This is a genomic window from Pseudomonas saponiphila (assembly GCF_900105185.1).
GTDB classification, from domain to species: domain Bacteria; phylum Pseudomonadota; class Gammaproteobacteria; order Pseudomonadales; family Pseudomonadaceae; genus Aquipseudomonas; species Aquipseudomonas saponiphila.
On the sequence record NZ_FNTJ01000002.1, the window covers coordinates 2038772 to 2096442 of the forward strand.

50 protein-coding genes (2 of these 50 running past the window's edge) are annotated in these 57671 nt (G+C 64.2%); 31 read left to right on the top strand and 19 right to left on the bottom strand.

All coding sequences use genetic code 11. The features are described 5' to 3' along the window. From BLV47_RS31305 to BLV47_RS31330, 6 genes are all read left to right on the top strand, one after another. A protein-coding gene (locus tag BLV47_RS31305) for a fimbria/pilus outer membrane usher protein (RefSeq protein ID WP_244168982.1) crosses the window boundary here: on the top strand, positions 1-1057 show its 3' end. The gene continues 1499 nt to the left of window position 1, outside the view; only the last 1057 of its 2556 coding nucleotides appear in the window; its start codon lies off the left edge, out of view; it ends in the stop codon at positions 1055-1057. Then, positions 1057-1818 carry a fimbria/pilus periplasmic chaperone gene (locus BLV47_RS31310; RefSeq protein ID WP_092320397.1) on the top strand — a complete coding sequence of 254 codons (762 nt, stop codon included), beginning with the start codon at positions 1057-1059 and terminating at the stop codon, positions 1816-1818. The genes BLV47_RS31305 and BLV47_RS31310 overlap by 1 nt, the downstream gene beginning before the upstream one ends. A 79-nt stretch (positions 1819-1897) precedes the next feature. Continuing rightward, the gene (locus BLV47_RS31315; RefSeq protein ID WP_425272203.1) at positions 1898-3541 is read left to right on the top strand and encodes a ShlB/FhaC/HecB family hemolysin secretion/activation protein; all 1644 of its coding nucleotides are present in this window, start codon (positions 1898-1900) and stop codon (positions 3539-3541) included. Positions 3542-3616: 75 nt separating this feature from the next. After that, positions 3617-6652, top strand: coding sequence for a two-partner secretion domain-containing protein (locus BLV47_RS31320; RefSeq protein ID WP_092320399.1), 3036 nt, complete (start codon positions 3617-3619; stop codon positions 6650-6652). A gap of 214 nt (positions 6653-6866) precedes the next feature. Continuing rightward, entirely contained in the window at positions 6867-8027 is a 1161-nt protein-coding gene (locus BLV47_RS31325; protein WP_092320400.1) for a fimbrial protein, read from the top strand. A gap of 171 nt (positions 8028-8198) precedes the next feature. Further along, entirely contained in the window at positions 8199-11123 is a 2925-nt protein-coding gene (locus BLV47_RS31330; protein ID WP_092320401.1) for a two-partner secretion domain-containing protein, read from the top strand. Between the two features lie 116 nt (positions 11124-11239). On the opposite strand, the gene BLV47_RS31335 is transcribed toward BLV47_RS31330, so the two are convergent. Both BLV47_RS31335 and BLV47_RS31340 read right to left on the bottom strand, forming a co-directional pair. Continuing rightward, a complete protein-coding gene (locus BLV47_RS31335; protein ID WP_092320402.1) occupies positions 11240-12028 on the bottom strand; it encodes an IclR family transcriptional regulator in 789 nt (262 codons plus the stop codon). Between the two features lie 200 nt (positions 12029-12228). After that, complete coding sequence (locus BLV47_RS31340) at positions 12229-12660, bottom strand: PaaI family thioesterase (protein ID WP_092320403.1); 432 nt, start codon at positions 12658-12660, stop codon at positions 12229-12231. 265 nt (positions 12661-12925) lie between these two features. On the opposite strand from BLV47_RS31340, the gene BLV47_RS31345 reads away from it, so the two are divergent. From BLV47_RS31345 to BLV47_RS31355, 3 genes are read left to right on the top strand one after another with little or no spacing between them, the layout of a single operon-like run. Beyond that, positions 12926-14629 (top strand): long-chain fatty acid--CoA ligase, encoded by a 1704-nt coding sequence (locus tag BLV47_RS31345; protein ID WP_092320404.1) that lies wholly within the window; start codon positions 12926-12928, stop codon positions 14627-14629. 48 nt (positions 14630-14677) lie between these two features. Then, entirely contained in the window at positions 14678-16033 is a 1356-nt protein-coding gene (locus tag BLV47_RS31350; protein WP_092320405.1) for an MFS transporter, read from the top strand. Between the two features lie 31 nt (positions 16034-16064). After that, positions 16065-17033 carry an NAD(P)H-dependent flavin oxidoreductase gene (locus tag BLV47_RS31355; protein ID WP_092320406.1) on the top strand — a complete coding sequence of 323 codons (969 nt, stop codon included), beginning with the start codon at positions 16065-16067 and terminating at the stop codon, positions 17031-17033. A gap of 170 nt (positions 17034-17203) precedes the next feature. Here the strand turns inward: BLV47_RS31355 and BLV47_RS31360 are convergent, their stop codons facing one another. Genes BLV47_RS31360 through BLV47_RS31375 form a run of 4 tightly spaced genes read right to left on the bottom strand, consistent with a single transcriptional unit; the run spans position 17204 to position 22876 of the window. Beyond that, on the bottom strand, positions 17204-18346 hold the full coding sequence (locus BLV47_RS31360) for an acyl-CoA dehydrogenase family protein (RefSeq protein WP_092320407.1): 1143 nt from the start codon (positions 18344-18346) through the stop codon (positions 17204-17206). 10 nt (positions 18347-18356) lie between these two features. After that, positions 18357-19544, bottom strand: coding sequence for an acyl-CoA dehydrogenase family protein (locus BLV47_RS31365; protein WP_092320408.1), 1188 nt, complete (start codon positions 19542-19544; stop codon positions 18357-18359). 10 nt (positions 19545-19554) lie between these two features. Continuing rightward, the gene (locus tag BLV47_RS31370) at positions 19555-20739 is read right to left on the bottom strand and encodes an acetyl-CoA C-acyltransferase (RefSeq protein WP_092320409.1); all 1185 of its coding nucleotides are present in this window, start codon (positions 20737-20739) and stop codon (positions 19555-19557) included. A 16-nt stretch (positions 20740-20755) separates the two neighbouring features. Beyond that, entirely contained in the window at positions 20756-22876 is a 2121-nt protein-coding gene (locus BLV47_RS31375) for a 3-hydroxyacyl-CoA dehydrogenase NAD-binding domain-containing protein (protein ID WP_092320410.1), read from the bottom strand. Between the two features lie 311 nt (positions 22877-23187). Between BLV47_RS31375 and BLV47_RS31380 the strand changes: the two genes are divergently transcribed. The 14 genes from BLV47_RS31380 to BLV47_RS31445 all read left to right on the top strand — a co-directional run bounded on the left by BLV47_RS31380 (position 23188) and on the right by BLV47_RS31445 (position 41453). Further along, positions 23188-23934, top strand: a complete 747-nt coding sequence (locus BLV47_RS31380) for a GntR family transcriptional regulator (RefSeq protein WP_092320411.1) — start codon at positions 23188-23190, stop codon at positions 23932-23934. Continuing rightward, positions 23931-24719, top strand: a complete 789-nt coding sequence (locus tag BLV47_RS31385) for an SDR family oxidoreductase (protein WP_092320412.1) — start codon at positions 23931-23933, stop codon at positions 24717-24719. Before BLV47_RS31380 ends, BLV47_RS31385 begins: the two co-directional genes overlap by 4 nt. Before the next feature lie 99 nt (positions 24720-24818). Beyond that, positions 24819-25751, top strand: a complete 933-nt coding sequence (kce, locus tag BLV47_RS31390) for a 3,5-dioxohexanoate:acetyl-CoA acetone transferase (RefSeq protein WP_092320413.1) — start codon at positions 24819-24821, stop codon at positions 25749-25751. Between the two features lie 79 nt (positions 25752-25830). Next, positions 25831-27180 carry an MFS transporter gene (locus BLV47_RS31395; protein ID WP_092320414.1) on the top strand — a complete coding sequence of 450 codons (1350 nt, stop codon included), beginning with the start codon at positions 25831-25833 and terminating at the stop codon, positions 27178-27180. Between the two features lie 534 nt (positions 27181-27714). Further along, the gene (locus BLV47_RS31400) at positions 27715-28296 is read left to right on the top strand and encodes a fimbrial protein (protein WP_092320415.1); all 582 of its coding nucleotides are present in this window, start codon (positions 27715-27717) and stop codon (positions 28294-28296) included. Positions 28297-28324: 28 nt separating this feature from the next. Further along, on the top strand, positions 28325-29080 hold the full coding sequence (locus BLV47_RS31405; protein WP_092320416.1) for a fimbrial biogenesis chaperone: 756 nt from the start codon (positions 28325-28327) through the stop codon (positions 29078-29080). A 66-nt stretch (positions 29081-29146) separates the two neighbouring features. Next, positions 29147-31849 carry a fimbria/pilus outer membrane usher protein gene (locus BLV47_RS31410; RefSeq protein ID WP_341865639.1) on the top strand — a complete coding sequence of 901 codons (2703 nt, stop codon included), beginning with the start codon at positions 29147-29149 and terminating at the stop codon, positions 31847-31849. After that, complete coding sequence (locus tag BLV47_RS31415) at positions 31846-32595, top strand: fimbria/pilus periplasmic chaperone (RefSeq protein ID WP_244168984.1); 750 nt, start codon at positions 31846-31848, stop codon at positions 32593-32595. The genes BLV47_RS31410 and BLV47_RS31415 overlap by 4 nt, the downstream gene beginning before the upstream one ends. Before the next feature lie 127 nt (positions 32596-32722). Then, positions 32723-34333, top strand: a complete 1611-nt coding sequence (locus tag BLV47_RS31420) for a ShlB/FhaC/HecB family hemolysin secretion/activation protein (protein ID WP_244168993.1) — start codon at positions 32723-32725, stop codon at positions 34331-34333. A 76-nt stretch (positions 34334-34409) separates the two neighbouring features. After that, positions 34410-37403, top strand: coding sequence for a two-partner secretion domain-containing protein (locus BLV47_RS31425; protein ID WP_092320417.1), 2994 nt, complete (start codon positions 34410-34412; stop codon positions 37401-37403). 143 nt (positions 37404-37546) lie between these two features. Continuing rightward, on the top strand, positions 37547-38692 hold the full coding sequence (locus BLV47_RS31430; RefSeq protein ID WP_143038326.1) for a fimbrial protein: 1146 nt from the start codon (positions 37547-37549) through the stop codon (positions 38690-38692). Positions 38693-38781: 89 nt separating this feature from the next. After that, on the top strand, positions 38782-39705 hold the full coding sequence (locus BLV47_RS31435; protein ID WP_092320419.1) for a LysR substrate-binding domain-containing protein: 924 nt from the start codon (positions 38782-38784) through the stop codon (positions 39703-39705). Positions 39706-39816: 111 nt separating this feature from the next. Next, a complete protein-coding gene (locus BLV47_RS31440; protein WP_092320420.1) occupies positions 39817-41007 on the top strand; it encodes a low temperature requirement protein A in 1191 nt (396 codons plus the stop codon). Between the two features lie 80 nt (positions 41008-41087). Beyond that, positions 41088-41453: a 5-carboxymethyl-2-hydroxymuconate Delta-isomerase gene (locus BLV47_RS31445; protein ID WP_092320421.1), complete on the top strand. Its 366-nt coding sequence runs from the start codon at positions 41088-41090 to the stop codon at positions 41451-41453. A 3-nt stretch (positions 41454-41456) separates the two neighbouring features. Here the strand turns inward: BLV47_RS31445 and BLV47_RS31450 are convergent, their stop codons facing one another. From BLV47_RS31450 to BLV47_RS31470, 5 genes are all read right to left on the bottom strand, one after another. Continuing rightward, entirely contained in the window at positions 41457-42395 is a 939-nt protein-coding gene (locus BLV47_RS31450) for a LysR family transcriptional regulator (protein ID WP_092320422.1), read from the bottom strand. Between the two features lie 180 nt (positions 42396-42575). Beyond that, positions 42576-43484, bottom strand: coding sequence for a DMT family transporter (locus BLV47_RS31455; RefSeq protein WP_092320423.1), 909 nt, complete (start codon positions 43482-43484; stop codon positions 42576-42578). Positions 43485-43500: 16 nt separating this feature from the next. Beyond that, on the bottom strand, positions 43501-44685 hold the full coding sequence (locus BLV47_RS31460; protein WP_092320424.1) for a cyanate transporter: 1185 nt from the start codon (positions 44683-44685) through the stop codon (positions 43501-43503). Between the two features lie 178 nt (positions 44686-44863). Beyond that, entirely contained in the window at positions 44864-45334 is a 471-nt protein-coding gene (gene cynS / locus BLV47_RS31465) for a cyanase (RefSeq protein ID WP_092320425.1), read from the bottom strand. Positions 45335-45370: 36 nt separating this feature from the next. Then, a complete protein-coding gene (locus BLV47_RS31470; RefSeq protein ID WP_092320426.1) occupies positions 45371-46030 on the bottom strand; it encodes a carbonic anhydrase in 660 nt (219 codons plus the stop codon). A 108-nt stretch (positions 46031-46138) separates the two neighbouring features. On the opposite strand from BLV47_RS31470, the gene cynR reads away from it, so the two are divergent. Beyond that, a complete protein-coding gene (cynR, locus tag BLV47_RS31475) occupies positions 46139-47029 on the top strand; it encodes a transcriptional regulator CynR (protein ID WP_092320427.1) in 891 nt (296 codons plus the stop codon). Here cynR and BLV47_RS31480 read toward each other — a convergent pair. Next, complete coding sequence (locus tag BLV47_RS31480; RefSeq protein ID WP_092320428.1) at positions 47002-47790, bottom strand: transporter substrate-binding domain-containing protein; 789 nt, start codon at positions 47788-47790, stop codon at positions 47002-47004. The two genes, cynR and BLV47_RS31480, sit on opposite strands and share 28 nt — an antisense overlap. A 181-nt stretch (positions 47791-47971) precedes the next feature. Between BLV47_RS31480 and BLV47_RS31485 the strand changes: the two genes are divergently transcribed. The 4 genes from BLV47_RS31485 to BLV47_RS31500 all read left to right on the top strand — a co-directional run bounded on the left by BLV47_RS31485 (position 47972) and on the right by BLV47_RS31500 (position 51233). Continuing rightward, positions 47972-48634, top strand: a complete 663-nt coding sequence (locus BLV47_RS31485; RefSeq protein WP_092320429.1) for a class I SAM-dependent methyltransferase — start codon at positions 47972-47974, stop codon at positions 48632-48634. Between the two features lie 122 nt (positions 48635-48756). Continuing rightward, a complete protein-coding gene (gene rnd / locus BLV47_RS31490; protein ID WP_092320430.1) occupies positions 48757-49890 on the top strand; it encodes a ribonuclease D in 1134 nt (377 codons plus the stop codon). Then, positions 49887-50180 carry a YcgL domain-containing protein gene (locus BLV47_RS31495; protein WP_092320431.1) on the top strand — a complete coding sequence of 98 codons (294 nt, stop codon included), beginning with the start codon at positions 49887-49889 and terminating at the stop codon, positions 50178-50180. Before rnd ends, BLV47_RS31495 begins: the two co-directional genes overlap by 4 nt. A gap of 120 nt (positions 50181-50300) precedes the next feature. Further along, on the top strand, positions 50301-51233 hold the full coding sequence (locus tag BLV47_RS31500) for a D-2-hydroxyacid dehydrogenase (protein ID WP_092320432.1): 933 nt from the start codon (positions 50301-50303) through the stop codon (positions 51231-51233). Positions 51234-51346: 113 nt separating this feature from the next. Here BLV47_RS31500 and BLV47_RS31505 read toward each other — a convergent pair whose 3' ends face one another. After that, complete coding sequence (locus BLV47_RS31505) at positions 51347-51940, bottom strand: nitroreductase family protein (RefSeq protein ID WP_092320433.1); 594 nt, start codon at positions 51938-51940, stop codon at positions 51347-51349. A 273-nt stretch (positions 51941-52213) separates the two neighbouring features. On the opposite strand from BLV47_RS31505, the gene BLV47_RS31510 reads away from it, so the two are divergent. Both BLV47_RS31510 and BLV47_RS31515 read left to right on the top strand, forming a co-directional pair. Next, positions 52214-52663 carry a YcgN family cysteine cluster protein gene (locus BLV47_RS31510; RefSeq protein ID WP_016964444.1) on the top strand — a complete coding sequence of 150 codons (450 nt, stop codon included), beginning with the start codon at positions 52214-52216 and terminating at the stop codon, positions 52661-52663. 185 nt (positions 52664-52848) lie between these two features. Next, a complete protein-coding gene (locus BLV47_RS31515; protein WP_092320434.1) occupies positions 52849-54084 on the top strand; it encodes a hypothetical protein in 1236 nt (411 codons plus the stop codon). Between the two features lie 59 nt (positions 54085-54143). On the opposite strand, the gene BLV47_RS31520 is transcribed toward BLV47_RS31515, so the two are convergent. The 4 genes from BLV47_RS31520 to BLV47_RS31535 all read right to left on the bottom strand — a co-directional run bounded on the left by BLV47_RS31520 (position 54144) and on the right by BLV47_RS31535 (position 56292). Then, positions 54144-54509, bottom strand: coding sequence for a YgaP family membrane protein (locus tag BLV47_RS31520; RefSeq protein ID WP_092320435.1), 366 nt, complete (start codon positions 54507-54509; stop codon positions 54144-54146). An 81-nt stretch (positions 54510-54590) separates the two neighbouring features. Continuing rightward, a complete protein-coding gene (locus BLV47_RS31525; RefSeq protein WP_011059840.1) occupies positions 54591-55058 on the bottom strand; it encodes an RNA methyltransferase in 468 nt (155 codons plus the stop codon). Between the two features lie 120 nt (positions 55059-55178). Continuing rightward, entirely contained in the window at positions 55179-55556 is a 378-nt protein-coding gene (locus BLV47_RS31530; protein WP_016964441.1) for a YajD family HNH nuclease, read from the bottom strand. Between the two features lie 49 nt (positions 55557-55605). Then, positions 55606-56292, bottom strand: a complete 687-nt coding sequence (locus BLV47_RS31535) for a spermidine synthase (RefSeq protein WP_092320436.1) — start codon at positions 56290-56292, stop codon at positions 55606-55608. Between the two features lie 75 nt (positions 56293-56367). On the opposite strand from BLV47_RS31535, the gene BLV47_RS31540 reads away from it, so the two are divergent. Beyond that, positions 56368-56679, top strand: a complete 312-nt coding sequence (locus tag BLV47_RS31540; protein ID WP_092320437.1) for a hypothetical protein — start codon at positions 56368-56370, stop codon at positions 56677-56679. A 135-nt stretch (positions 56680-56814) separates the two neighbouring features. Here the strand turns inward: BLV47_RS31540 and BLV47_RS31545 are convergent, their stop codons facing one another. Then, a complete protein-coding gene (locus tag BLV47_RS31545; RefSeq protein WP_092320438.1) occupies positions 56815-57288 on the bottom strand; it encodes a cyclic nucleotide-binding domain-containing protein in 474 nt (157 codons plus the stop codon). A 103-nt stretch (positions 57289-57391) separates the two neighbouring features. Next, positions 57392-57671, bottom strand: partial view of a S9 family peptidase gene (locus tag BLV47_RS31550; RefSeq protein ID WP_092320439.1) — the 3' portion only. It continues 1775 nt past the right edge of the window; only the last 280 of its 2055 coding nucleotides appear in the window; its start codon lies off the right edge, out of view; it ends in the stop codon at positions 57392-57394.

Consider the following 57671-nt stretch of genomic DNA (forward strand, 5'->3'; position numbering starts at 1 on the left):
CCAGCTGTATGTCACCGGCTCCAGCCTCAAGTACTGGAATCGCCAGGGCCAGACCCTGAATTTCGCACTGGGCTACGGCAATCAATGGCGGGGCAACAGCTACTCATTCATGGCCCAGCGCATGCGCGCGTCCAGCAATGGCTCGGGACGTGGAGCCGGGGCGGACAACACCTATTTCAGTTTCAGCCTGTCGATCCCCTTGGGGCACGAGGGACGGCGGGGAACGACGGTCAACGCCTACGCCAGTCACGACCAGAACTCCGGCGCGCATTACACCAGCGGTGTGTCCGGGACCCTGGGGGAGCGGGGCGATGCTACCTATGCCGTGTCCGCGTCCCATGATCAGCGTCAGCGCGAAACCGCGACCAACGCCAGCTTCAACTACTTCATGCCCGAGGTGTCCCTGAGCTCGAGTTTTTCCCAGGGCAGCGACTATCGCCAGCAATCCCTGGGGGCTTCCGGAGGCATGGTCTTGCATCGGGGCGGCCTGACCTTCTCCCAGACCCTGAGTGAAACCTCGGGCCTGGTGTACGCCCCCCATGCCAAGGGTGCCAGGGTCGGCTATGCCCGGACGCGGGTGGATGGCAGCGGCTACGCCGTGGTGCCGAGCCTGAGCCCCTATCAATTGAATACCGTGGACATCGATCCCAGCGGCATGGCCGACGATGTCGAACTGCAGGTCAGTTCGCGCAACGTCGCGCCGGTGGCGGGCGCGGTGGTCATGCTCTCGTATCCCACCCGCAGGGCCCGGGCGTTCCTGATCGATAGCCGACAGCCCAACGGCCGGCAATTGCCGTTTGCCGCGGTCGCCGTCGATGACCAGAGCGGCGCCGAACTGGGGGCCGTCGGCCAAGGCAGTCGCCTGGTGCTGCGTTCCGAACAGGACCAGGGAACCCTCCGTGTGGAGTGGGGCACTGAGCCGGACCAGCGCTGCCTGATCGACTACCAGTTGCCGCCCCGTGATCCGGCGTCCGCCTCCGGTTATGACCTGCTCCAGCTTCCCTGCCGGACACCTCCCGCTGGCAACGCGGGTTCACGCCAGGGGGGAGAGCCTTGATGCGCTACCTGGAAGGGCGGGACATGCCACGCCGTGCCGATGTTGGCCGCTGGCTGCTGGCGGCGCTGCTGCTGTGGTGCAGTGCCTGGGCCCAGGCCGACCTGTCGATTGCCGGCACCCGGTTCATCTTCCCCGCTAACAGCTCCGTCATTAGCATCAGGGTTGGCAACATCGGCCAGGCGCCGATCCTGTTGCAAGCCTGGCTGGACAAGGGCGATGCCAAGGCCAGTCCCAGCGGGCTGGCGGTGCCTTTCGTACTGTCGCCGCCGATCTCCCGGCTGGAGCCCATGCAGCGCACGGCCCTGATGCTGCGCTACAGCGGTGAGCCGCTGCCTGGCGATCGGGAGTCGGTGTTCTGGATCAACTTTCTGGAAGTGCCGTCCCGGCTGCCGGTGACCGAGAACGTCCTGCGCCTGGCCTACCGCATGCGCATGAAGCTGCTGTATCGCCCCCAGGGCTTAACGGGCACGGCAGACCAGGCCGTACGCCAGCTCAGGTGGCGCTTCGCCGCCGAGGGCAAGGGCGAAGGCGCACTGCTGGCCAGTAATCCGACGCCGTATTACGTGTCCTTCGCCCAGTTGGCGCTGGGCAGCGGCAGTCGATCCATCAGTTTGCAGGGCATCACCGTGGAGCCTTTTGGCTCGGCGCGGATCGCCCTGCCCGAAGTACCAGGAACGACCCCGGATCAGGCGGTGGTTCATTACCAAGTGGCAACAGACAGCGGGGAGACGCTGAGTGGAAGTGCGCGGATACAAGACTGAAGTTGCCTTGGGCAAGTCATTGAGCGGCCCGCCGGCCGGGTACCTGGCGTGGGCTGGGCAACGGCTGTCCAGAAGTTGTTTGAGCCTGCTCTTGCTGCTGCCGGGGCTGGCGACGGCCGCAGGGTATGTACCCAGCGCGGGGCGGGCGATGCGTGATATCGAGGCCACCCAACCGGCGTTGCCGGAACCGGCGGAACCGGAGTTGGACCTGCCGGCGGTCAAGCCAGCGAGTGCACCCGCCCCGGATACCTCGGGTATTCGCCTGCAGGTCAACGACTTCGTGCTGGTGGGCAATCAGGCGTTTTCCAATCCGACCCTGTTGGCGCTACTGGCGGACCTCAAGGGGCAGGAGCTGGACCTGAACCAGTTGCGTGCGGCTGCCGAACGCCTGACCACCTATTACCAAAGCCAGGGCTACATGCTGGCCCGGGCCTTTCTACCGGCCCAGGAGATCGAGGACGGCGTGGTACGCATCGAGGTCATCGAGGGTCGTTACGGCCGTATCGAACTGCACAACCAGTCCCGGGCCCTGGACTCGGTGCTCCGTGGTCCTTTGTCGGCATTCCAGAGCGATGCCCCGGTGTTGAGCGATGACCTTGAGCGCAGTCTGCTGTTGTTGAGCGATCTGCCCGGAGTACGGGTCAAGGGCACCTTGCGTGCCGGCGAGCAGCGCGGCACCACCGACCTGCTGATCGATGCCCGGCCCGGGCCCTGGGCCAGTGGCAGCCTGGAAGCCGACAACTATGGCGGCTACTACACCGGCGAATATCGGCTGGGGGGCAGCCTCAATCTGAACAACCCCTTGCGCCTGGGCGACCAGCTCAACCTGCGGGTGCTGGGCAGCGATGAGGATCAGCGTTACTACCGCGCCGCCTACAAGCTCCCGCTTGGCCCCTGGTCCACCAGCCTGGGCGTGGCCTATTCGCAGATGACCTATGAGCTGGGCAAGGTGTTTGAACTGCTGGAGGCCCACGGCCAGGCCAGCATCGGCAGCGTCTTCGTCACCCAGCCGCTGATCCGCAGCCGTACCTTCGATCTCAGCGCCCAGCTGCAATACGAGGACAAGCGGCTGCGCGATGACATCGATCTGTTCGAGGTCAGCAGCAAGAAACACGTGGAACTCTGGAGCCTGGGCCTCAATGGCAATGTCCAGGACAGCCTGCTCGGCGGCGGCCAGACCTTCTTCTACCTCACCTTTGGCAGTGGGCGGCTGAGCCTCGACGATCCTGGTGACCAATGGCGTGATCACTTCACCGCCGGTACCGCCGGCGGCTTCCAGAAGTTCAACCTCAATGCCGCGCGCCTGCAGTACCTGAGCCCGCGTTTTCAGCTCTACACCCAGCTCAACGCTCAGTGGGCGTCAGCCAACCTGGACAGCTCGGAAAAGTTCGGCGTGGGCGGTCCTTTCGACGTGCGTGCCTATCCCCAGGGGAATGGCAGTGGCGACCTGGGCTGGCAGGCCAGCCTGGAGTTGCGCTACGCCCTGGCGCCTCGCTGGCAGCTCAAGACGTTTGTCGACCACGGTGCGGTGCAAGTCAACAAACGTCCCTGGACCCGCGAGGAAAACCGCCGCCAGCTCTCGGGCGCCGGTGTGGGCGCCAGTTGGAGCGGGCCATCGCAACAGATCAGCGTGACCGGCGCCTGGCCCCTGAACAACAGCCAGGAAAGCAGCGGACCCGAACGCACACCGCGGATCTGGGCCAGCGCCACACAGTATTTCTGAAGGCCTGCGTGTACTTCGGATGCAGTGCCGTCCTGCAAAGGTTGCAGGGCGTTAATTGATAGATGAGGAGTCAACGTGAACAAGGTTTATGCATTGGTATGGAATCAGGCCCAGGGTTGCTGGACTGTGACCGACGAAGGCGCCCGTCGCCGCCGTCGTTGCGCAACCCGCAAAGGCCTGGTGGCGATGGTTGCCGGCTTGCTGGGCCTGGGCGGTCTGCCCGCGGCTTTCGCCTTGCCAACCGGGGGAACCGTGGTCTCCGGGACGGCGGATATCCTGACGTTCGATAACGGCAAGCAGATGTCGATCAACCAGCACACCGACAAGTTGATCACCAACTGGAACGACTTCAGTGTGCGCAACGGCCAGACCGTGACCTTCAGCCAGCCGACCAAGACTTCCATCGCCCTGAACCGGGTGATCGGCGTCAACGGCAGTGACATCCAGGGGCAGATCAAGGCCAATGGCCAGGTGTTTTTGATCAACCCCAACGGGGTGGTGTTCGGCCAGGGCGCGCAGGTGAATGTCGGCGGCCTGGTGGCCTCGACCCAGAACATCACCGATGCCAACTTCACCGCTGGCAATTACAAGTTTGCCGGCACCTCAACAGCGCAGATCGTCAATAGAGGCATGATCACCGCTGCTGACGGCGGCAACGTGGCGTTGATCGGCAAGAGCGTGAGCAACGACGGCACCATCAAGGCCCAGAAGGGCCGGGTGGCCCTGGGCGGTGGCAATGAATTCACCGTCAGTTTCGACAGCAACAACCTGCTGGACCTGCAAGTGGATGCCGCGGCGATCAATGCCCTGGTAAGCAACGGCGGCCTGCTCAAGGCCGACGGCGGGCAGGTGCTGATGACCGCCAAGAGCGCCGGCTCCATGCTGCAGACCGTGGTCAACAACCAGGGCGCCATCGAAGCCAACACCCTGTCGCGCAAGGCCGGCAAGATCACCCTGGATGGCGGTGACGTGGGTGTGGTCAACGTCGGCGGCTCGATGAGCGCCAGTGCGCTGACCTCGGTGGGCGATGGCGGTGTGGTCGAGACCAAGGGCGCCAACACCAAGGTGCAACTGGCCGCGCGGGTCAACACCCTGGCCAACAACGGCAAGGCCGGCACCTGGAAGATCAGCTCCAACGAGGTCAAGGTCGGCCCTACCGCTACGGCCGGCAACAACAACGTGTATGCCGATACCCTGGCGCACAACCTGGCCACCACCAATGTCGAGCTCAACAGCAAGAGCGGTGACGTTTCGGTGGACGGCGCCATTGCCTGGGCCAGCGGCAATCAACTGAGCGTCAACTCGGCCCAGGACATCCACATCAATAGCGGCCTGAAGGGCAGCGGCGGCGGAACTCGCATCGAGCTCAATGCCGATCGGGACATCAAGCTCAATGGCGCGGTGGAACTCACCGGGATCAACAACAGCCTGGGTCTGGACTACGGCAATTCCTATGCCCTGGGCAAGGATGGCCGGGTCACCCTGTCCGGCAGTGGCGCCTGGTTCGACGCCAATGGCGACCTGTACAACGTGATCCAGAACGCCGCGCAGCTGCAAGCGATCGGTACCAGCCTCGACGGTCTTTATGTACTGGGCAATGACATCAAGGGCAGCGGCAGCATCAAGTCCATTGGTGGCAGTAACCAGTTCACCGGGACCTTCGATGGCCTGGGCAATACCATCAGCGGTTTCACCGTCAACACCGATGGCTCCTACGGTGGTCTGTTCGGCAAGTCGTCGGGTGATATCAGCAACCTCAAGCTGGCCTCCATGACCATCAACGGCACGACCTCCAACGCCGGCTTCGGCAATATCGGCGGGCTGGTGGGCTTGAACAGCGGCACCATCACCAACGTCAGTGCCACCGATCTGCGGGTGGTTGCCAACAGCAATCAGAACAACTACCTCGGTGGCCTGGTGGGGATCAACTCCGGCGGCAAAATCGATCGTGCAACCATGGCCGGTACCGTCACCGGTAATGGCTACACCCTGGCTGTCGGCGGGCTGGTAGGGGAAAACTGCAACAGTTTCGCCGGCACCGGTTCCATCACCAACAGCAGCACCAACGTGCAGGTCCTGGGCACCATGCAGATCAGTCCCGTTGGCGGTATGGGCGGCCTGGTGGGGGTCAACAAGGGCGGTTCGATTGCCGACTCTTCCAGTGCCGGCACCGTCGGCACCGGTTTCAACCGCTACGTCCAGGACCCGAACCTGGGTGGCTTGGTGGGCTACAACCAGGGCGGCACCATCGAGCGCGCAAGCTCCTCGGTCAACGTCTGGGGTTACGCCGCCAGCAACATCGGTGGCCTGGTGGGCTTCAACAACGACGGCACCGTCACTGACTCCAGCGCCAGCGGTGCGATCACCGGTACGGGGTCAGCGGCAGCAGGCGGCCTGGTGGGCTTGAACCAGAACAGCGTGCTGAACAACGTCAGCGCTTCCGGCAGGGTTGCCGACTCGACCGGTGCCAACGTTGGCGGTCTGGTGGGCAAGAACAGCCGCAGTGAAATCCATACCGCTGAAGCCACCGGTGAGGTTGTGGGGGGTGGCAGCGGCAACATCGGCGGCCTCATCGGGAACAACTTTGCCGGCACTACCGAATATGCAGTGGCTCGCGGCAAGGTCAGCGGCGGCACCCTGAGCTATATCGGCGGGTTGGTGGGGCTCAACAATGGCGACCTGAGTTCAGTCGAGGCCAGCGGTAATGTCAGCGGCGGCGCCAGCAGCTTCGTCGGCGGCTTGATAGGCACCAACGGCGATTATGTGGATCACCGCATTGATACCGCATCGGCCAAAGGTAACGTCGTGGGCGGTGTCCAGAGTACCGTTGGTGGCCTGGTCGGGCAGAACAATTCGCGGATCGCCAACTCTCTGGCCAGTGGCGAGGTGAGCGGCGGCAGCTCTGCCCTTCTGGGTGGATTGGTCGGCTTGAACCAGGGGGATATTCGTCAGTCCGTGGCTTACGGCAACGTCAAGTTCCTCGCGAACGGCAAGCAGATCTACGGTGGCCTGGCCGGCGTCAACGACGGAATCCTGGCCTACAACACCGCGTTGGGGCAGGCGACCCAGGTACCGTTGGTTGGCCTCAATCAGGGCGATATCCGCAACTGATGAGGTAGTACAGGGGAGACGCAGTTTCTCGATACGCCGTGCCGGTGCAGGGCGTATCGGGGCTGCTGGCGGGTACCTGCTTGTTCCGTCCCCTGTCTGTTCCTTGCCGATGGCCGGAAGCATCCGGCCATCGCTGTGCAATCCATCTCGCTTGTGCATCACGCAGCCGCTTTAAGGGGCCGCGGTACACAGGCGCAGGCTGGGAGAATGACAGATGATTCGCCAATGGCTCAGGCTGGTAGCTGATCTGCAACGACGTTGCCTGTGGGTGGGCGCAGTGCTGTTGACAGGGTTGTCCTGTGGGGGCGTGCAAGCCGCCACGGTCAATGGCTTTGCGCTGAACTGTGAGTTCAGCAACGGTGATGGCACGCCGTGGGTGGCGGTTACGCCGTTGGACGGCAGGGCCAAGGAGGGCGATGTGTTGTGGCAGCGCGCGGTCAGCCTGTACACCAACTTCCGCTATTCCCCCTCGGGTAACCGGGAGCGCGAGTTGGTCACGGTTGGCAACTGGAGTGGCGGTACGCCGCAACGTTTTCAATCCGCACCGACCAACGTCGAGGGAATAGGCTTTCGCGTTACGGTGAACCCCCAGGATGGCGGGCCCCTGACCCTGACACAGACCCCCAAGCTGATCGCCCTGGAAAAAAGCGAACTCGTTTACGACACCGGTGGGCGCCCCTTCGGGACCATGATCACCCGCTTCACTCAATCACTGATCCTGACGGTACCGCCGGACCAGTTGCCCAGCGGCAAACTGACCGTCGAGAGTGTCGTCGGCAGTTCCAACCTGATGCTCTATGCATTCGACCTGCCCGCCAACCTGGCGGGCCTGGGCTCCGAGGTGGCATGGCCCACCGACACCACCCCCCCTGGCATCTGCCGGCACAATTACCCATTGATGGGGCCCGAGCTGATCAGCATGGGCGGCGGCGGACCGATCGTGATTCCCAACACCTGCGTGGTCGAGGGCTACAAGACCATCCCTGTGCCTTTGGGGCGCTTTGCCCTGACGGACTTTCCCAAGGTCAACGACACCTCGCCACAGGTACCTTTTCGCATTGAGCTGAGTCGTTGTGCAGCCAATGCCAAACCGCGCATCAGTTTCACCGACAAGTCTTCTGCCTCGATGCCCCCGGGAATCCTCGGTCTGAGTTCCTCGACCCAGTCCCGACCCGCCAAGGGCTTCGGCATCGTGGTGATCAACGACCTGACCCGGCTCCCGATCCAATACAACGGCGAGAGCTACGAGATGCAGCGCGTGGGTGATGGCGCAAGCATTCCCTTGCGGGCCAGCTACATCCGCACCGGCAACGACGACGAAATCGAAGCCGGCCAGGCCAATGGCGCTGCGGAGTTCACCTTTACCTTCCCCTGACCACGACAGGCACCGAGCAAACCCAGTTGCGCCATGGATTGCCTTGGCGCAGGCGCGCCTGTGCCCTGCGTGCGCCCTAAACAACGCTTCAACGGTCCCAGCGGATCTTTGGATGTTGTGCCGCCCTGTAAAGGTTTGCAGGGCGTTGTTCAACCGATAAGGAGTATTTGCATGAACAAGATTTACGCGTTGGTCTGGAACCAGGCCCAGGGTTGCTGGAACGTGACCCATGAAGGGGCGCGCCGTCGGCGCCGCTCCGGCTCGGGCAAGGGCCTGGTGGCGGCCGCCAGCCTCCTGGCATTGATCGGCGGGCCCTCGGCCTTCGCCTTGCCGACAGGCGCGCAAGTGGTGTCCGGGAGCGCTGATATGCAGACCCAGGGCCAGCACCTGTCCATCAACCAGCACAGCGACAAACTGATCACCCACTGGAAGGATTTCAACGTGGGTGCCGAGCAGTCGGTGACCTTCAACCAGCCCAGCAGTACCTCGATTGCCTTGAACCGGGTGATAGGTGTCAATGGCAGTCAGATCCACGGGCAGATCAATGCCAACGGCCAGGTGTTCCTGATCAACCCCAACGGGGTGGTCTTCGGCCAGGGCGCGCAAGTGAATGTCGGCGGCCTGGTGGCTTCGACTCAGAACCTCAGCGATGCCGATTTCAATGCGGGCAACTACAAGTTCGCCGGGACTTCAGGGGCGCAAATCCTCAACCAAGGCACCATCACCGCCGCTGACGGTGGCGCTATCGCGCTATTGGGGGCGAATGTGCGCAACGAGGGCACGATCAAGGCCCAGGGCGGGAGCGTGGCGCTGGGCGCGGGCAATGGCTTCACCGTCAGTTTCGACAACAACCAACTGCTGGACTTGCAAGTGGATGCCGCAGCGGTCAATGCGCTGGCAAGCAATGGTGGCCTGCTCAAGGCCGACGGCGGACAGGTGTTGATGACCGCCAAGGGCGCCGGTGCCATGCTGCAGACCGTGGTCAACAACCAGGGCACCATCGAAGCCAATACCCTGTCGCAAAAAGCCGGGCGGATCACCCTGGATGGCGGCGCTGTGGGGGTGGTCAATGTTGACGGTACGCTGCAGGCCAGCGCACTGGCTGGCGAGGGCGATGGCGGGGTGATCGAGACTCGGGGGGCGAGCACTCGAGTGCAGTTGCCGACCAAGGTCAATACCCAGTCCAGGGATGGCCAGACGGGCACCTGGAAGATCGCCAGCAACGACGTCAAGGTCGGCTCGTTCATCAGCGCCAAAAGCAACACCGTGCATGCCGATACCTTGTCGCGCAACCTGGCCACGACCCATATCGAACTGGCCAGTGGCAAGGGCGACGTGGCGGTGGACAACGGGATCTTCTGGTTCAGCGGCAACCGCTTGAGTCTCTCTTCGGCCAAGGACATCCGCCTGGATGACAGTCTGTTTGCCGGCGGCGCCAATGCCCGGGTCGAACTCGATGCCCAGGGCGATATCAAGCTCAACCGTCAGCTTGTGCTGAGCGGCAGCAACAGCAGTCTTGGGATCAATCACGGTGGCGATGTTGCGCTGGGCCAGAATGGACGCGTCACGTTGTCCGGCAACGGTGCTCGCTTTGACGCCAACGGCGCAGACTACAGCGTCATTCAAAATGCCAAGCAGTTGCAGGCGATCGATAAAGACTTGGCGGGTCGCTATGTCCTCGGCAACTCCGTCCATGGCAGCAGCGCCCTTACCGCAATAGGTGGGCAGCAGGGGTTCAGCGGCGTCTTCGATGGCCTGGGCAACACCCTCAGTGGCTTCACGGTCAACAGCAACGGCGCCGATGGCGGATTGTTCGCCAGTTCGTCCGGCAGCATCAGCAACCTCAAGCTGGCCTCGATGACCATCAACGGCGCCGCCTCCGGTTCCGGAGCGCTCGGCGGCCTGGTCGGGCGCAACAGCGGCAGCATTGCCAACGTCAGCGCCAGCGATCTGCGAGTGAATGCCAGGAGCCGGCAGGACAACCTGGTGGGTGGGCTGGTGGGGAGCAACTTTGGTGGCTCCATCGATGCGTCGTCCATGAGCGGCGTGGTGCTGGGTAATGCCTACACTTCGGCGGCCGGTGGCCTGGTGGGTGAGAATCGCCAGGGAGCGGCCGGTGGTGGCAGCGTGACCAACAGCCGCGCCGATGCCCGACTTACCGCTAGCATCGCCAGCCATGCCGAGGGCGGAGTGGGTGGATTGGTGGGCATCAACCGTCAAGGATTGATTGCCAATTCCGCAAGCTCCGGAGCGGTCTACAGTGGTGCCGGCTACAGCTACAAGGGCACGAACCTGGGCGGCCTGGTGGGCTACAACGAGGGCGGCCGTATCGAGGGCTCGCAGTCCGCGGTTGCCCTGTCCGGCAACGGCGCGAGCAACGTTGGAGGCTTGGTCGGGCGCAACGAATCGGGCCGGATCAGCGACTCCTCGGCCAGCGGCGCGCTGCAGGGCACAGGCTTTGCCACGGCCGGTGGCCTGGTGGGGCTCAACCGCGACGGTGTTCTGCGCAACGTCAACGCCAGCGGCTCGGTCAATGCGGCGAACGGCCAGCACCTTGGTGGTCTGGTCGGGCAGAACCTTGACAGCGACATCAGCATGGCCGAAGCGTCCGGTAGGGTTCAGGGCTCCAGCAACAGCCATGTGGGCGGACTCATCGGCTCCAACGCCGGCGGGCTCGTTGCCCAAGCGCTGGCCTTGGGCGATGTCCAGGCCAAGGATCAAAGCCATGTCGGCGGACTCATCGGTTACAACACCGGGAACCTGAAATCGGTCGAGGCCCGCGGTGACGTCAGTGCCGGCGCCAAGAGCATGGTCGGTGGACTGGTGGGCAGCCATGGTGTCGACAAGGGTGACAGCCTGATCGACACGGCCTCGGCCAAAGGCGCGGTCACCGGCGGCAGCTACAGCCTGGTCGGCGGCCTGGTGGGGCAGAACAACGCCCAGATCGTCAATACGCTGGCCAGCGGCGAGGTCACCGGCAGCCGGGATGCGCGGCTGGGTGGCCTGGCGGGCCTGGACTTGGGTGACATTCGTCAATCCGCAGCCTTCGGCAATATCCAGGTGATTGCTGGCTATGACAGGTGGGGTGACGAGTAACTGATGGGACGGCCCCGCTGATTCCGGGGCCGGTCCAGGGTGCGTCATGGCCATTCATGGCGTACCCGATGTACCCGGCTCGTTGCACAAGCCGAACATCTGCCCTGGCGTCTGCTTCAGACGCCGAGGCTTTCCAGATCCCGGGCCAGCATCACCAACTGGTGGGCCAGGGAGTTTTGAAGTTTTTCGCTGGACAGCTGAAAGCTCGGGGCTCCGCAGGTCAGGGCCATGATGCTGCCGTCGGCCAGACGCAGTGGCACGCCGGCGCCATTGACGTTGCGGTCCCACTCTCCCAGCGACAGGCAGAAGCCAAAGGCTTCGTATTCACGGAAGGAGTCCTCCAGGGACTTTTCCAGGACCGGCCACTCATCTCCGACTTTTTTCGCCACTTCCCGCAGCAGATGGTCACGCTCGATTTTCGGCGTGGCCGCCAGGTAGGCCCGTCCCGCCGCGCTGGTGGCCAGGGGCAGGCGCAACCCGGGCTCCATGCGCAGACTGGCCACTTCCGGCGGGCGGCTGCTGTCCACGTGAATCATCGACAGGCGATCGCGGCAGGTCAGGCTGACCGTGGTGTTGGTGCGCCGGGAGAACTCGTCCATGAAGGGTTTGCCCAACTGGCGAACCCGCAGGCTGGCGGAGTAGGCGTAACCCAGGGCCAGTACCGCCGAATCCAGCTGGTACTTCTCCAGATCCTGGTTGTACTTGAGATAACCCAACTGCGTCAGGGTGTAGGTCAGGCGCGAAACCGTGGGTTTGGGCAGGCCGGTGATGCGGGCGATGTCCTGGTTACCACGTACCGCGTGACCGTGGGTAAAGGCCCGCAGGACTTCCAGGCCACGGGCCAGGGCTTCGACGAACTTGCGGTCTTTGGGCGCTGGTTCCGGGGCGTCGTTCGGGTCGTGCATGGGGTCTTCCGGTAGGGGCTGGTGCCGGGCGCAATGCCAGTTGACCAGACAGCGGGTTCTTGGAAACAGGGCAAAAATGTTATCCCGGAACCACTTGAAATGAAATCGACGATTCCTTCTCGGAACACTATTGCGCCAGGCAGGCAGCCGTCTCGTCAGGCGGTCGTAGCGGGTCGATCCAGCGTCTGCGGCTGACCGTCTCAGCGGCTGTCGAGGCGCAGTCGGCCACGCTTGAAAACGCCCTCGGCGCTGGCCAGCAGTCGATCCTCGGCATCCAGCAGGTCGCAACTGGCCATGAAGATCTTCACGCCGCCGCCCCGGGTACGAGCCACTGCGCGGACCTCGGTCCCCGGGGGTGTGCTCGCCATGTAGTTGATGTTCAACGACAGGGTCAGGGCCAGCCGCCATTGCTCGGGGTCGGCGTGCCAGGTTCCGCTCATGCCCATGGCGGTGTCGGCCAGGGAGGCGATGACGCCGCCGTGCAGATTGCCGGCCTGATTGAGGTGATGGGGCTGGACGGTGACCGCGATGACGGTCTGCGCCTGCTGGTATTGCTGCAGGTCCAAGCCGAGATGGGCGGCGAAGCCACTGAACAGACCTTGCAGTATCGGCGCGTCAGGTACGGCACTCATAGGCGATGGCCCTTGGGGTCAGGTCCTGGTCCGAGTCGCGGGAGGCGAGGCGCCCATGACCGGCAGGCGGTGATTTTTCTGATTGTGTTTCGCAGAGGCATTTGCGCGTTGAAATGCAGAATGTCAGCGAATAATCTACCGGTAAATACGGAATGATATTTCGCACAGCGAAATATAAGTGATTGAAATGAACCGGGTGCATGGGGCAGGATCGACCCGATCCGGAGGTTGCATCCCGATCGACCCAGGGTTTGAAGGAGGCTCCATGTCCACGATCCGTACTCAGCGTCCTCATCACCGTGTCTGGCCCAAACGCTTGCCTCTGGCGCTGACGGTGCCGGCCACCTCGCTGTGGTTCAACCTGGAGGTGGCCGCCCAGCGCTACCCGGACAAAGTGGCGTATCGCTTCTTCGGTCGGGAGCTGAGTTTTTCGATGTTGCGTGCCCAGGCCCTGGCCTTGGCCGGCTGGTTGCAGAGCGTGGGCGTCGAATCCGGGGATCGGGTGGCGCTGTACCTGCAGAACTGTCCGCAATTCATCGTCGCCTACTACGCCATCCTGCGAGCGAATGCGGTGGTGGTGCCGGTCAATCCGATGAACAAGGTGGAGGAGTTGAGCTATCAGCTCGACGATGCCCAGGCGCGGGTGCTGATCTGTGCCGCGGACCTGACGCCGATTGCCCAGGCGGCCAACGCCACCCTGGCGCCCGAGCAGCAATTGCGCGAACTGCTGGTGACCCGCTATAGCGATGCCATGCCGGCGCCGGCGGACCTGCATCCGGCGGAAGCCCCCAGTCCCGAGATCGATGCCTGGCTGCGCAGCGCGCCGCCCCTGGCCACGGGCTACCGACGCTGGCTTGAAGTGCTCGACCTGGCCTTGAGCCCGGGGCCCCATGACGCCCAGGCCGACGACCTGGTCATGCTGCAATACACCTCGGGCACCACCGGCCACCCCAAGGGTTGCATGCACACCCATCGCAGCCTGATGAGCAACGCGGTCAGCGGCAGCTGGACCCAGTCCACCGTCGAGTCGGTGGGCCTGGGGGTGGTGCCGTTCTTCCACATCACAGGCCTGGTGTGTTTTGTCCTGCGGGCGGTGTTCGACGCCACCAGCACGGTGATCATGCCGCGTTGGGATCGGGAGCTGGCCGGGCGCCTGATTTCCCGTCATCGGGTGACTCACTGGACCTGCATCCCGACCATGATCATCGACCTGTTCGCCAGCCCCAACTACCAGGGGTTCGAGCTGTCCAGCCTGGTGCATATCAACGGCGGCGGAGCGGCGATGCCGGAGGCCGTGGCGCAGCGCTTGCGGGAGGAGTTCGGCCTGACCTTTCTCGAAGGCTACGGGCTCACGGAAACCGCCGCCGCCAGCCATGGCAACCCCCCCGAGAGGGCCAAGCTGCAATGCCTGGGCATGCCGTTCTTCGGCGTCGACTCGCGGGTGGTCGATCCCCAGACCCTCAAAGAACTGGAGCCAGGCCAGGTGGGGGAAATCATCACCTTTGGTCCGATGCTGTTCAAAGGCTACTGGCGCAACCCCGAGGCGACCGCGGCGGCTTTTGTCGAATTCGAGGGCAAGCGCTTCCTGCGCACCGGCGACCTTGGCCACATGGACGAGGAGGGGTACTTCTTTCTTACCGATCGCCTCAAGCGAATGATCAACAGTAGCGGTTTCAAGGTCTGGCCGGCGGAGGTGGAGGCCCTGCTGTTCAAGCACCCGGCGGTGCATGAAGCCTGTGTCATCGCGGCCCGGGACGCCTACCGCGGAGAAACCGTCAAAGCCCTGGTGGTCCTGCGCAGCGAGGCCGTTGGCCGTACCCGTCCACAGCAGATCATCGACTGGGCGCGCGAGCACATGGCCGCCTACAAAGTGCCGCGGCTGCTGGAGTTCGTCGACAGCCTGCCCAAGTCCGGCTCCGGCAAAGTCATGTGGCGGGTGCTCCAGGAGCGCGAGGCCAGCCCCCCCTGAACAGCGATGTCCTTGATGCGCTAACCAATGCCTGCGCCGGAGACGACAATGACGACAAAAATAATAACTGTCCAAGATCCGCACGCTTCACCCGACCCAGGCCAGCAGCTCGACGCGCTGTACGCGAAGATTCGCTGGCGCCTGCTGCCACTGCTGATGCTCTGCTACATGATCGCCTTCCTCGATCGGGTCAATATCGGTTATGCCCAACTGCAGATGAAACAGACGCTGGCGTTTGGCGACGCGGTCTATGGCCTGGGGGCCGGAATCTTCTTCATCGGCTACTTTCTTTTCGAAGTCCCCAGCAACCTCATGCTCAAGCGCAGCGGCGTGCGCAAGACCCTGCTGCGCATCATGTTCTGCTGGGGGCTGGTGGCCGCGGCGATGATGTTCGTCGCCACACCGTTGCAGTTCTACATCCTGCGTTTTCTCCTGGGGGCCTTCGAGGCGGGGTTCTTTCCGGGGGTGATCCTGTACTTCACCTACTGGTTCCCGGCACCGCGCCGCGGGCAGGTGATCGCCATCTTCATGACCGCCGCTGCCGTCGCCGGGCTGATCGCCGGTCCCGTCTCGGGGAGCATCCTCAAGTACCTCAATGGCGTGGCCGGCTTCAACGGCTGGCAATGGATGTTCGTGATCCAGGGCCTGCCGGCCAGCGTGCTGGGGGTGCTGGCCTTTCTATATCTGCAGGACAGCCCGGAGCAGGCCCGGTGGCTCAGTTCAAGGGAGCAGCGATTGCTCAAGGAGGACATGGCCCAGGACCTGAAAAATGCCCGCCACAAGTCCCGGGACAGCCTGGCGCAGATGTTTCGCGACCCCAAGATCTACCTGCTGTCCCTGGCCTATTTCATGTTCCTGGGCGCCACCTACATGCTGGTGTTCTGGATGCCGAGCCTGATCCAGGGCTGGGGCACCCAGGACCTGTTGCTGGTGGGGTTGATCACGGCGGTGCCCAATATCATCGGCATCGGCGGCATGGTGCTGATCGGCTGGCACTCGGACAAGCAGCGTGAGCGCCGCTGGCACTTTGTCGGCAGCATGGCCGTCGCGGCATTCGGCCTGGCGATCATCACCTTGCTCAACGGCCACCTGGTGATGTCGGTAGCGGCCCTGTGTGTGGCCTGCGTGGGAATCAAGGCCGGCACTCCGCTGTTCTTCGCCCTGGTCAGCGAGTACCTGTCGGTGGCGGCCACTGCCGGGGGCATCGCCTTTATCAGCAGCCTGGGCAACCTTGGGCCGGCCGTTACGCCCTGGCTCAACGGGGTGATCAACAGCCATACCGGCGGGCATGTCTCCAGCATGTACCTGGGGATTGTGATGTACCTGCTGGCCGGCGCCCTGGTGTTGATCACGACGCGTAGCGCCAGAGCCCCCCGAGCCGCAGTGGCCCTGGCCGAATCATGAACCTTCTCGTCAATGGCACAGGAGCCAGAGCATGAGCTTGCCCGAGATCCTTTCCCAGCGTTTGCGCTTGCCGGTGGTGGCGGCGCCGCTGTTCATCATTTCCACCCCTGAGCTGGTGATCGCCCAGTGCAAGGCCGGTATCGTCGGTTCGTTCCCGGCCTTGAATGCTCGGCCCGCAGAGCGCCTGAGTGAGTGGATCGAGCAGATCACCCAGGCCCTGGCCGAGCACGATCGGCTGCACCCGGAGCGGCCTGCTGCGCCTTTCGCGGTGAACCAGATCGTGCATCGCTCCAACGACCGGCTGGAGCAGGACATGGCGGTCTGCGTGAAGTACAAGGTGCCGATCATCATCACCTCGCTGGGGGCTCGCCCCGAGATCAACCAGGCGGTGCACAGCTACGGTGGCATCGTGCTGCACGACGTGATCAACAACCGCTTTGCCCGCAAGGCCATCGACAAGGGCGCCGATGGCCTGATTGCGGTGGCAGCCGGTGCCGGAGGCCATGCCGGCACCCAGTCGCCCTTTGCCCTGGTTCAGGAAATCCGCCAGTGGTTCGACGGCCCGCTGCTGCTTTCGGGGGCCATCGCCTCGGGCCGTTCGATCCTCGCGGCCCGGGCCCTGGGCGCCGATCTGGCCTACATCGGCTCGGCCTTTATCGCCACCGCTGAAGCCAACGCCGTACCGGCCTACAAAGAGATGATCCGCCAGTCGGGGGCCGAGGATATCGTCTACACCAACCTCATCACCGGGGTGCATGGCAACTACCTGAAAGCCTCGCTGAGCGCCGCCGGCCTGGACCCCGAGGCGCTGCCCAGCAGCGACCCCTCACAGATGAACTTCGGCGCGGATCGACAACGGCCCAAGGCCTGGAAGGAGATCTGGGGCTGTGGCCAGGGCATTGGCGTTCTGCACGCGGTGCCGGCCGCCGAAGTGCTGGTGGCGCGCCTGGCCGCGGAGTATCGAGAGGCTTGCCAACGGCTTGGCTGCCAGGTGTTCTGAGTCGCTGTGGCTTGATAGCGCTGCCGGCAGTTGCCGGCAGCGGCGTTTCCGAGAACGCTGTGGCGGCTACCAGAGCTTGAAGCTGTAGTCGAGGATCAGCCGGTTCTCATCCACATTGGCGACACCTGCCGCCCTTTTGCCCAGGACCTGTGGTTGCCGGTCCGAGTGACTCATGGGGTCGGTGCTTGGCCAAGGGCGATGTAGCGCTGCAGGTGGTGATCCTCGTCCCCCAACTGATGGTCGATCATTACCAGCCGCTTGGCGTAATGGGCCAGTGGCAACTCCCAGGTCATGCCGATACCGCCATGCAGCTGGATACATTCCTCCGCCACCAGGACGCCGATGCAGCCGATGCTGACCTTGGCCGCCGACAGGCTGCGTTCGCGGGTCAGGCGCTCGGCGTCGAGGGCGGCCGCGGCGTTGATCACCGCCGAGCGCGCCTGCTCGATCTCCAGCAACAACACCGCCATGCGATGCTGCAGTGCCTGGAAGCTACCGATAGGACGGCCGAATTGCTGGCGGGTACGCAGGTAGTCCAGGGTCGCCAGCTTGGCGGCCTCCATGGCGCCCAGGGCTTCCGCGCACAGCGCCAGCACGCCTCGGCCAATCGCCCGCTCCAGGGGCGCGTAACCCTGGTGCAGGTCGCCCAGCAGGGCATAGCCCGGCAGGATCACCTGGTCCAGGCGCACCTGGGCAACCGGGCCGCTGTCGAGGGTGGCGCAACCCCGGATCTGCAGGCCCGGGGTATCTGCCGGTACCAGGAACAGCGAAATTCCCAGGCGGTCGTCGATGGCCCCCGCGGTGCGTGCCGAAACCACCAGCAGACCGGCCTGCTCGCCGTGCAGGACCAGGCTCTTGAGGCCGTCCAGGCGCCAGCCATCGGCATCTGGCTCGGCGCGGCAGGCGACCCGGTTGAGTTCGTAGTGGCTGTCGGGTTCGTCATGGGCCAGGGCGGCGATCAGGCTGCCGTCGATGATCTTCGCCAGCTCGACTTTCTGCGCCTCGGTGCCGGCGCTGGCGATGGCGTCGCCGGCCAGCACCGCGCTGCCCAGCAACGGCTCTACCAGCAGCCCGCGACCAATGGCCTCGAAGACCAGGGCCAGGTCGAAGCCGCTGCCGCCGTAGCCACCGTCGGCTTCGCTGAACAGGGCGCCGATCACCCCCAGGTCCGCCATCTGGCGCCAGATTTCGGGGTTGAAGCCCAGGTCGGATTGCAGGCTCTGCTGGCGTTTTTCCAGGTTGTACTGCTGGGCGATGAAGCGGTTCAGGCTGTCGCCGAGCATGCGTTGTTCTGCGCTGTGTTCGAAGTTCATGTGCGCCCCCTCAGAGCCCGAGAATCATTTTCGAAATGATGTTTTTCTGGATTTCATTGGAGCCGCCGAAGATCGACAGCTTGCGATTGTTGAAGTACTGCGCCGCCGCGCTGCTGGCGAAGGCCGGGCCCAGGTCCAGCGCGTCGGCCTGCTCCTGGGCCGCCATGACCCGGGCGGCGGGGCCCATGGCCCGGCGTAGCAGGGCGGTCAGTTCCTGACGGATCTGCGTGCCGCAGATTTTCAGCATCGAGCTTTCCGCGCCGGGGGCACCGCCGCCGGCGACGGCCGCGATCACCCGCAGGTTGGTGGTCTTCATGTTCTCGAGATCGATCTCGACCCGTGCCAGGCGCGCGGCGAATTGCGGGTCTTCCAGCAGCGGCCGGCCGTGGCGGGTGCGCTGTGCCGCCACGCGCTTGAGGCGCTGCAGCGCGGCCATGGACAAGCCGACCCCGGCAATGTTGGTGCGCTCGTAGGTCAGGAGGTACTTGGCGCAGGTCCAGCCCTTGTTCTCCTCGCCCACTCGATTGGCCACCGGCACCCGCACGTCGGTGAAGAAGACTTCGTTGATTTCGTGATCGCCTTCCAGGGTGATGATCGGCCGCACCTCGACCCCGGGGCTGGCCATGTCGATCAGCAGGAAGCTGATGCCTTCCTGGGGCTTGGCCTCACGGTCGGTGCGTACCAGGCAGAAAATCATGTTGGCGTGCTGGCCCAGGGTGGTCCAGGTCTTCTGGCCGTTGACCACATAGTGATCGCCGTCGCGCACGGCCGTGGTCTTCACCGCCGCCAGGTCCGAGCCGGCACCGGGTTCCGAATAGCCCTGGCACCACCAGTGGCGGCCGTCGAGAATCCGCGGCAACCAATAGTCCTGCTGCTGCGGGGTGCCGTACTTGATCAGCACCGGCCCCAGCATATTGACGCCAAAGGGCACGATGCGCGGCGCATTGGCCAGCCCGCACTCCAGCTCGAAGATGAACTTTTCCACGGGGCTCCAGCCCGGTCCGCCAAAGGCTTCGGGCCAGTGATTGGCCAACCAGCCGCGGGCGTTGAGCAGTGCATGCCATTGCTCCATATCGGCCTTGGACAGGCGCTCGCCTGCGGCCACCTTGTCACTCAGGGCAGTGGGCAGGCGTTCGGCGAGAAAGCTTCGCACCTGGTCGCGAAAGGCCTCTTCTTGTGGGGTGAAACTCAGGTCCATGGCGATGTCCTCAGTAGATTTCGAACAGCGCGGCGGCGCCCATGCCGCCGGCGATGCACAGGCTGACCACGGCGTACTTCACCCCCCGCCGACGTCCCTCAAGCAGCACATGGCCGGCCAGGCGCGCGCCGGTCATGCCGAATGGGTGACCCAGGGCGATGGCGCCGCCGTTGACGTTCAGGCATTCGTCGGCGATGCCCAGTCGCTGCTGGCAGTAGAGCGCCTGGGAGGCGAAGGCTTCGTTGAGTTCCCAGAGGCCGATGTCCTCGATCTTGAGGCCGTGTCGGGCCAGCAGCTTGGGCACGGCGAACACCGGGCCTATGCCCATTTCGTCGGGCTCGCAGCCAGCCACCGCCATGCCGCGAAATGCCCCCAAGGGGGTCAGGTTGGCGCGGGAGGCTTCCCGGGCCTCCATCAATACGCAGGCTGCGGCGCCGTCGGACAGTTGCGAGGCATTGCCGGCGCTGATGAAACGCTCAGGGCGTTGCACCGCTTGCAGTTTGGCCAGGGCCTCGTAAGTGGTGCCGCGACGGTTGCAGGTGTCGGCCTCCACCCTGACCTGCACCTGGCTGACCACGCCGCTCTGTTTGTCGGTCTGCGCCATGGTGGTGGTGCAGGGGATGATTTCCTCGCGGTAGCGGCCAGCCAGTTGTGCCGCTTCGGTCTTTTGCTGGCTTGCCAGCGAAAAACGGTCCTGGGCCTCGCGGCTGATGCCGTAGCGCGCGGCGACGATGTCGGCGGTTTCGATCATCGGCAGGAACAGTTCCGGCTTGTGCTGCACCAGCCAGGGGTCGAGGTCCGGGTCGTCGCTGGCGCCACGGCCACGGATCTGCGAAATGCTTTCCACGCCGCCGGCGATGATCGCCGGGGCGCCGTCCACCACGATGCGTCCGGCGGCCATGGCAATGGCCTGCAACCCGGAGGCGCAGAAGCGGTTGACCGTGGTGCCGGCGATGCTGATGGGCAAGCCGGCACGGACCACTGCCAGGCGCGCGACGTTGCGCCCGGTGGTGCCTTCGCCATAGCCGCAGCCGAGGATGGCATCTTCGATCAGCCCCGGATCGATGGCGGCCCGCTCGACCGCGGCGCGCACTGCGAAGGCGGCGAGGGTGGGGCCTGGGGTGATGTTGAATTCGCCGCGATGGGCCTTGGTCAGGGGCGTGCGTGCAGTGGAGACTATGACGGCTTCGCGCATGGGACATGCTCCTTGGTCAGTGGCTGTGGTTGAGGCTGTCGAAGTTCTCGCCGCGCTCTACCAACTGCACCAGCAAGGGGGAGGCTTTCCAGAACAGCGGATCCTCTTCGGCGAATTCGCGGATATCCGCCAGGACCTGGGGCAGGCCGTACTGGTCGGCGTACTTGAGCGGCCCTCCGCGATAGCGTGGGAAGCCGTAGCCATGGATAAGGGTGATGTCCACGTCCAGGGGGCGCAGGGCGATGCCTTCATGCACCACGTTGGCCCCTTCGTTGATCATGGCCGCCATGTAGCGCCGCAGGATTTCCGGGTTGCTGAAGCTCCGGGGCGCGATGCCGGCCCGGGCCCGCTCGGTATCGATGATCGCCAGGACCTCCGGGTCCTGCCTGGCGCTGCGCGGCCCCTCGGGATAGAGGTAGTAACCGCGACCGGTCTTCTGCCCGAACCAGCCGCGCTCGCAGAGGCGGTCGGCGATCTGTACATAGCGGGCCCGGGGATCGCGGGTGGCGGCCTTGCGCTGGCGGGTCGCCCAGCCAATGTCGCCACCGGCCAGGTCGGTCACCTGGAAGGGTCCCATGGGGAAGCCGAAATCCCGCAGGACCTGGTCGATCTGATAGGGCGAGGCACCGTCTTCCATCATGTGGTCAGCGGCCTGGCGATAGACCGCGAGGATGCGATTGCCGATGAACCCATCACAGACCCCGGCACGCACCGGCACCTTGCGCAGCTTCTTCGCCAGCTCGAAGGCGGTGGCGACGACATCGCTGGCGACCTTGGACGGGACCACGATCTCCAGCAGCTTCATGATGTTGGCGGGGGAGAAGAAGTGCAGGCCGATGACGTCGGCGGGCCGCGAGACGCTGTCGGCGATGGCGTTGATGTCCAGGTAGGAGGTGTTGCTGGCGAGCACCGCGCCGGCCTTGCACACCCGATCCAGTTCGGCGAATACCGCAAGCTTGGCCGCCATGTCCTCGAACACGGCCTCGATCACCAGATCGGCGTGGGCCAGGTCCTGGTAATCGGTGCTGGCGCTGAAACGGGCCAGGGTCGCGGCTTTGTCGGCCTGGGTCAGGCGACCTTTGTCGATCAGGCTGTCGTAGACCTTCTCGAGATTGCCACGGCCGCGATTCAGGGCGTCCTGGTCGCGTTCGATCATGGTCACTTCCAGGCCCGCGTCGAGGGCCGTCACGGCGATGCCGGCGCCCATGGTGCCACCGCCTACCACCCCCACCCGGGCAATGGCACGGGGTGCTGCCGCGCGGGTTTCGGGGGCCTTGAGCACTTCCCGTTCAGCAAAGAAGGCATGCACCAGCCCGGCACGCTGCGGGCTGTCGAGGCACTCCAGAAACAGTCGGCGTTCTTCGCGCAGGCCGTCTTCGAAAGATTGATCGAGGGCTGCTTCCACGGCCTGGATGATGTGCAACGGAGACAGCAGGCCCCGAGATTTCTGCGTGGCCTGCTGGCGGGCAGCATCGATCGCTTGGCGCTGGGCGGTGTGCTCGTTCAGGGCCTGGGCATCCCGGGTGCGTCGGACAGTGGCGCCCTGTGCCAGCAACTGGCGCATATAGGCCAGGCCTTCGGCCAGGGCGTCATCACTGTCCCCCAGACGGTCGACCAAGCCCAGGCCCAGGGCCTCCTCGGCGCTCAGGTGGCGCCCGCTGAGCATCAGCTCCAGGGCCGCTCTGGCACCGATCAGGCGCGGCAGACGCTGGGTGCCGCCGGCGCCGGGGAGCAGGCCCAGCAGCACCTCCGGCAGACCGAGCCGGGCGCTGCCGGTGGCCAGACGGTAGTGGGCGGCGAGGGCGACTTCCAGGCCTCCTCCCAGGGCCACACCCTGGATCGTCGCCAGCACCGGCTTGCTGCTGTCCTCGATCCGTTGGACCACTTCCGGCAGCGTCGGCGCCTGGGGCGTCTTGCCGAATTCGCGAATGTCGGCGCCGCCGCAGAAGTGCCGTCCTGCGCCGACCAGCAGTATGGCTTCGACCGCCGGGTTGTCGCCGGCACCGTCGATGGCCGCCAGCAGTCCGCGGCGGATCTCCACCCCCAGGGCATTGACCGGCGGGTTGTTGAGGGTCAGCACCAGGATGTTTCCGTGCAGTGCGCTGTCGACGATTGGCAGGGCTGTTTGGCAACTCATTGCAGCAGTCTCCGGGGTGAAGGCCAGCGAGAGGTCGATGGGCGCGGCGTGGCGTTCAGGGTGACCAGTGGGACAACGTCCCAGTCACTGATAGCTTGATTCCGCTATTTGAATCACTTGGCGAAAATAATCCTGTCATCAATGAATAATGCGGTCAATACGGAATAGTGTTTCGCAGTGCGGAATAAATAAGCGGTTTTATCGGTAAAGCGATCCTCCATGGCAGGTTTTGGATCAGGGTTCGATGTTTGACATATTTGATTTGTGATCACATATTCTCGGACACAAGAACCACAACACAGGTAGATCCCATGTCTGAAGGTCCGGTTTCTCAAGGTCCTGTTTCTCAAGATCCAATCCCCCTACCCACGTTGCGTCAGGTTTCTCGCGATACCTTGCAGGAGCAGGTGTACCGGCAGATCCGCGAAGCCTTGATGAGTGGGCGTTTTCAGCCGGGCCAGAAGTTGACCATCCGTGGCCTGGCCGAAGCCCTGGGTTCCAGCCCCATGCCGGTACGCGAAGCCTTGCAGCGCCTGAGTGCGGAAAATGCTTTTGAAGTCACGGAAACTTCACGTCTGCGAGTGCGAATGATGACGCTGGAGCGTCTGCGGGAGATCCGTGACGCACGGGTGGCACTGGAGGGGCTGCTGGCGGAAAAAGCCCTGCAGCACCTGCAAAAGAGCGATCTGCAGGAGATCACCGATCTGTGCCGGCAGATGCAAAAGGCTGCCGACGAGGTGGATGTGTCCCGTTACCTGTGGACCAACTTCGCCTTTCACCGGCGAATCTATGCCGTGGCCCGAGCCGAGCTGACCATGGCCGCGGTGGAGAACTTCTGGTTGCACATGGGGCCGTGTTTCGCCCTGGTGGCGCCGGACCAGGCCCACCTGCAACGTTCCATGGAGGCCCACGATCGCATCGTCGAAGCCCTGGCCGCCGGTGACGGTCCGGGAGTGCGAGCGGCGGTCACCGACGACATCATGCAAGCGGCGGATTCCCTGGGCCGGCTGCTGGCCAAGAAGCCTGGTGCGGCGGCGGTCAAAGGAGGTCGGGCATGAGCATCTTGCAGCGCTTACAGCCTTATCCGGGCTTGCGGGTGATGATTTCCGGCGGCGCGGCGGGCATCGGCGAAGTGCTGGCCCGGGCCTATCTCGAAGCCGGGGCCCGGGTGCATGTCTGCGACGTCAGTGGGGCGGCGCTGGCGGCGTTCCGGGATCGCTATCCCCAGGCGCTGGCGACCCGCACCGATGTCGCTGATCCGGAACAGATCCGAGCCCTGTTCCAGCTTCAGGCAGAGCGCTTCGGCGGGCTGGACGTACTGGTCAACAACGCTGGCATTGCCGGGCCCACGGCCGGCATCGACGCCGTCAGCGACGCCGACTGGCAACGCACCATCGATATCAACCTGACCGCGCAGTACCGCTTTGCCCACCACGGGGTGCCTTTGCTCAAGGCCTCGGACAACGCCCATCTGTTGCACATCGCCTCGGTGGCCGGGCGCCTGGGATATGCCTGGCGCACGCCGTATGCGGCCACCAAGTGGGCCATCGTCGGGCTGATGAAATCCCTGGCGGCCGAGCTTGGGGCCAGCGATATCCGGGTCAATGCGCTGTTGCCGGGCATCGTCGAGGGACCGCGCATGGACGCGGTGATTCAGGCCCGGGCCGAACAGACCGGGGTGCCGGTTGCCGTCATGCGCCAGGAGTACCTGAACAAGATCTCCCTCAAGCGCATGGTCAGTGCCGAAGACGTGGCCGCCATGGCGCTGTTTCTCTGCTCGCCGGCGGCCCGCAATATCACTGGCCAGGCGATCAGCGTCGACGGCAACGTCGAGTACCTCTAGCCACACCCGCGATCCGCACCGCTGAAGGTCGTCAGCGGTGAATTCCATCAGCGACACCCAGGGATTTTTTTCATCAAGAATAAAAGTCGGAGTACCGTCATGTCTGAAAAAACGCCTGTCATCATCACCTGCGCGGTCACCGGGGCGATTCATACCCCGTCCATGTCGCCGCACCTGCCGATCACCGCCGGAGAAATTGCCGCCCAGGCCATTGCCGCCGCCCAAGCCGGTGCGGCCATCGTGCACCTGCATGCCCGAGATCCGGAGGATGGGCGGCCGAGCCAGGACCCCGAGCTGTTCCGGCGTTTTCTGCCGCAGATCAAGGGCGCCTGCGATGTGGTGATCAACCTCACCACCGGTGGCGCACCCACCATGGGCGTCGAGGAGCGTCTGCAGCCAGTGCTGGAATTCAAGCCGGAGCTGGCCTCGCTGAACATGGGCTCGATGAACTTCGGCCTGTACGAAATGCTCAACCGCTTCACCGAGTTCAAGCATGACTGGGAGAGGCCGTACCTGGAGGAGAGCGACGACCGCATCTTCCGCAATACCTTCCGCGATATTGCCCATATCCTCAGCGCCTGTGCCGAGAATCGCACGCGCTTCGAGATCGAGTGCTACGACATCGGTCACCTCTACACCGCTGCGCATTTCCTGGAGCGCGGCCTGCTCAAGGCACCGCTGTTCATCCAGTCGGTGTTCGGCCTGCGTGGCGGCATCGGTGGACATCCCGAGGATCTGGCACACATGCGCCGCACCGCCGACCGGCTGTTTGGCGATGCCTATCACTGGTCGATCCTTGGCGCCGGGCGCAACCAGATCCCCCTGGCCACCATGGGCCTGGCCATGGGCAGCCATGCCCGGGTCGGCCTCGAGGACTCGCTGTGGGATGGCCCCGGCAAACTGGCGACCAGCAACGCTGATCAGGTGCGGCGCATTCGCACGGTCATCGAAGCCCTGGGCGGCCGTGTCGCGACCCCGGACGAAGCCCGGGCCCTGCTCGGGCTCAAGGGGCGTGACCAGGTCGCGTTCTGACCCTTGAAGGCCCGTGTCAGCGGCCCTGGCTCCAGGCCCGCTGACGATCCCGCATAACAACTAAAAAGGGATATGCCCCATGCACACTGCAACCACTGCAGCGCCCCGGGACTCGCAACAGCTGACCCGGCTGATGTTTCTCAAGCTCATGCCGCTGTTGATCGCGGCCTATGTCCTGAGTTTTCTCGACCGCACCAACATCGCCCTGGCCAAACACCAACTGGATGTGGACCTGGGCATTTCCGCCGCTGCCTATGGCCTGGGTGCCGGGTTGTTCTTCCTCACCTATGCGCTGTCCGAGGTGCCCAGCAACCTGATCATGCACAAGGTCGGCGCGCGCTTCTGGATTGCCCGGATCATGGTCACTTGGGGGCTGATCTCCGCCGCCATGGCCCTGGTCCAGGGCGAAACCTCTTTCTATGTGCTGCGCCTGCTGCTGGGGATCGCCGAAGCCGGCCTGTTTCCCGGGGTCATGCTGTACCTGACCTACTGGTTCGACCGCCGGCAACGGGCCCGGGCTACCGGCTATTTCCTGCTGGGGGTATGCCTGGCCAATATCATCGGCGGTCCGCTGGGGGCCGCGTTGATGAAAATGGATGGCCTGTTGGGCTGGCATGGCTGGCAGTGGATGTTCCTGCTCGAAGGGCTGCCGGCGGTGTTCTTCGCCTGGGTGGTCTGGCGGCGCCTGCCGGACCGTCCAAGCCGCGCGCCCTGGTTGAGCGCCGAGGAGGCCCGGGGCATCGAGCAGCGCCTGGCCGACGAAGCCGATGAGGGCGCGGGGCAGGCCGGGCATTCGTTCCGCCAGTGCTTTACGCCGCAGATCCTGCTGGCGATCTTTGTCTACTTCTGTCACCAGATCACCATCTACACCGTGATCTTTTTCCTCCCCAGCATCATTGGCAAGTACGGCAGCCTGAGCCTGATGAGCGTCGGCCTGCTGACCTCGCTGCCATGGATCGCCGCGGCGCTGGGGGCGATCAGCCTGCCACGGCTGGCCAGCAGCGCGCAGCGGGCCCGGCGCCTGCTGGTCTGCGGCTTGTTGACGATGGCGGCCGGGCTGTTGATCGCGGCCTTTTCCGGGCCGGTGTTGAGTCTGCTGGGGTTCTGCGTGGCGGCGCTGATGTTCTTCGTGGTGCAGTCGATCATCTTCCTGTACCCGGCGTCACGGCTCAAAGGTGCGGCCCTGGCGGGAGGCCTGGGCTTTGTGAACTCCTGCGGACTGTTGGGCGGTTTTGTCGGCCCCTCGGTCATGGGGGCGATCGAGATGAGCACCGGCGATGCCATGAACGGCCTCAAGGCCATTGCCCTGGTGCTGCTGGTGGCGGCGCTGGTGGCCTTGCGCTTGCGTCAGGGCCATGAAGATCGCCGTCCGGAGCGCCCCATGGCCGCGGTTGCGCACCCTGTTCCGGGGCGCTCAAGCGGGTTGTGAACGCTTGCAGCGCAGGCCGCGCTGTCGAGAGCCTTGAGCAAACGCCCGGTGCAATGCACCGGGCGTTTTACGTTGCGAGCACTGCTGTGGCCCGGAGCCGGCCAGCCGTCGTTTGATCCGCAGGTTACCGGGCGCAATCGCTGCGGTTTATCGCGGTGTTGCAATGTCGGTGGCCTTATATAAGAAGTGTCTTATTCATTAGTCGCTTTTTGTCTGGTTAGTGGTGTTTTTTTATAAGTAGTACAAGTTCCCAAGAAAAATCTTGTTCATTTAAGGAGTGCTCCTCGTTACATGAAGATTGGTCGTTATTCTAAAAGAAGAGTGCGGTCGGTATCTTGATGCTCGCTCTGGATGGAACGCAGATGCCTGTTGTCGATGTGTGTTTCATTTGTGGGCGAGAGCAGTTGATCGAGGTTGTTGTGGTGTTCAACTCATGTTTCGTTGGCTCGAAGTTCAGCAAGGCTGTACGTCTCGGGAGAGCGAGTTTGTTTTGAATGCTGTGCTCTTAGACGGTTTTTAATAATAGGGAATCAGATGAAACTTAAATCTTTTGCATCCAAGGCGGCCTCCGGGTTGCTGCTTGCGGCACTGACTCCGGCATTGAGCTACGCAGAAACCGGTGCCAACTCCGGCAACGTGAAGTTCGAAGGCCTGATCTCCAGCGTCAGTTGCAAGGTTCAGATCGATGCCAACGAGTCCGGAGCGAACACTGGCACGGTCAAGTTCGGCAACGTCCTGCCTTCAGTGTTCGCCGGTGGCATCGGCACGGCTTCCGAGTTCAAGGAGTTCAACATCAACCTCAGTGGCGGTGGCTGCACCGACGGCTCCAAAGCCGCCGTCAGCTTCCACAAGGACGGCTTCATCGATAACGCCACCGGCAACCTGCGGCTGATCGACAGCGGTTCCGGTTCGGCGTCGGGCGTACAGATCCAGATTCACAACAACGGCACCACCCCGGGGAAAATCGACCTCTCGGAAAACAACAATCAGCAGGTTGCCGAGGTGGTGGGCAACAAGGCCGTGCTCAAGTTCAAGGCCTCCTATGTGGCGGTCAGCGACACGATCGTCGAAGGTCGTGCCGACTCCAATATCAACTTCGATGTGACGTACAACTGACGTCTGGCAGTTATATAAGGAGTTGCTCATGGCGCCGAAAGCGCATGTGTTTAGAACTTTCGTTGTCGGCGCCATCTTTCTGAGTTTGTTCTCTTCGGCAGTCAATGCGGAGATAGTCATTCATGGCACGCGTGTGGTTTATCCGTCGAATGCCCGTGATGTGACACTGAGAATGAATAATCCAGGCAGCGTGCCAATGTTGGTCCAGGCCTGGATTGACGATGGCGATGCCAGTAAGGCCCCAGAAGAACTGAAAGTTCCATTTCAACTGACTCCGGCACTCAGTCGCCTGGAGCCCAATGCCGCGGCGGTATTGCGCATTGGTTATTCGAAAGAACCGTTGCCCGCTGATCGTGAATCACTGTACTGGCTGAATATTCTGGAAGTTCCGCCACAACACAAACAGGACGAAAACCGATTGGCCTTTACCTTTCGTCATCGGATCAAGTTGTTCTTTCGTCCTGCGGACTTGAAGGTCAATGTCAACTCGGCAGTGGAAAAACTCAGTTGGAAGTTTGAGCCCGCGGGAGTTGCCCAGGACAAGGCCGCAGGTCCGGTGGTCCAGGTATCCAATCCAACCCCTTATTACCTGTCCTTCAGCAAGGTCGAGGTGCAAGTGCAGGGGCGCAGCGTCGACCTGGGGGCCGGGATGGTCGCGCCTTTTGCCAGCGAGTCCTTTGCCTGGCCGGCAAACGCCGAAAGAGCGCCCCGCAATGCGGCGGTGCGCTTTGAAGTGGTCAATGACTTCGGCGGCCGGGTGCCGCTGGAAAAGAACCTTCTCTAGTTGTCCGGTCAATTCAACTCCGCTCTTGGCCCTGGTTATTAAACGCTGAGTGCATTGGTATCGATTATGTTCAGTGTGCAGCCCTTCTGGCTGGGTTTTCCTGTGCGTGCGCGAGTCTGTCCTGGTGAGGGACCGGCCCTGCTCTTGCGAGTTCTGTCGGTACTGACCGGGCTGCTGGGGCTGGCGGTTCCTGTGGCAGCCCAACCGACCAGCGCTGATCAAGCCACGCGCTCGGAAGTGCCTGGCGACGCGCCTCAGAACAGCCCGGTGTTCTTCGATACCCAGATGCTGTTCAAGGGGCCGGGAACCCTCATCGACACCCAGCGCTTCGAGCGTCCGGGTTACGTGGCGCCGGGCAAGTACCTGCTGGATGTACGGGTCAGTGGCGCCTGGCGCGGGCTGATCGAGATCGAAATGCGCGAAAGCGCTGACCCCCAGGGCAGCCAGCCCTGCTACGACCGTGGGCTGCTCAAGCAACTGGGCATCGACCTGGACAAAGTCGACGCCGCGCTGGCGCCTGCCAGTCATCCGCTGCAGGGTGACGGGGTGTTCTGCGGGGACCTTGCCAGTTACATCCCCCACGTGACGACAAAGGTCAACATGGCCGAGCAGCAGCTGGAGTTCTCGGTGCCCCAGCTGTTCGTGCTGCCTCAACTCGCCTCCAGCTACGTCGATCCAGCCAGCTGGGATTCGGGCATCAACGCGGCCCGGCTCAACTACAGCACCAACCTGTTCAGTTCCCAGAGCGGGGGCCGGCGCAGTACCAACGGTTATGCCGGATTGAACATGGGCCTGAACTTGGGCGACCTGCGCCTGCGTCACAGCGGCACTTTGTCCTGGTCGCCCGACAGCGGCAGCGATTATCAGCGCGGCTATATCTACGGCCAGACCGACCTGACCGACTGGCGTTCGCAATTGCTGGTGGGGGAGAGCGTGACCGATGCCGAGCTGTTCGATTCGGTATCGTTTCGCGGGATCAAGCTGTTCAGCGATGAACGCATGCTGCCCACCACCCAGCGCTATTTCGCCCCGGTGGTGCGCGGCACGGCCAATACCAACGCCAAGGTCACGGTGCAGCAGCGGGGTTACCTGGTGTACGAAACCACCGTCGCCCCGGGCCCCTTCGAGATTGCCGACCTGCAGGCCGCCAGCTTTGGCGGTGACCTGGAGGTGACGGTCACCGAGGCCGACGGGCGCACCCAGCGCTTTACCGTGCCCTTTGCCACCATGGCCCGCCACCTGCGTCCGGGGAGTTCCCGCTACAGCCTGACCGGCGGCCAGGTGATCAGGGCCGGGGGGCGTGGCCAGCATCAGTATGTGGCCCAGGGCACCCTGCAACGCGGGCTGGATAACCAGGTCACCGGTTATGCCGGTGCCTCGCTCACCGGCAGCTACATGGCCGGCCTGATCGGCGCGGCGCTGAACACCGAGTTCGGCGGGTTCGGCCTCGACCTGACCCAGTCCCGTACCCAGGTGCCACGCAACGGCAACCTGCAGGGTTCCAGCCTGCGTCTTTCCTACAGCAAGAACCTGCATGACAGCGGCACTCAGTTCTCGTTGCTGGCTTATCGCTATTCCACCCGGGGCTACCTGAGCCTGAGGGACGCCATCGACCTGGAGGACTTCGTCAACCGAGGCGCGCGGTTCGAAGACTTCGCCCGGGTCCGCGATCGGCTGGATGTCACGATCAACCAGCGGGTGGACGGCATCGGCGGTGACTTCTACCTCAACGGCTCTTCCCTCAACTACTGGAACAGCCGCGGCCAGGCGCGTAACTACGCCATGGGTTACAACCATCAGTGGCGCGGCTTGAGCTACGCCCTGAGCGTCCAGCGGACCCAGGGTTCGAGCCAGTTTTCGGGGCGGCGCACCAGTAGCGAGAACACCCTGTGGAGCCTCAGCCTGTCGCTGCCCCTGGGCGGCGTCTCCGGGCGGTCGACCATGGCCAATGCGTTCATCAGCCACGACCAGAATTCCGGTGCCCACTACTCCAGCGGCATTTCCGGCTCGCTGGGCGAGCGTGAAGCCGCCTCCTATGGCGTGTCGGTGGCCCATGATGCCCAGCCGCGGGAAACCTCGACCAACGCCAACCTGAGCTACTACCTGCCCCAGGTGTCCCTGAGTTCGAGCCTGTCCCAGGGCCGTGACTATCGGGCCCAGTCGCTGGGCGCCTCCGGCGGCATGCTCCTGCATTCCGGGGGCCTTACCCTGTCCCAGACCCTGAGTGAAACCGCCGCCCTGGTGCATGCCCCCCATGCCAGGGGCGCGAGTGTCGGCTATGCCGGTGCGCAGGTGGACGGGCAGGGGTATGCGGTGCTGCCGAGTCTTGCGCCCTACCAGCTCAATACCGTGGACCTGGACCCTGGCGGCATGGCCGACGACGTCGAGCTGCAGGTCAGTTCGCGCAACGTCGCGCCCAGGGCCGGCGCCGTGGTCAGGCTGTCCTACCCGACCCGCAAGGCCCGGGCGTTTCTGATCGACAGCCGGCAGGCCGATGGCACGCCGCTGCCCTTTGCCGCCAGCGCCCTGGACGCCGACAGCGGCGAGGAGCTGGGGGCGGTGGGGCAGGGCAGTCGCCTGGTGCTGCGCAGCGAGAAGGACCAGGGCCGCATCCGTGTGCAGTGGGGCGAGGGACCCGGCGAGCAGTGCCTGATCGACTATGTATTGGCGCAACCCTCGGCGCACCAGGGCAACGACACGCTGCTGCTCGACCTGCCGTGCCGCGGCCTGTCGCAAGCGGGCGTCACTTCCATGGAGCCAGCGTCTTGAAGGCCAGGCTGGTTTGTGTGGTGCGTGACCTGTGCCTGCTGGGGGCGATGCTGCTGTTCAGTCAGGGCGCCCCGGCCGACCTGTCGATCGTCGGCACGCGCTTCATCTACCCCCAGGGACTGGCGGCCTTGAGCATCCGGGTCGGCAACCTCGGCACGGCGCCGCTGTTGCTGCAGACCTGGCTGGACAAGGGCGATGCCTCGGTGGATCCGAGCCGGCTGGCGGTGCCATTCGTGCTTTCGCCCCCGCTGTCGCGGCTTGATCCGCAGCAGAGTGCCGTCCTGTCGCTGCGTCATAGCGGCGAGCCGCTGCCCGCCGATCGCGAGTCGGTGTTCTGGCTCAACTTTCTGGAAGTGCCGTCCCTGCGGCCTCTGAGCAGCAACCAGCTGAACCTGAGCTACCGCCTGCGCATGAAGCTGCTGTATCGCCCCAAGGGCCTGCCGGGTCGCGCCGACGAGGCGGCGCGCCAGCTGCGCTGGAGCCTGCAAGAGGCGACGCAGGCGGCCGGGGCTGCGGTGCTCGGCGTGAGCAATCCGACGCCGTACTACGTGTCCCTGGCTCGGGTGGATGTGGGCGACCAGCGCCACCCCCTGACGGTGCAGGGCATCACCGTCGAGCCGTTCGGCTCGGCACGCCTGCCTTTGTCCGCCGCGCCGGTGTTGAGCGGCGGTGCGGCAGAAATTCGATACCAAGTGGTTTTAGACAGCGGGGAGACGCTGAGTGGACGTGTGCAAATACACCTGTAGTGGTACGGCAGCCGGGCTGCCGGCCGGTGGATGCAAAGGGCGAGGTGCGGGGCGGTTGCGAGTGCCGTCGGCGCTGCCGCCAGTGATGTTGCTGGGGCTGTTGTTGCCCGTGCTGGCGCAGGCCCAGATGCGGGTCCAGGGGACCAGTGCCGGACAGGCCATACGGGATATCGAAGCCACCCCGCCGGCGCTGCCGCCGCCCAGCGATGAGGTGCAGTTGGAGGTGCCCAAGGCCGAGCGTTCGACGCCAGCCCCGGACACTTCGGGGGTGCGCTTGCAGGTCAAGGCCTTCGTCATCGAGGGCAATCAGGTGTTCAGCGATCAGGACCTGCAGCCGCTGCTGGACGATCTGCGCGGACAAGAACTGGACCTGGGCGGTTTGCGTGACGCAGCGCAGCGCATCACTGCTCATTACCAGCAACAGGGCTACCTGCTGGCCCGGGCCTTTTTGCCGGCCCAGGAAATCGAGGGCGGTGTGGTGCGCATCGAGGTCATGGAAGGTCGCTATGGCCGGGTCGAACTGAGCAACCAGTCCCGTGCCCGGGACGGCGTGCTCCGTGCGCCGCTGGCCGCCCTGGACAGTGGCCTGGCGGTCAACAGCGCGGACCTCGAGCGCAGCCTGCTGCTGCTCAATGATCTGCCCGGGGTCCGGGCCAAGGGAACCTTGCGTGCGGGGCAGGCTGCCGGCACCAGCGATCTGCTGGTGGAGGCCCAGCCTGGTCCCTGGGCCAGTGGCAGCCTGGAGGCCGACAACTTCGGCGGCTACCACACCGGCGAGTACCGCCTGGGGGGCAGTTTCAACCTGAACAATCCCCTGGGCCTGGGGGACCAGATCAACCTGCGCCTGCTGGGCAGCGATCGGGACCAACGCTACTGGCGCAGCGCCTATCAACTGCCGGTGGGGCCCTGGTCGACCCGGGTCGGTGCGGCCTATTCGCACATGAGCTACGAGCTCAACAGAAAACGCGTGAAGAAGCTGCAGATGAATGGTCAGGCCAGCGTCCAGAGTGTGTTCCTCGCCCAGCCGATCCTGCGGGGCCGGACCTTCGACCTGAGTGCGCAACTGCAATACGAGAACAAACAGCTGCGTGACGACATCGACCTGTTTGAACTGAGCAAGCGCAAGCACATCGAGTTGTGGACCCTGAGCCTGGGCGGCAACCGCCAGGACCGCTTCCTCGGCGGTGGCTACAACCAGTTCAGCCTGTCCTACGGCTCGGGCCGCCTGACCTTCGATGACGCCTTTGAGCAGCGCATGGACCGCTACACCGCCGCCACCGGTGGCGGCTTCGCCAAGACCAACCTGCAGGTCGCGCGCCTGCAGCGCCTGGGCGACCGCTTCCAGCTCTATGTCCAGGTCAATGCCCAGTGGACTTCGGCCAACCTCGACAGCTCGGAAAAGATGGGCCTCGGCGGCCCCTACGGCGTGCGCGCCTATCCCCTGAGCGCCGGCATTGGCGACCAGGGTTGGCAGGCCGGCCTGGAACTGAGCTACGCCCTGGCCCCCGGCTGGCAGCTCAGCCTGTTTGCCGACAAGGGCTATGTCCAGGTCAACCGCCTGCCCTGGACCAGTGAAATCAACACCCAGCGCCTGCAAGCGGCGGGGCTGGGGGCGCGCTGGAGCGGCGACCGGCGGCAACTCAACCTGACCAGCGCCTGGCCTCTGGATAACCAGAAGGCCGGGGACGGTCCCGAGCGCACCCCACGGATCTGGGTGAGCGCGACACAGTTTTTCTGAAGGCCTGCGTGTGCTTTGGAAGTAGTGCCGTTCTGCGAAAAACAGCAGAGCGTTTAAACATCAATAAGGAGTCATTGTGAACAAGATTTATGCGTTGGTATGGAACCAGGCCCAAGGATGCTGGAACGTGACGTGCGAGGGCGCGCGGCGCCGGCGTCGCAGTAGTGGGCGCAAGGGGTTGCTGGTGATGGCGGCCGGCTTGCTGTCCTTGGGTGGCCTGACGCCAGCGATGGCGCTGCCCCAGGGAAACGTCACGGTTAGCGGTAGTGCTGACTACAACGTCACGGGTAACAACATGGTGATCCAGCAGCACAGTGACAAGCTGGTGACCAACTGGAACGAGTTCAGCATCGGTGCCGATAAGTCGGTGACCTTCAACCAACCCGGGCGCGAGTCCATCGCCCTGAACCGGGTGACTGGCTTGAGGGGCAGTAATATCCAGGGCGTGCTGAATGCCAACGGCCAGGTGTTTCTGATCAACCCCAACGGGGTGCTGATCGGTCAGGGCGCCCAGGTCAACGTGGGTGGCCTGGTGGCCTCGACCCGTGACATCAGTGACGATGATTTCAATAACGGTCGCTATAAGTTCACCGGTAAATCGGCGGTGGAAGTCATCAACGACGGCAAGATCACCGCGGCCGACGGTGGCTACGTGGCGCTGCTGGGCGCGCGGGTGCGCAACAACGGCGAAATCGTCGCCAATCAGGGCTCCGTGGCCCTGGGCGCCGGTAACGACTTTACCCTGAGCCTGGGTAACGACAATCTGATCAACTTGCAGATCAACGGTGCCGCCGCGAATGCGTTGGCGCAGAACACCTCAGTGCTCAAGGCCGATGGCGGTCAGGTGCTGATGCTGGCCAAGAGCACCAATGCGCTGACTCAGGCAGTGGTCAACAACCAGGGGGTGATCGAGGCCAATACCCTGTCCAACAAGGAAGGACGTATTGTCCTGGACGGTGGCGAGCGTGGCGTGGTCAATGTGGGGGGGAAATTGACGGCCAAGGCCTCAGCCACCGACGGCAACGGCGGTACGGTGCAAACCTCGGGCGCGGTCACCCGGGTCGAGCTCAACGCCGAAGTCGATACCCGCTCCCGGAACGGTCGTACCGGCACCTGGATCGTCGAGTCCAATGAGGTCAAGGTGGGTTCCACGGGTGAGCCCGGCAACCCGACCCTGGTCGAAAGCACGCTCTCCCAGAACCTGAACAACACCAACGTTAATTTGCGTAGCCGCGATGGCGATGTAGCGGTGGCCGCTGCGGTCGAGTGGAAAAGCGGCAACCAACTGACCCTGACCTCTGCCAAGGACGTCAAGGTCAATCAACGGATCAGCGCCAAGGGCGCCAACTCGCGCCTGGAACTGAACGCCGCCAAGTCGGTCCGGCTCGACGGTCACGTGAGCCTCACCGGCGCCAACAACAGCCTGGGGGTCAAGCATGGCGAGCAAATGGTGGTGGGCGACAAGGGACTGGTGACCTTGTCCGGAGAGAACGCCGGGTTTGACGTCAATGGCAAGCAGCACAAAGTGATCCAGAACAGCCAGCAGTTGCAGGCCATCGGCAACAAGCTCGATGACCACTATGTACTGGGCAATCAGATCAAGGGCTCGGGGAGCATCAACTCGATTGGCGGTGATCAGGTGTTCACCGGCTCCTTGAACGGCCTGGGCAATACCATCAGTGGCTTCACCATCAACAGTTCGGGCCTGTACGCCGGATTGTTCGGCCAGTCCTCCGGCACCATCAGCGATCTGAAGCTGGCCTCGATCACCGTCAACGGGAGCAACTTCCGCAACGGTTTCAGTGAAATTGGCGGTCTGGTGGGGCGCAACAGTGGCAGCATCGAACGGGTCAGTGCCCGCGATATGCAGGTCTCTGCCAATAGCGACCAGCGCAACAAGGTCGGCGGCTTGGCGGGGGGCAACCACGGCGGCTCGATCAGCGACTCTTCGGTAGCCGGTTCGTTGTACGGCGGCAGCCTGACCACGGCCATCGGCGGCGTGGCCGGGGAAAACCGCTTCGGCAATGGCAGAGTCGGTCTCATCAGCGGCAGTGCCAGTGATGTCGATATCACCACCAAGATGTATAAACAGGCCATGGGCGGCGCCGGAGGACTGGTTGGGATCAACAATGGTGCAGTGATTTCCAACTCGTCGAGCAAGGGCACCATCGGTACTTACAATCCACTCTATAAGGGACTGAACCTGGGCGGGCTGGTGGGCAACAACCAGAACGGCACCATTACCGGCTCCAGTTCCTCGATGAACGTGTACGGCGCGCTGGGGAGCCATATTGGCGGCCTGGTCGGGTTCAACCGCTCTGGCACCATCAGCGGTTCCAGTGCCAGCGGTAACGTTTACGGGGTGGGCAGCGAGTCCGCTGGGGGGCTGATCGGCTCGCAGCAGAACCAGAGCGTGGTGAGCAACGTCAAGGCGACTGGTGATGTGATTGACCGCCTCGGCACGAACCTGGGTGGCCTGATCGGAAAAAGTGACGACAGCACCATCCGCGGTAACGTCGAGGCCAAGGGCGATGTCAAAGGAGGCATGAAGGCCAACGTCGGCGGTCTGGTCGGTAGCAATATCGGTGGCCTGATCTACGATGCCAAGGCGCTGGGCGCGGTGGAGGGCTACGCCAAGAGCAATATCGGCGGTCTGGTCGGCTACAACGATGGTGACCTGGTCTCGGTTGCGGCTCACGGCAAGGTCTTTGGCGATACCTATAGCTCCGTGGGTGGGTTGGTGGGCTACAACACCAATTACTACGACCACGTGATCGAGCGTGCCGTGGCGACCGGCAATGTCCATGGAACCTGGCACAGCAAGGTCGGGGGCCTGGTCGGCGACAACCAGTCGCGGATCGTCAACTCCGAATCCCGTGGCCGCGTCAGTGGCGGTTGGCGTGCCACCCTGGGTGGGCTGGTGGGTGTTAACGAGGGGCGGATCCAAGGCTCGAAATCCACCGGTAAGGTCGATACCGTCTGGGCCTACTTCCAGACTTACGATAACCAGATCGGCGTCAACCACGGCACCTACTCTTCGGCCCGGGTTTCCAAAGGCCTGATGGACTAAGGAGCGTCGGCAAGACCTCGGCCCGGCTGCCAGGGGCTGCCCCTGGCACGCCGGGCACTTGCCACCTATTCACTATCGATTGACCGGCTCCCGGGGCACCGCAGCGTGCACCTGGGGCCGGCTTGGAACAAGAGGCATGACCGATGAGTGATCCATGGTTCAGGCTCCTCACCGATGGGCGAGGGCGCGGTCTGTTGATGCGCGCGATCATCTTGATGTTGTTGTGCGTACAAGGGAGCGCACCGGTGTACGCCGTTACCTATGGCAAGGCCGAGGGGTGCGTATTCAGCAGCTATGATGGCTTTGACTGGGTAGAGGTCACGCCACTGACCCGGAGCACGCCGGTGGGGTCCGTGTTGAAACAGCGTCAGGTGAACCCGATCGTTGAATACACCACTGGGAAGTCTGTAACCAAGGAGCCGCATGAATTGATTGTAGGTGCGCATTTTCCGGGGATCAGGTTTCTCGATGGCATCGTTCCGACCAATATCGACGGCATCAGTTTTAAAGTGACGGCCTATCCTTCAGGCTCGGACGCCCAGATACTGACGGGTAATTTCTATCCCTTGGTACTGAAAAAATACAAGGTGGAGAGCTCAAACGGCGAGCTGAAAAAAGACTTCATGAACTACGTGTATTCGCTGATTCTGACCCGACCCGCCAATGAGTTACCCAAGGGATCGTTGCAGGTCAACAGCCTCGCCGGTGTCCAGGTGGCGATGTACGCGCTGGACCTGGACGCGGGCGTGGCCCAGGTCGGACAACACTTGCAGGAGCTACCGCCGCATAACAACCGAGAACGCTGTGCGAAAGAACTGCTGCTCAACGAGCACGACCTGCTTGGTTCCGAAGGCGTCAAGTTCACCGCCAAGTGCCAGGTGGTCACCCGCAACGTCACGCTGCCCCTGGGCAGCCCCTCGGCCCATGACTTTCCGACGCTGGGCTCGACCTCGCCGCCCTCGGTCATGAAAAGGCTTGAAGTCAACGACTGCTCGTTCAACAGCCTGCCGAAGGTTTCGTTCAGCGCCGAACCCGCCTCGCGCTGCGACCCGTCAGGGATACTGGGGCTGACTCAGGATCCGGGACGGTCCGTCGCCAAGGGCGTTGGCATCGTCATGTTCAACGAGCAGATTCCGCGGATTCATTGCAATGGCACTCAATACGCCATGGAACGCCCGTCAGGCAGTGATAGCGCCAGCTTCAGCTTCCGTGCCCAGTACATTCGCACCGGGCCGATCACCGAGGGATCGGCCAACAGTAGCGCCCAGTTCAATTTCACCTTCGACTGAGCGAACGGCGCTGGCCACGGGGGTTTGCCTGGACGCCGGCCCCCGGGCCTTTCTACACTGACCTCCGTCTGGGGACCGGGGGAGCAGCGATGAATCGCAATGAACTGCGCAAGGCCGACATCAACCTGATGGTGGTGTTCGAGGCGTTGATGCTGGAACGCAACGTCACCCGGGTGGCGGAGAAGCTGTTTCTCGGCCAGCCCACCATCAGTTCCGCGCTCAACCGGCTGCGGGCGATGTTCAACGATCCGCTGTTCATCCGGGTCGGCCATCGCATGGAGCCCACCGCGCGCGCCGAGCAGATCATCCAGCACCTGTCGCCGGCCCTGGACGCGTTGTCCTCGGCCCTGAGCCTGACCCACGATTTCGATCCCGCCAGCAGCACCATGACCTTTCGCATCGGCCTGTCCGACGACGTCGAGTTCGGCCTGTTGCCGCCCCTGTTGCGGGCCCTGCGCCAGGAAGCGCCGCAGGTGGTGGTCGTGGTGCAGCACGTGGACTACTGGCGGATTCCCGATCTGCTGGCCTCGGGCGACATCACCGTCGGCATCAGCCAGACCCGGGGCCTGCCGGCCAATGCCAAGCGCAAGTTGCTGCGGCATATCCAGCCCAGCGTGTTGCGGGCCGATGCCAGCGATACGCCGCTGACCCTCGACGAATACTGCGCGCGGCCCCATGTGCTGGTGTCCCACACCGCCAACGTCGCCGGTTTCGCCGATGAGTGGCTGGCGGAAATCGGCCGCACCCGCCAGGTGGTACTGTCGGTGCCGCAGTACAGCTCGTTGCCGGCGCTGCTGGCGGGCACCGACATGCTCGCCAGCCTGCCGGACTATGCGGCGGCGGCCATGGCCGCCTCGGGGCAGCTGTTTGTCGAGCCCTATCCGTTCAAGACCCCGACCCTGGACTTGTCCATGGTCTGGCTCAGTCACGTCGACAGCGATCCCGCGGAACGCTGGCTACGCTCGCGCCTGGAAGCCTTCATGGGGGAAAGGGCGCCCATCGCTCAGTTCTGAGCGGCTACCGCTCGGCTGGCTTGGATTGGCGGGTGCCGGCTTGGCATTGGCGCAGGCGGCTGCTTTGCTGTGTAGGTCTTCTGGTGAAACATCGATCGGTGGAGTGTGCCCATGAGTCGTTCCCGTTCCCTGTTGCGTGGGCGTGGCCGCCACGACAGCGGCAAGGTTGGCATGGTCGAGCTGTTCTTCGACCTGGTGTTCGTGTTCGCCGTGACCCAGCTGTCCCATTCCCTGCTGGCCCATCTGTCCCTGGGCGGCGCCGTGCAGGTGGCGTTGCTGATGGTGGCGGTGTGGTGGGTGTGGATCTTCACCTCATGGATCACCAACTGGCTGGATCCGGAAACCCTGCCGATCCGCCTCGGGCTGTTCGTGCTGATGGTGGCGGGGCTGCTGCTGTCCTCGTCGATTCCCCAGGCCTTCGGCGAGCGCGGCCTGCTGTTCGCCGGCGCCTATGTGTTCATGCAGGTGGGGCGCACCGCCTATTCCCTGTGGGCGGTGCGCGGCGAGCCGTTGAACATGACCCGCAATTTCCAGCGCATCCTGCTGTGGCTGCTGTTCTCCGGGGTCTTCTGGATCAGCGGCGGCCTGCTCGAAGGTCCGCAGCGGCTGGCGTGCTGGGGGCTGGCCCTGGCCATCGAGGTGCTGTCGCCGTCGCTGTATTTCTGGGTGCCGGGGCTGGGCCGTTCGACCCTGGCCGACTGGAACGTGGAAGGCAACCACATGGCCGAGCGCTGTGGCCTGTTCGTGATCATCGCCCTGGGGGAATCGCTGCTGGTGACCGGCGCCACCTTCGCCGAGCTGACCACCAGCGCCCAGGGCCTGTTGGGCTTCGTGGTGGCGGTGCTGGGCAGCATCGCCATGTGGTGGGTGTACTTCGACAGCGGTGCCGAACGGGCCCACCACCGTATCGCCCACTCCGCCGATCCGGGGCGCCAGGCGCGGATTGCCTACACCTACCTGCACCTGTTGATCGTGGCTGGGATCATCGTCAGCGCCGTGGCCGATGAACTGGTGCTGATGCACCCGGATCACGCCAGTCCGGCCGGGGTGCTGGTGATCGTCGGCGGTCCCTGGCTGTTTCTCCTGGGCTGCGCCCTGTTCAAGTGGGTAATGAACGACCGGCCCTTGCCGCCGCTGTCGCACCTGGCCGGGCTGCTGGTGCTCCTGCTGTTGTTGCCGGCGGCCGGCAGTCAGCTGTTTTCCGCCCTGGCGCTGGGCAGCCTGAGCACCCTGGTGATGGTGGGCGTGGCGGCCTGGGAAACCCTGGCCCTGCGTGAGCGAACGCCGACGGCGGGGCACTGAGGCCAACAACCTGTTCGGTCGGATGCCGCGGCTTGTGTAGTATGGAGCGCCTTTTTCCCTGACAGACCAGGAGTTCTGCCATGCCGCACCTGCATATGGAATACACCGCCAACCTACCGCAACTGGACGTCGACAAGGCGCTGCTGCGACTCAACCACGGGCTGGTGGCGTCCGGGCAGTTCTCCGACGAGTTCGATATCAAGAGCCGCGCGGTCAAGGTCGAGGCGTTCCGGGTCGGCACGGGCCTGGGCGAGCGAGCCTTTGTCCACGTCAAGCTGGCCTTGCTCAGCGGCCGTTCGCCGGAGGTCAAGAAGCATTTGTCCGAGAGCCTGCTGGCGGTGTTGCAGGACCTTGCGCCCTGGCCACAAGAGCTGCAGGTGCAGCTGTGCGTGGAGCTGATCGACATCGACCGCGCGTCCTACAGCAAGGCCGCCGTCGGCCGCTGAGGGCTAGGCCAGGCCCGGTTCGGCGCAGACCTTGACTACCTGTTCGCGGAACCAGGCCTGCGCACTGTCCTGATCGGTGTGCTGGCTCCATTGCATGTCCAGGGTGAACCCCGGCAGCCCGCTGGGGGCCTCGCAGTGGTTGAACACTGCCTCGTTGGCCAGCAGGCCCTGGATGCGTCGCGGCAGGGTGAGGATGAAGTCGGTGCCGGTGATCATCTTCAACGCCGCGCTGTAGCTGTTGGAGCGGGCGACGATCTGCCGCTTGTGGGCCTGGCGGGCCAGCCAGCCATCCACCATGTTGCTGTCCGAGGTCCAGGGCGTGGGAAACACATGACGCCGCTCGATGAACGACTGCAGGCTGAAGCGCGGTTCCTTGGGCGGCGTTGCGCGCTTGTCGAAGACGCACACCAGATCGTCCTCCAGCAGCATCTGCGACTTCAGGTCGGCATGGCTGCCGTGGAAGTTGGGGCCGAAACAGATCACCAGGTCGACGCTGCCATCGCGCAGCTCCTCGGCGGGAACATCGCTCTCCAGTTTCTGCACATTGACCGTCACCGGCAGGTCGGCGTAGTCGAAGCCCTTGAGTAGCCGGGGCAGGATCAACAGCTCGAAGTATTCCGGCGCGCACAGGTTGAAGGTCACGGCCTGGCGGGTCGGATCGAAGGCCGGTACGCCGCTGTGACACAGGTTGATGCTCTCCAGGATCTTCAGCACGTGGCTGTACATGCTGGTGGCCTTGTAGGTCGGGCGCATGCCGTTGCGGGTCGGGACGAACAGTTCGTCCTCGAAGCCGTTGCGCAGTTTCTTCAGGCAGTAGCTGACCGTCGACTGACTGACGCACAGGGTTTCCGACACCCCGGTGACACTGCTTTGCTCGTACACCGCGACAAAGACCATCAGGTCCTGCATGTCGAGTTTTCTGAGCACGTTGTTGATGAGCATCCGTTCCATCCCGCTGGGCACCTGGCGCCGGTGGCGCGCAAACCGGGTCGATGCTAGCGGAACGATCGTCCTAATTAAATGCCCGGAGCGGGGATTCGCGGACAGCATCGGGACATTAAATTCCGATAACACGACCTGCGCATTTTCCCTCAACCAGCGGGTGCCTGTCCCGGGGCAATTTCAGGCCGTGGCAGCCTTCGCACGGCTGCTCTGCACCAGGCCGACCATGCCCAGGACCACCAGCACGGCGCCGAGCACTTCCGCGGTTCGCGGTGTCTGGCCCAGCCACAGCCAATGGAACAGTGTCAGCAACAGGGTGCTGAGGTAGATGTAGGAAATCACCGTGGACGTGGCGATGACGCCAATCGCCCGGTGCAACAGCCAGAAGGTCGCCAGGGTGGCAAACAGCGCCAGGTACAGCAGCCACAGCAGATCCTGGCTGCCCAGCAGGGTCGCGCTGCGCCAGCCGCCGCTGGCCAGACTGGCGGCAAACAGAAACAGGGCGCCGAACAGCATGTTCCAGAAGGTCATGGCCGCCGGGCTGCACCCTTGCAGGCTATTGGCCTTGAGGCGCTGGCTCAGCGGCGAGTAGGCGGCCATGGCCAGGCATCCCAGGCCATAGACGCCCACGGCGTACAGCGACGGCCATTGCCCCGGAGCCCCTCCCTTGAGGATCAGCAGCAAGGCCCCGGCGCCGGCCACCAGCATCGCCGGCCAGCGCCGGGGCTGGCGATCGCCGGGCAGCAGCCAGCCTTCGAACACCAGGGTCAGCAGCGGCACCAGGGTGAACAGGGTTCCGGTGGTGACCGCCGAGGTGTAGCGCAAGGCCTCGAACAGCGAGCCGAAGTACAGCGCCAGCAGCAGCCCCAGCACTGCATGGGCCCGAAGCCCCGCGAGGCTCATCGCCGAGGAGCCCTTGAGCCACAGCAGGGGGGCGAACAGCAGGGCCGAGAACAGCAGGCGCAGCGCGGTCAGCAGCACCGGGTCGATGGCCTGGTTGACCTGGGCGGCGGCGAAGAACGAGGCGGCGATCAGCACCGCCCACAGCAGCATGCCGAGATGCGCTTGGGTGAAGTTCACGGGATTCATGACAGGCTCCGGTGGATCAGCGGATGTGCTGGCGGTAATGCCGCGGATCGAAACGCAGCACCATGAGGACCATCACCAGCATCACGGCGGTCAGTGACCACCAGGCCCATTCGAAGCTGCCCAGCTGGTCGCGGATCACCCCCGCCAGCAGCGGCGACAGGCCGGCGATCAGGTAGCCGATGCCCTGCACGAAGGCAGTCAGGCCGCCGGCCCGGCGCGGGTCGGGCAGGTGGTCCAGGGACACGATCAGGCTCATGGGAAACAGCCCGCCAATGCCCAGGCCCAGCAGGCATGGCCAGAGCAGGCTCAGGTGCTGTGGGCTGAGGATCAGGCCGCAGAAGCCGGCGATGATCAGCAGCAGCAGGCCCGCCAGGACCCGGCGCCGGTCCGGGTTGCGGTTGGCGATGGCCGGGGTGACCAGCCCGGAAAGCACTTCCATGGCGGTGAGAAAACCCAGCAGCAGGCCGGCGTTCTGTTCACTCCAGCCGTTCTCCACGTAATAGGGCGCCAGCCACGCCAGCACGCAGGTGTAGGAGGCGGTGCCGAGGCCGAAGAACACCGCCAGCAGCCAGGCCCGGCGGTTGCCGGCAAAGGATTCCCGCGCGCCGCGCGAGGCGGGGAGGCTCGGCAGCGAGCTGCGCTGGGCGTACCAGAACCCCAGCGCCAGCAGGGCCAGGGCGGCCCAGATCGCCAGGGCCAGGCGCCAACTGCCGCTGTAATTCATCACCAGCGGGGCGAAGGACGCCGCGATGGCCGCGCCGCCCATGATCGAGGTGACATACAGGCCCATGAACAGCGAGACATTGTCGGCAAAACGCGACTTGATCAGCGCCGGCATCAGCGCCTGGATCAGGGCGATGCCGATGCCGGCCAGCACCGCGCTGAGAATCAGCTCGGCGGCCGAATCCATGAACAACCGCGAAACGGTCGCCAGGCCGATGATCAGCAGTGACAGGAGCACGGTACGGTGTTCGCCCAGGCGTTGGCTGATGGCCATGCCGAAGAACATCGCCAGGCCCATGGCCATCACCGGCAGCATGGTCAGCAACGAGGCCAGGCTGAAACTCAAGGGAATGTCGCCACGGATGCCCGACAGCAGCGGGCCGACGGCGGCCATCGACGGCCGCAGATTGAGCGCCACCAGAATCACGCTGACCATCAGCCAGAGCGCGGGGCGGGAAGTAGCACGAATATTTTCCATAACCAGACCTTCAAGAAATCAGGGCCTGATTAGGCGGTGCGGCTCAGAAACGGCGCAAATCAGAAAGTCTGAGGTGTTATTTAAGAATTAAATAAGCCGCAAGCCGCAAGCCACAAGCTGCAAGCTGCAAGCGGGGTGCCTGCACTTGCCGCTTGAAGCTTGCCGCTTGAAGCTGCCTTTAGAACGGCTTGGTCGGCAGGTATTTGCCGTCGAGGGTGATCACGGCGCGGGAGCCGCCTTCGGGGTCATCGACCTTCTTGATGTCCAGCTTGAAGTTGATGGCGCTGATGATGCCGTCGCCGAATTGCTCGTGGACCAGGGCCTTGAGGGTCGATCCGTAGACCTGGAGCATTTCGTAGAAGCGGTACACGGTCGGGTCGGTGGGGATGCCACCGGCGATGCTGCCGCGCAGGGGGATGCTTTGCAGCAGGCGGCTGGCGTCCTGGTCCAGGCCGAGCTTGTTACACACCAGGTCGGCGGCTGCGGCCGGCAGGGCATGCTGGCCCAGCAGGGCGGCGGTGACGAAGGCCAGGCTCAGCCCGGTGCCGTCGGTGAGGTCCTGCCACGACAGGTTCTTGCGTGCCTTGGCGTCGATGATGGTGTCGGCCAGGGCCAGGCGTGGGGCTTGGGCAAATTGCGATTGCAGCATGGGGTGATTCCTCTTGGGTGACGAAAGGGCAGCGGCTCAGGCCGCGCTGGATGGTTGGCTGGCCAGGGCACAGGTGTGCGGATGCTCGGCCAGGGACACGAAGCGTTGGTGATTGCCGTCGAGGGCGGCGATGGCGCCGCTTTCGATGTCATAGACCCAGCCATGCAGGTTCAGCCGCCCCTGTTCCAGGGCCAGGGCCACCGCGGGGTGGGTCTTGAGGTTAGCCAACTGGGCAATCACGTTGTCGCGCACCAGGGCGTCCAGGTGTGCGGCCGGCGAGGCGTGCTGGCGGGCGGCGTTGATCACCTTGGCCGACTCGGCGTGGCGTAGCCAGTTGGCCACGGCGGGCAGGTGGTCGAGGCATGTGCAGGAGGCGATGGCGGTCATCGCGCCGCAGTCGGAGTGGCCGCAGATGACGATGTCGCTGACCCCCAGCACCGCGACGGCATATTCCACGGTGGCCGACACGCCGCCCGGCTCGGGGCCGTAGCTGGGCACGATATTGCCGGCGTTGCGGATCACGAACAGGTCGCCGGGCTCCTGCTGGGTCAGCAGCTCGGGCACTACCCGGCTGTCGGAGCAGGTGATGAACAGGGTGCCGGGGCTCTGAGTGCTGGCCAGTTGCTTGAACAGCGCACTGCGTTGAGGAAAGGCTTCGCGCTGGAACTTGAGGAAGCCGTCGATGATGTTCTGCATGGGATTCTCCTTGCGTCGCTGATGGGGCAAGGATGGAAGTTTTCAGCTATAGCGTCCAAGACCGGCTTATTATGCTTTCCATAAGTACAGCCTATAGTTGGAGCCTGCATGCTGCTGCGTCATATCCGTTATCTGCTGGCCGTGGCCGAGCACTGCAACTTCACCCGCGCCGCCGAGGCGCTGCATGTGTCGCAGCCGACCCTGTCGCAGCAGATCAAGCAATTGGAGGAAGCGCTGGGCGCACCGCTGTTCGATCGCTCCGGGCGCAGCGTGCGCCTCACCGACGCGGGCCAGGCCTATGTCGCCTATGCCCGGCGGGCGCTGCAGGATCTGCAAGCGGCCAAGCGGGCGATCCACGATGTACAGGACCTGAGCCGCGGCTCGTTGCGCCTGGCGCTGACCCCGACCTTCACCGCCTACCTGGCCGGGCCCTTGCTCAGCCGCTTTCACCAGCGCTATCCGGGCATCAATCTGAGCATCGAGGAAATGACCCAGGACCGCCTGGAAGCGGCCCTGGCCGAGGACCGCCTGGACCTGGCGATCGCCTTTGCCGGCGAGCACCTGGCGGAGATCGACAGCCAGGCGCTGTTCAGCGAAACCCTGAGCCTGATGGTCGGCCCGCAGTACCCGCAGCCGGACAGCCTGCCCCTGACGAGCGAGGCGCTGGGCCGTCAGTCCCTGGTGCTGCTCAGTGGCGATTTCGCCACCCGCCGGCATATCGACCGGTATTGCCGGCAGCAGGGCATTGCGCCGCGGATCGTCGCCGAGGCCAATTCGGTCAGCGCGATTGTCGAGATGGTCCGGCACGGGCAGTTGGCGACTATCCTGCCCAGCTCGATTGCCCGGGAGCAGCCGGGGTTGCGCAGCCTGGCCCTGCAGTCAGCGCTGGCGCCACGCCGGGTGGTGCTGCTGGAACGCCGTGGCGCCTACCGCAGCGCCGCCAGCCAGGCCTTCCGGCAAATGCTGCTGGATCAGGGCGCGGGCGTGGCCAGCCACTGATTGACCACTTGGTCGTAGGCGCCGGTGGCCTTGCTCAGGTGCAGCCACTGGTCGACGTAGCTTTTCCAGGCCATGTCGTCCCGGGGCAGGAGGAAGGCCTTCTCGCTGTATTGCAGGTAGCGTTCGGGATGGACCGCGCACAGGCCCGGCTTGTGCTTTTGCTGGAAGCGCGCTTCCGAGGCGTCGGTGATCATCACGTCGGCCTGTTTGCTCAGCAGTTGATCGAAGATCTTCACGTTGTCGGCAAACAGGATCAGGTTGGCCTTGGGCGCGTGTGCCCGGGCGAAGATTTCGTTGGTGCCGCCCGGCGGTTCGATCAGGCGCACCGAGGGCTGGTTGATCTGCTCCAGAGTTTCATAGCGCTTGAGGTCCTGGCAGCGCACCAGGGGAATCTTCCCGTCGACGCCCAGGGGCTGGCTGAAGAAGGCGGTTTTCTGCCGCTCCAGGGACACCGAAATACCGCCCACGGCGATGTCGCACTGCTGGCTGTGGAAGTCGGCCATCAGGCTCTTCCAGGTGGTACCGATCCACTTCACCCGGACCCCCAGGCTCTGGGCCAGGGATTGGGCCATGGCAATGTCGATGCCTTCGTACTGGCCGTCGTCGCGCAGGTAGCTGTAGGGCTTGTAGTCGCCGGTGGTGCAGACCTTCAACTGGCCGCGCTCGAGCACCTGGTCCAGGCGCGAGGTGGCGTCCTGGGCGAAGCCGATGGCGGGGGCGCTGAGGCCCAGCAGGGTGCAGAGCAGGAAGCGGCGGAGCATGGGGTCGATCCTTGAGTGGTGGGCGGGGCGGGGTGCCGGAGCATTATTGGTGTCCGGTCAAGGGTGGGCAAGCAGGGTGTTGTTCAGCGCTGGTACAGGAGCGCGTGCGGGCTTTCGACCTTTTTTTCACGAACGACTGGTTAATCTGCAATCTCTGGATACCCACAAGAGCTCGCCAGTCATGTCGTCTCACCCCCCACCGTCCATCGAACTGGAGTTCGCTCGGCGTTACGACCAGGAGCATGCGCGCGTCTGCGGCGAACCTCGGCCTGTCGGGCTCGGTGCACGCCTGGCGCACTGGCGCACCACGTGTCTGGTCCGCCATGCCCTGAAAGTGGCCGGGGAACCGGGGCTGATCCTGGACGTGGCCTGCGGCGCCGGACGTTACTGGCCAGTGCTGGCCGAGCATGGCAATCGGGTGATCCTGGCGGCGGACCCTTCCCAGGACATGCTCAAGCATGCCCAGACCCACCATCCGGCCAGCCTGATGCAACGGGTCAAGACCTTTCACAGTTCGGCGTTCGACATCGGTCTGCCGGCCAATGCGGTGGACAGCATCATCTGCATGCAGCTCTTCGCCCATGTGAGCCACAGCGAGGACCGCCTGGCGCTGCTGCAGGAGTTCCATCGGGTCAGCCGTGACTCGGTGATCATCGCCACTCGGGTCGAGCCGCTGTTGAATGTCCGTGGGGCCGCGCCCGCCGGGCCTGCGGCCTTGCGCCCGGTCAGCAAGGGGCTGCTGGAAGGCGAGTTCAGGCAGGCCGACTTTGAGGTCCTGGGCCATCAGGATCTGCTGCCCGGTTTTGGGGCGCTGCGGGTCTACGTCCTCAGAAAACACAGCTAGTTATAACTCTCGGACTATTCTTGCCCTCCGGCAGAAGGTTTCGCACTTGCTCTTGTCGGGTGAATGCTCAGAAATCGCCGGCGGCGATATATACTGCGCGCCATTCTTCAAGGGAGAGCCGTGTGGCCATCGATATACACTGGATTCGCGACAACGATAGCCTCGGTCAGCTTTGTGCTCAGTGGCAGCAATTGCCCTTCGTCGCCCTCGACACCGAATTCATGCGGGTCGACACTTTTTACCCCATCGCCGCCCTGTTGCAGATTGGCGATGGGCAGCGCGCCTACCTGATTGATCCTTTGACCATCGACGACTGGCAGCCCCTGGCGGCCCTGCTGGAGAACCCGGCGGTGGTCAAGGTGGTGCATGCCTGCAGCGAAGACCTCGAAGTCCTGCTGCGTCTGACCGGCAGCCTGCCGGCGCCATTGTTCGACACCCAACTGGCGGCCGCCTACCTGAACCTGGGTTTCTCCATGGGCTATTCGCGCCTGGTGCAGGAAGTCCTGGGGATCGAGTTGCCCAAGGGCGAAACCCGTTCTGACTGGTTGCAGCGCCCACTGTCGGAAACCCAGGTCAGCTATGCCGCCGAAGACGCCGTGCACCTGGCCCAGGTGTTCACCGAGCTGCGGCCCAAGTTGTCCGCGGACAAGTACCGCTGGGTACTGGAAGACGGTGCCGAGCTGGTGGCCAACCTGCGCCGTGAAGTGGACCCCTACGAGGTCTATCGCGAGGCCAAGCTGGCCTGGAAACTGTCCCGCGCCCAGTTGGCCGTGCTGCGCGAGCTCTGTGCCTGGCGCGAGCGTGAAGCCCGTGCCCGGGACTTGCCGCGCAACCGCATCGTGCGTGAGCACGCCCTCTGGCCCCTGGCCAAGACCCAGCCCGAGACCCTGGCGGCGCTGGCCAAGATCGAAGACATGCACCCGCGTACCGTGCGCCAGGACGGCGAGTTTCTCCTCGACCTGATCAAGCGCACCGCAGCCCTGGGCCCGGACCAGTGGCCACCGGCCATCCCCGAGCCGTTGCCGATCGAAGCCGCGACCCTGCTCAAGCGCCTCAAGGCCGTGGGCCAGGTCGAGGCCGAGCGCCTGGGCATCGCCCCGGAAGTCATGTTGCGCAAGAAAACCCTGGAAAGCCTGCTCAAGAGCGGTTTCCCCAACGGGCCCTACCAATTGCCTGATTCGCTGCGTGGCTGGCGCCGCGAATTGATGGGCCAGGCACTGCTGGACAGCCTGGCCACCGCCGGAGAACAGCCTTGAAACGTATCTGCTCCATCTATAAAAGCCCGCGCAAGAACGAGATGTACCTCTACGTACTCAAAAGCGAGGCTCTGGAACGCGTGCCGGAAAACCTGCTGCTGGCTTTCGGCAAGCCGCAACATGCCTTCGACCTGGTCCTGACCCCGGAGCGCAAGCTGTCCCGGGAGGATATCCACCAGGTGCTGGAGAACCTCGATAAGCAGGGTTATCACCTGCAGATGCCGCCGGCCGAAGACGAGTACATCGAGCATTTGCCCGAAGAGCTGCTGCGTCGCAATGATCCGGTCTGACCCTTAGCGGCTCGGTCCCGAGCCGCTGTTAGATGCAAACTGACTGACTTGGCCGCCGCCTTGATCGATGGAGCGATACTCCGTCGGCGGCGACCTGCACCGTTTTTTAAGGTTTGAGCCATGCGCGTTCTGATTGCCGAACACGATCACGCTGTTTATGCCCGCCTGTTGCGTCAGGCGGCCCCGGAGCTGGAAGTGCTGACCAGCGGTGACTCCGCCGAGCTGTCGCGGCTGGCGGCCGATTGCCCGGTCTGGCTGGGGCAGCCGGACCTGCTGGCCACTCTGTTGCGCCAGGGGCACCAGCCCCAGTGGTTGCAATCCACCTGGGCCGGCATCACTCCGCTGCTGGCCGACGGTTTGCCCCGGCATTACCGCCTGACCCGGGCAGTGGGCATCTTTGGCCAGGTGATGGCCGAGTACGTGCTGACCTACATCCTCGGCCATGAGCGCGAAGTGCTGGCGCGGCTGGTCAGCCAGGTGGAGCGCAAGTGGGACAACCGCCTGGGCCAGAGCCTGGTGGGACGCAAGGTGCTGATCGTCGGCACCGGCGATATCGGCCAGAGCGTGGCGCAGTTCCTGGTGCCGTTCGGGGTCAAGCTGTACGGCATCGCCAGCCAGGCCCGGGAGCAGGCGCCCTTTATCGAGGTGGCCGGGCTGGAAGACCTGGGACGCTTGGTGGGGGAGGTGGATTACGTGGTCAACCTGTTGCCCAACACCCCCAGCACCCACGACCTGTATGACGCCGCGCTGTTCAGGCAATTCAAGCCCAGCGGGCTGTTCATCAATGTCGGGCGCGGTGTTTCCGTGGTCGATGCGGACCTGGTGCAGGCCCTCAAGGATGGCCATCTGGCCGGGGCGGTGATCGATGTCTGCCGCCAGGAACCGCTGCCGCAACGGCACCCGTTCTGGACCGCCTGGGGCTTGCTGCTGACCGGTCACAGTTCGGCGCCGACTTCGCCGGAATTGATGGTGCAGCTGTTTGTCGACAACCTGCGGGCCTACGAGGCCAGGCAGGCCTTGCGTGGCGAAGTGGATTTCGCTCGCGGCTACTGAAACGTGCCTGATCGTAGGAGCGAGCTTGCTCGCGAAAGCCGCGCTTGCCAGGCAAGCGCGGCGGCCTTCAGGGCTTCGCGAGCAAGCTCGCTCCTACAGAGGCGATCGCGGCCTTAAAGGTTGAAGTCGCCTTCGGCCACGGTTTCGCTCAGGGGACGACGCGGGCTTGGTTCTTCCCGGGCCTGCAGGTATTCGGCCAGGGTCGATTTGTCTCCCAGCTTGCCCACCGCCACGGCGGCATGCAGGGCATAGCCTTCGGGAATCTTCAGTTCCTTGCGCGTCAGTTCCTGGTCGAAGCCGGCCATGCCGTGGGTGTGCCAGCCACTCAGGCTCGCCTGCAGTGCCAGGTGGCCCCAGGCCGAACCGGTGTCGAAGGTGTGCCACAGCGCCGGGGATTCTTCCGTGGCGCCAGGGGCGGTGAAGGTGGTCTTGGAAATCACGATCACCAGGGCCGAGGCGTGCTGCGCCCAGCCACGGTTGAATTCGTTGAGCAGGCCGAGGAAGCGTTCCCAGTTCGGTGTGTCGCGGCGGGCATAGAGAAAGCGCCAGGGCTGCGAGTTGTAGGCCGAAGGCGCCCAGCGCGCGGCCTCGAAGAAGCTCAGCAGGGTTTCTTCCGGGATGCTTTCGCTGGTGAAGGCCCGGGGCGACCAGCGCTGGGTGAACTGCGGATGGATGGCGTAATCGGCAACGCGAGGATTGGCGCTCATGGAAAGACTCCTGGCAGCAAGTGAGAAGAGTGGAATAAACCGGCAAGCGCAGTTGGCTGAGCGAAGGGGCATTCCGGGCCCCGTGCGGTTTGCCGGGTGCGACGCGGTCGAGCGTTAATGGCACACGGACACGGGGCGGTCCGAGGGGCAAAGCTACTGTGCCCATGGCCGGCTGACAAGTCTCGGGCTACCGGCAGTCGCTAGCGCTTGGCCCAAGGGGGCTTGGGCACTAGACTGGCGGCCTTTTCACCCTCGGATACTGATGCTTGAGCCATGGCCGCCAAAGTCGAACCTTTCTGGATACGCAAAACCCTCGAACAACTCGACCAGGACGAATGGGAGTCGTTGTGCGATGGCTGTGGCCTGTGCTGCCTGCAGAAGCTTGAGGACGAGGACGACAACAGCGTCTATTACACGCGTATCGCCTGCAAACTGCTGGACCTGAAGACCTGCCAGTGCAGCGACTACGCCAATCGCCGCGCCTCGGTGCCCGACTGCATTCAGCTGACGCCGGGCAAGGCTGACGAGTTCAAGTGGCTGCCGCCTACCTGCGGCTACCGCTTGGTCAGCGAAGGCAAGGACCTGCCGCTCTGGCACCACTTGGTGTGCGGCGATCGCGATGCGGTGCACCACGAGCGTATTTCCCAGTCCGGGCGCATGCTCGCCGAAGGCAGCGTGGCGGAGGAAGACTGGGAGGATCATCTGATTTTCCGCGCCGGCTGAGGACTGGCCGCGCCGGCCGCAGCGCCTGTTCAGGTTCCAGCGGGCAAGGTTCAGGCAAGGAAGAAATGGCCAAGAAAAGGGAATTTGGGGGCTGAATGAGCATTCGAAGCGATTTGCAACCCCGCCTGAACCCAGCGCGGCAGATGATGAGCAGCTTCTCAAGGGGTTTACCGCAAGGAGAATGTATGAGGGTGGGGGCGAAGCTGGCGCTGGCCACTGCGCTGCTGGCGCTGAGCGCATCGGTCGTTGCGGCGCAGAAGGTCGATCTGGATTATCACGTGCGCTTTTTGCCCCAGAGCGATCAGGCCGAGGTGCGCCTGACCCTGGCTGAGGGCACGGCCCTGCGCAGCCTGGATTTCGACCTGGGCGCCGGCGGCGACTACAGCGATTTCAAGGCCGACGGTCAATGGCAGGCGGCTGCCGCCGATGCTGGCGGCCAGCGCGGCATCTGGCGCCCGGCCAGCGGCAAGGCCAGCCTCAGCTACCGGGTGCGTTTGAGCCACAGCATCAAGAAGGGCAGCTACGACAGCCGCAGCACCGCCAACTGGGCGCTGCTGCGCGGCGAAACCCTGGTGCCGCCGGCGCGGATCGATCAGCAGGATGGGGTCGAGCTGGTGTCGCGTCTGGATTTCGACTTGCCCGCCGGCTGGAAGAGCATCGAGACTGCCTGGCCGCGCATCGGCAAGAATCGCTTTCGCATCGACAACCCCTCGCGCCTGTTCGATCGCCCCACCGGCTGGATGCTGGCCGGCAACCTGGGCAGCCGCCGCACGCGCCTGGGGACTACCGAGGTCAGCGTCGCCTCGCCCCTGGGCCAGGGCATGCGGCGCATGGATGTGCTGACGCTGCTGACTTTTGTCTGGCCGCAAGTGCAGGCGGTGTTTCCCCGCCAGCCGGGTAAGCTGCTGATTGTCGGTGCGGCCGATCCGATGTGGCGGGGCAGCCTGGCCGGGCGCGATTCGCTGTTCCTCAACAGTCGCTTGCCGCTGGTCAGCGAGAGCGGCAGCAGCCCGTTGCTGCGGGAGCTGGTGCAGTCGTTGGCGCGCATCAACGACAGCCAGCGCAGCGACTGGATCAGCGAAGGCCTGGCCGAGTATTACGCCATTGAATTGCTGCGCCGCGCCGGCGGGATCAGTGACGAGCGTTATCAGGTTCTGCTCCGGCACCTGATCAAGGATAGCCACAAGGTCAGCAGTCTGCGGGGCGAGCAGGTGGACAGCGCCACGGTGGCCAAGGCGGTGTTGCTGTTGCAGGAGCTGGACCGGGAAATCCGCCTCAAGACCCGCAACAAGCGCTCACTGGACGATGTGCTGCAAGGGGCGATGCGCCTGCAGAGCGTCAGCACCGATGAGTTCATCCAGCTCAGTGAAAGCGTGCTGGGCGAGTCATCCAAGGTTCTCGACACCAGCCTGCTGCACTAGCCAGCAGTATGCCCCGGCGCCGACCAACCGCTTGAGGCGTCCATCGGGACGCCCCGGGATCAGGCCTTGGGCACCTTCGTTTCATCATGGCTGGCGGCGTTGGCGTTGCGGCCGGCCGCTTCGGCGTTGGCCTTCAAGTTGCGCAGTTCTTCACCGGCGCGTTCGATCTTGCCGCGCACCTGATGCAGGTCCTGGCGGCCTTTTTCCAGCAGGCTCTTGGCCGAGCTGTGCCCGGTGATGCCCCGTGCCAGGGCAACGCCGCCAATGGCCACCTGGATCAGGCCGAACACGCCGCCACGGCGCAGGCCCTTGCCCAGCATCACCACGCCACCGGCCAGGGAGCCGATGCGTTCCCAACCCTGGACGTTCTGCGGCGCTTGAAGCGGGGCCGGCTTGATGGTTTGCAGCTGTTTGCGCTCGCTCATGATCTGTCTCCAATGGACCTAAGGGTATGCAGCTGACTGCACCTGGGGCACGGGGGTTCCCGCCAGTTGTCCGGCGTGTCTTCAGAACTTGGGCCCGGAGCGGGTGTTGTTGCCCTTGGCCAGGCGGTCGTAGAGCACCACGTTGACCGTGGCGGCCAGGTTCATGCAGCCGGTGGTGGGGATATAGACCACGTCCTCGCACCAGTCGCGGATCTCCTTGTCGAGGGAACCGTCTTCCGGGCCGAAGATGTACAGCGCGCGATCCGGGTGGGTGTATTCCGGCAGCGGGCGGGCGCCTTCCACCAGTTCCACCGCCACCGGGATGCAGCCCAGGGGGAGGATTTTCTTCAGGTCGTCGATGCCGATCAGGGGAATGTCCTGGTGGACTTTCTTGGTGTCGGTGACGAAGTCGCGGGCACGCTCATAACGCTTGCCGGTGTAGAACACCGAGGCGACGCCATAGCAGCCGGCGGCACGCATCACCGAACCAACGTTCTCCGGTGACTTGGGGTTATACAAACCGATGCAGCTGTACCTTTTGTTTGCCACGAGCAGGGAGCCTTGGGGGAAAAGAGCGCGATTATACGGAGATTGACCGGGGTGTGGCGGGGTGTTCGGCGGTTCGCGGGCCAGCCCGCTGCTGCGGGAGCGGGCTGGCCGGCGAAGGGGTTACTCGCTGTCTTTCTTCATCAACCCAGCCAGGGCGGCGAACGGGTTGTGGGTCGCCTTGGCGACTTTCGGCGTGCTCAGCGAACCTTCGCCGAAGTACTGCTGGTCGGTGTAGCGCGAGTGCTCGTTGTCGTGGCAGTACAGGCACAACAGCTCCCAGTTGGAGCCGTCCTGGGGGTTGTTGTCGTGGTTGTGATCGCGGTGGTGCACGGTCAGCTCGCTCAGGCGCTTGCCGGAGAATTCCCGGGCGCAGCGGCCGCAGACGTGGGGGTACATCTTCAGCGCCTTGTCGCGGTAGCCCATTTCCCGGTCGCGCTGGGCGTCGGCAAGGATACGGTCCAGCTTGGCGGTGTTGGACGGGGGAGTGGACGAACTCATGGGTTCACCTTTGTAGAAGGACTAATGACGGTAATGGACAAAGTTTAGCTCAGGCCTTGAGCTTCTCGGCAATCCAGATGGTGTGCCGGGTACCGCGATTGCCGTGGGCGTACACCTGCACTTCCTCGGCCTTGAAGCCGGCCTTGCGCAGGCGCTCGGAGAACTTCTGGTCGGCGCTGGCCGACCACACCGCAAGCACACCCTTGGGCCGCAGGGCCCTGGCGCAAGCCGCCAGGCCGGCGCTGGAGTAGAGCCAGCTGTTGGCTTTCTGGGTCAGGCCTTCGGGGCCGTTGTCGACGTCGAGCATGATCGCGTCGAAGCCCTGGGGTTCGGCTTGCAGGACCTTGGCCACGTCCTCCAGGCGGATCACCGTGCGCGGGTCCAGCAGCGGCCGACCGGATTTTTCCCCGAGCGGGCCACGGTTCCATTCCACCACCCCGGGCACCAGTTCGGCGACCACCACCTCGGCACTCTGGCCCAGGTGCTTGAGGGCCGCGGCCAGGGTGAAGCCCATGCCCAGGCCGCCGATCAGCACCCGCGAGTTCGCACGCCCGGCGACCTTGCTGCAAGGGATCTGCGCCAGGGCGTCCTCGGAGCCGTGCATGCGCGTATTCATCAACTGGCCGCCGTCGCCGCCCTGGATCTTGATGACGAAATCCTCACCGTATTCGAACAGGCACAAGGCACCGCCGTTGTCGGGAATCGCAGTGGTGTCCAGCAGTACGAAACGTTTCATGGAGATCTCATTGAGGAAGGCAAAAGCTCCCGGTTGGGAGTAGCCTGACGCCAGACAATAGCAATGGAGCCATTGATGAAGCGCACTATTCTAACGGTGATTGCCCAAGCGGCGCTCGCCCTGACCGCCGCCCTGGCGCTGAGTGTTGGCCCGGCCCAGGCCGACGAGCCGCAAAGCGCCCCGGTGGTGACCCCAACGCCCAACCTCGGCACCCCAGGCACCGCAACGCCCACGCCTTATCCGCAAGTGACCCCGCCCAGCACGCCCAAAGCCGGCAGCAGTGGCAGCGCGCCCCTGCTGCCGCCGATCGACATGCCCAAGCCACCCAAGGACCAGACCCTGCCGGGGCTGGAGCAGAATGACAACAAGGCCAAGACGCAGGGCTGATGGTTGTAGCAGGCTGGTGTGGCGAGGGAGCTTGCTCCCGCTCGGCCGCGTAGCGGCCGCAACACCTGAGTCCCGGTTGCAAGGGGTGAAAACGAGTAGCGGCCATTGGGGTGGCTATACCACGGGTTTTCGGGGTCAGTACTGCTGCGCGAGCAACTGGCCGTCGGCCATGCGCAGGCGCTTGGACAGCGACACGGCCAGGGCGCGGATGATCTTGGCGGCGATCTTCGGTGCCTCGTTGAGCATCTTTTCCAGGGAGTCCTTGCCCAGGTTGAGCAACTGGCAATCACTGGCCGCCACGCAAGTGGCCGAGCGTCGCTCGCCATCGAGCACCGCCATCTCGCCAAAGGCCCGACCGCTGCGCAGAGTGGCGATGGTCAGGGGCTGGCCGTCCTGGGTGCTCTTTTGCACGGCCACCTGGCCGCTGTGGATGATGCACATGAAGCTGCCGGCATCGCCTTCGCGAAAAACCGCCTGGCCCTGGGCGATGCTGCTGATGCTGAAGTAGCCGGCCGCAGCGTTGAAGTCGGCGGGCAGCAGTTGGTCGAACAGGCCGCAGTCCATCAGCCAGTCGCGGATCTCGTTGTTCAGTAAGGTGGGTTCGGACATGGGATCAGGGTCTTTTTCTTGTGTCTGTTGCACGGGCGCAGGCCCGGTCCGGCGTTTGCCGGCGGCGGTCCTGGGTTAAGACAGGAGCGCCGCCGAGAGTTCCTCAGCCCAGGCCCAGAATGTTCAGGACGAAGGCATATTCGAGGGCTACGTCACGTAATCCCTGGTAACGGCCGCTCATGCCGCCATGCCCGGCGCCGAGTTCGGTCTTGAGCAGCAGCGGGTTGTCGTCGGTCTTGGTGGCCCGCAGTTTGGCCACCCATTTGGCCGCTTCCCAGTACTGCACGCGACTGTCGTTGTAGCCGGCGATCACCAGGGTGGCCGGGTAGGCCTGGGCGCGGACGTTCTCGTAGGGCGCGTAGGCCTTGATCCGCTCATGGACT

Coding starts and splice junctions, on each gene's coding strand:
- BLV47_RS31435 (WP_092320419.1), top strand. CDS start 38,782: ATGAATCGCAATGAACTGCGCAAGGCCGACATCAACCTGATGGTGGTG.
- BLV47_RS31470 (WP_092320426.1), bottom strand. CDS start 46,030: ATGCAGAACATCATCGACGGCTTCCTCAAGTTCCAGCGCGAAGCCTTT.
- BLV47_RS31530 (WP_016964441.1), bottom strand. CDS start 55,556: ATGAGTTCGTCCACTCCCCCGTCCAACACCGCCAAGCTGGACCGTATC.
- BLV47_RS31430 (WP_143038326.1), top strand. CDS start 37,547: ATGAGTGATCCATGGTTCAGGCTCCTCACCGATGGGCGAGGGCGCGGT.
- BLV47_RS31545 (WP_092320438.1), bottom strand. CDS start 57,288: ATGTCCGAACCCACCTTACTGAACAACGAGATCCGCGACTGGCTGATG.
- BLV47_RS31370 (WP_092320409.1), bottom strand. CDS start 20,739: ATGCGCGAAGCCGTCATAGTCTCCACTGCACGCACGCCCCTGACCAAG.
- BLV47_RS31445 (WP_092320421.1), top strand. CDS start 41,088: ATGCCGCACCTGCATATGGAATACACCGCCAACCTACCGCAACTGGAC.
- BLV47_RS31510 (WP_016964444.1), top strand. CDS start 52,214: ATGGCCGCCAAAGTCGAACCTTTCTGGATACGCAAAACCCTCGAACAA.
- BLV47_RS31340 (WP_092320403.1), bottom strand. CDS start 12,660: ATGAGTGCCGTACCTGACGCGCCGATACTGCAAGGTCTGTTCAGTGGC.
- BLV47_RS31500 (WP_092320432.1), top strand. CDS start 50,301: ATGCGCGTTCTGATTGCCGAACACGATCACGCTGTTTATGCCCGCCTG.
- BLV47_RS31380 (WP_092320411.1), top strand. CDS start 23,188: ATGTCTGAAGGTCCGGTTTCTCAAGGTCCTGTTTCTCAAGATCCAATC.
- BLV47_RS31505 (WP_092320433.1), bottom strand. CDS start 51,940: ATGAGCGCCAATCCTCGCGTTGCCGATTACGCCATCCATCCGCAGTTC.
- BLV47_RS31485 (WP_092320429.1), top strand. CDS start 47,972: ATGTCGTCTCACCCCCCACCGTCCATCGAACTGGAGTTCGCTCGGCGT.
- BLV47_RS31400 (WP_092320415.1), top strand. CDS start 27,715: ATGAAACTTAAATCTTTTGCATCCAAGGCGGCCTCCGGGTTGCTGCTT.
- BLV47_RS31375 (WP_092320410.1), bottom strand. CDS start 22,876: ATGAGTTGCCAAACAGCCCTGCCAATCGTCGACAGCGCACTGCACGGA.
- BLV47_RS31540 (WP_092320437.1), top strand. CDS start 56,368: ATGAAGCGCACTATTCTAACGGTGATTGCCCAAGCGGCGCTCGCCCTG.
- BLV47_RS31410 (WP_341865639.1), top strand. CDS start 29,147: ATGTTCAGTGTGCAGCCCTTCTGGCTGGGTTTTCCTGTGCGTGCGCGA.
- BLV47_RS31385 (WP_092320412.1), top strand. CDS start 23,931: ATGAGCATCTTGCAGCGCTTACAGCCTTATCCGGGCTTGCGGGTGATG.
- BLV47_RS31450 (WP_092320422.1), bottom strand. CDS start 42,395: ATGCTCATCAACAACGTGCTCAGAAAACTCGACATGCAGGACCTGATG.
- BLV47_RS31405 (WP_092320416.1), top strand. CDS start 28,325: ATGGCGCCGAAAGCGCATGTGTTTAGAACTTTCGTTGTCGGCGCCATC.
- BLV47_RS31345 (WP_092320404.1), top strand. CDS start 12,926: ATGTCCACGATCCGTACTCAGCGTCCTCATCACCGTGTCTGGCCCAAA.
- BLV47_RS31350 (WP_092320405.1), top strand. CDS start 14,678: ATGACGACAAAAATAATAACTGTCCAAGATCCGCACGCTTCACCCGAC.
- BLV47_RS31335 (WP_092320402.1), bottom strand. CDS start 12,028: ATGCACGACCCGAACGACGCCCCGGAACCAGCGCCCAAAGACCGCAAG.
- BLV47_RS31440 (WP_092320420.1), top strand. CDS start 39,817: ATGAGTCGTTCCCGTTCCCTGTTGCGTGGGCGTGGCCGCCACGACAGC.
- BLV47_RS31330 (WP_092320401.1), top strand. CDS start 8,199: ATGAACAAGATTTACGCGTTGGTCTGGAACCAGGCCCAGGGTTGCTGG.
- BLV47_RS31365 (WP_092320408.1), bottom strand. CDS start 19,544: ATGGACCTGAGTTTCACCCCACAAGAAGAGGCCTTTCGCGACCAGGTG.
- BLV47_RS31520 (WP_092320435.1), bottom strand. CDS start 54,509: ATGAGCGAGCGCAAACAGCTGCAAACCATCAAGCCGGCCCCGCTTCAA.
- BLV47_RS31355 (WP_092320406.1), top strand. CDS start 16,065: ATGAGCTTGCCCGAGATCCTTTCCCAGCGTTTGCGCTTGCCGGTGGTG.
- cynR (WP_092320427.1), top strand. CDS start 46,139: ATGCTGCTGCGTCATATCCGTTATCTGCTGGCCGTGGCCGAGCACTGC.
- BLV47_RS31460 (WP_092320424.1), bottom strand. CDS start 44,685: ATGGAAAATATTCGTGCTACTTCCCGCCCCGCGCTCTGGCTGATGGTC.
- BLV47_RS31455 (WP_092320423.1), bottom strand. CDS start 43,484: ATGAATCCCGTGAACTTCACCCAAGCGCATCTCGGCATGCTGCTGTGG.
- BLV47_RS31395 (WP_092320414.1), top strand. CDS start 25,831: ATGCACACTGCAACCACTGCAGCGCCCCGGGACTCGCAACAGCTGACC.
- BLV47_RS31310 (WP_092320397.1), top strand. CDS start 1,057: ATGCGCTACCTGGAAGGGCGGGACATGCCACGCCGTGCCGATGTTGGC.
- BLV47_RS31535 (WP_092320436.1), bottom strand. CDS start 56,292: ATGAAACGTTTCGTACTGCTGGACACCACTGCGATTCCCGACAACGGC.
- cynS (WP_092320425.1), bottom strand. CDS start 45,334: ATGCTGCAATCGCAATTTGCCCAAGCCCCACGCCTGGCCCTGGCCGAC.
- BLV47_RS31325 (WP_092320400.1), top strand. CDS start 6,867: ATGATTCGCCAATGGCTCAGGCTGGTAGCTGATCTGCAACGACGTTGC.
- BLV47_RS31420 (WP_244168993.1), top strand. CDS start 32,723: ATGCGGGTCCAGGGGACCAGTGCCGGACAGGCCATACGGGATATCGAA.
- kce (WP_092320413.1), top strand. CDS start 24,819: ATGTCTGAAAAAACGCCTGTCATCATCACCTGCGCGGTCACCGGGGCG.
- BLV47_RS31515 (WP_092320434.1), top strand. CDS start 52,849: ATGAGGGTGGGGGCGAAGCTGGCGCTGGCCACTGCGCTGCTGGCGCTG.
- BLV47_RS31480 (WP_092320428.1), bottom strand. CDS start 47,790: ATGCTCCGCCGCTTCCTGCTCTGCACCCTGCTGGGCCTCAGCGCCCCC.
- BLV47_RS31360 (WP_092320407.1), bottom strand. CDS start 18,346: ATGAACTTCGAACACAGCGCAGAACAACGCATGCTCGGCGACAGCCTG.